Consider the following 48,561-nt stretch of genomic DNA (forward strand, 5'->3'; position numbering starts at 1 on the left):
CGTAATCCCGCTCCCGGAGGAATGTCATGCTCGCTCGTCGATGGTTGTGGTCAGTCGTGGCGGGGAGGGCGCCCGCACTGCCGCGGGTAGCCGCTCTCGTCGCGCTGGCCGGAGTCCTGCTGGCCACGTCGGCCGTCCACGCCCTGCAGGCACAGGGGGCCACCGGCACCGTACGCGGCACCGTCACCGACTCCTCCACCGGCCGCCCCGTGGCGGGGGTGCAGATGACCGTCGCCGGCGGTGCCGCGCGCGCGTCCACCGCGGAAAACGGCAGCTACCAGCTGACCGGCGTCCCCGCCGGTCGTGTGACCGTGCGTGCGCAGCGTCTGGGCTATGCCGCCTTCCAGCGCACCGTCGACCTGACGGCCGGCGGCACCGTGACGGTGGACATCCGCCTGCGCCCCGTGGCCGCCGTGCTCAGCACCATCGTGGCCACCGGCTACGGCAGCAGCCGCCGCGCCACCGTGAGCAACGCCATTGCCAGTGTGGACAGCAGCGCCTTCGACGCCATTCCCGTGGTGAGCGTGGACAACGCGCTGCAGGGGCGCGTCCCCGGCGTGCAGGTCATGCAGAACAGCGGTGAGCCTGGCGGCGGCGTGTCGGTGCGCATCCGCGGCCCGGCCTCGCTCAACGCCGGCAGCCAGCCGCTCTACGTGATCGACGGCGTCCCCATGCTGCAGGGCACGTTCGAGCAGATCACCGGCACCAGCGGCCAGCGCATGACCCCCATCTCGGGCATCAACCCCGACGACATCGCCTCCATTGACGTGCTCAAGGACGCCGCCGCCGCCGCCATTTACGGGTCGCGCGGCTCCAACGGCGTCATCGTCATTACCACCAAGCGTGGCGCCGGCGGCAACCGCTTCCGCTTCAACATGAGCGCCTACACCGCCTCGCAGGAGGTGGAACGCACCGTCGACCTGCTCAATGCCACCGACTACGTGGCGGTGATGAATGAGGCGCGCACCAACCAGGGGCTCGCCCCGCGCTTCGCCCCGGGCACCGACAGCATCAACACCGACTGGCAGGCCGCTGTCTTCCGTCAGGCGCCCATGAGCGAAGTCAACATGAGCGTGAGCGGCGGCACCGACCGCCTCCGCATGTTCCTCAGCGGCAGCGACACGCGCCAGACGGGTATCGTCATCGGCTCCGACTACCAGCGGCAGGCGGTGCGCCTCAACACCGACGCGCAGGCCACCAGCAAGCTCACCATCACCTCCAACATCGGCCTCACCCGCGAGTCCAACGATCGCGTGCCGGGCGACCAGAACATCGACGGCGTCGTCACCAACGCGCTGGCCATGCAGCCCTTCTCGCCGGTGCGCGGCAACTCCTTTGGCTTCGCCGGCATCGCCAATGGCCTCATCTACTCCAACCCGGTGGCCACCGCCACCTACAGCTCGCTCAACGTGAGCACGCTGCGCGCGCTGGGGAACCTCGAGGCCCGCTACGCGCTCACCAACAAGATCAACATCTCCGCGCGCCTCGGCACCGACCTCTACGCGCTCGACGAGCTGCGCTGGCGCTCCCCCAAGGTGGATCGCGCCGTGAGCACCAGCGTGGGCGGTGAAGGCGCTGACGGCCGCACGCGAGCCTTCCGCCTGCTGGCCGAAACCTTCGGCAACTGGGACGTCATCGACTCCGACAACCAGACGCTGCGCGTGACGGCCGGCGCCAGCCAGGAGCGCAACAACACGAACTTCAACTACGTGGCCGGCACGGGCTTCCCCACCGGCTTCGAGCGCTACGTGCGTAACGCCGCGCAGGTGTCGGTGTTCGACGGCGGCGAGACCGAGAACACGCTGGTGTCGTACTTCACCCGCGCCAACTGGACGTGGCGTGAGCGCTACGTGGTGACCGCCAGCTTGCGGCGCGACGGTTCGTCACGCTTCGGCGACAACAGCCGCTACGGCAACTTCGCGGCGCTCTCCGGCGCGTGGACCGTGAGCGACGAAAGCTGGGCCAGCGCGCTCTCCCGTCTCATGACGCTCAAGCTGCGCGCCAGCCGCGGCGCCACCGGCAACCAGCAGATTGCCGACTTCGGCAGCCGCACCCTCGCCGCCGCCAACCCGTACGCCGGCATTGCGGGGCTCGCGCCTTCGCAGCTGGGCAACCCCAACCTGCGCTGGGAGCGCACCACCGAAACCGACATCGGCGCCGACCTGGGCTTCTTCAACGGACGCGTCAACCTGGTGGTGGACTGGTACAACCGCGCCACTGCCGACCTGCTGGTGAACCGCCCAGTGGCCGCCACCAGCGGCTACAGCACTGTGGCCGACAACGTGGGATCGCTGCGCAACCGCGGTGTGGACATGCAGCTGCAGACGATCAACATCCGCCGGCCCGGCACCGGGGGCTTCGAGTGGACCAGTGACCTCAACATCACCTGGAACCGCAATCTCATCACCGCGCTCTCCGACGGACAGCCGGTGAACTCCACCACCTCGGGACGCCTCACAAGCGTGGCCATGGTGGGCAAGCCCATCGGCACGTTCTTCATCTACGACTTCCTGCGCGTGGATCCGGCCACCGGCAACGCCATCTATCGCCGCGGCGACGGTGGGGAAACGCTGACGCCGGTCACCGCCGACCTCTCCACCAATCTGGGCAGCGCGCAGCCCGACTACTTCGGCGGTCTCACCAACTCGGTGCGCTGGAAGGGACTCGACTTCCGCGCCTTCCTGCAGTTCACGCAGGGGAATGAGATCCTCAACATGAACCGGCTCTTCGCCGATGACGGCGGCAACTCGTCGGACAACAAGTTCGCCAACGTGCGCAACCGCTGGCAGAAGCCGGGTGACATCACCAACCAGCCACGCATGGGCAGCACCGGCGGCGCCCGCTTCATGTCCGACCGCTTCATCGAGGACGGCTCCTTCGTGCGCCTGCAGGAAGTCACCCTCGGGTGGCGTCTCCCGGCGTCGATCGCCAAGCAGGTGCGCGCCGACAACGCCCGTCTCTACGTGAGCGGTCGCAACCTCGTCACGTGGACCAACTACACGGGCTACAACCCCGACGTCAACTCGGCCGGCACCAACGCGAATCTCTCGCTCGGCGTCGACTTCTACGCGTACCCCCTGGCCCGCACCTGGACCGTGGGCATCAACGCCGGATGGTGATCATGACTTCCCTCAAGACTCGCACCCGATCGCTCGCGCGCCTGGCCGCACTGGCCGCCGTGGTCGCCACCACTGCCTGCGACGGCATTCTGCAGACGGAGCCGGTCACCTCGCTCCCGCAGGACCTCATGATTCAGGACGCCGCCACGGCCACCGCGTCCCTCAACGGCGTCTACGACGCCCTGCAGAGCGGCAGCTACTACGGACTCACGGCGAAGCTCGTGGGCGATCTCGCCGCCGACAACACCGTCTGGTCGGGCACCTTCCAGTTCCTCGGGGAGATGCAGACCAACCGCATGCAGGCCGACAACCAGGAAGTCACCGCCTTCTGGACGGCGATCTACTCCAGCGTGAATCGCGCCAACCTGATCATCGACAAGGTGCCCACGGTGAGCGCCATCCCGGAGCCCACCCGCTCCGATGTCATGGGACAGGCGTACTTCATTCGCGCCCTCGGCTTCCACAACCTGGTCAAGTACTGGGGCCCCGTGCCCATCCCCACCAAGGTCACCACCGGGCCCGACGAGTCCAAGAGCTATGTGCGCACGCCGGTCAACGACGTGTACACGCAGGTGCTCAAAGATCTCGACAGCGCCCAGACGCTCACGCGCAACACCACCAACACGCGCTTCGCCACCCCCACGGCGGCGCGGGCACTGCGGGCCCGCGTGCTCTTCTACCGCGCGGGGCTCCCGGGGAACGCCAACAGCCAGGCCGACTATCAGGCGGCGCTGGATGTGGCCAACCAGGTGCTGGCGGGGCGTGACACGCTGGTGGTGCCCTACGCCGACCTCTTCTCGGCGCTGGGCAGCAACACCACCGAGGACATCTTCCGCGTGGCCTTCAACGCCACCGAAAGCAATGGCCTCAGCAACTACTACCTCTCGGTGGGGCGCGCCGAAGTGGCGCCCAGCGCCGGACTCGACGCGGCGTACCCCGCCGGCGACATCCGCCGCACCGTGACCGTGCGCCCCAGCGGCGTGGCGGCACGTCCGCTCAACGGCACCAAGTGGTCGGCGCGTCCGGGCACGGAGCACGTGCACGTGATTCGTCTGGCCGAGGTGGTGCTCATCAAGGCCGAAGCACTGGCGCGGCTCAATCGCTTGCCCGAGGCGGTGGCGCAGTACAACAAGGTGCGCGTGCGCGCGGGGCTGGCGCCGCACACCTTCGGCACTCAGGTCACCACGCAGGCGGAGGTCATCAGCCAGATCGAACTCGAGCGTCGTCTCGAGCTCGCGCTCGAAGGCGATCGCTGGCCCGATCTCGTCCGGCTGGGGCGCGTGATTCAGGTGAAGGGGATTCAGGACCGTGCGGGTCAGGCGCTCTTCCCCCTGCCCATTCGCGACCTGCGCGTCTCCCCGCTGCTGACGCAGAACCCGGGGTACTGACCGGCGCGGCGCGTCGTCTCGCAACACTTGCAGGGGGTGGGAATCGGCCGGTGCCGGTTCCCGCCCCCTGTGTGCATGCGCCCCCCGGGGCTGCGGTGACAGCCGCGCCAGCACCCGCGAAAAGGTGCACGCGCGTTACGGGCATGGGCTGGGAGTACACGCACGTGGCCATCGACGATCACTCGCGGTTGGCCGATGACGAAGTCCTCGCCGATGAAACGGCGGAGACCACGGCCGGCGTTCTGCGGTGCGCGGTGGCGTGGTACGCCGCGCAGGGCATCGCGGTGGAACCCCTGCCGACGGATGACGGCAGTGCCGATCGCTCGCACCACTTTGCCCACGTGGCCCTCGAGCTCGGGATCAGCCACCGCTTTACCCAAGCCTATCGGCCGCAGACCAACGGCAAGGCGGAGCGCTTCATTCGCACGCTGCTCACCGAATGCGCCTACGCCACCGCCTACGGTCGCGCGGCCAGACGCACGGCCGCCTTACCGACCGACCTGACCTGCTACGACTTTTACCGACGGCATAGCGCCCGCAACGACGCCCTACCGGCCTCACGCCTGCCCATCGCTGTGTGAACAACGTCTTTGCCATTTACAACGAGCGCGGCGCCACGCGCAGCAGCTGGGCATAGTACGTCTTCACCGTGTCGATGTGCCGGGCATGGAACGCACGATAGAGCACGACGTCCCTGAGCGCATCGCCACGGTGTTTCAGCACCAGCCGATGCTCGTCGTAGTCCGGTCCATCGGAGCTCCTGTGGGGCTGCAGCTGCTGCTCGATCCGGGTGTAGTCGCCTGGCGCCGCCCGCCAGTGGCTTGAGCGGAACGTCGCCGCCAGCCGTCCTCGCCACGACCTGTCGTCTGCCATCACCCAGCCTCGCTCACTGACCGCCACCCCCTCGGCGGTGACGGTCACCCGCTTGACCGAAGCGGCCAGGGTGAAGGACACCAGCGCCAGGAACACGAACACGCCACAGACGGGCAGGCTCATGAGCACGAGGATCGCCGGTTGGAGGGCCACCCCGTGCGTGCCGAACTGACGCAGGCCAAAGTTGAGCAGGCCCAACCCGCAGGCGCCGAACATCAGCGCAAGCACGAGGGTAATGGCCACCACCGCGGGGCCAGCACGCTCCGTGAACATGAGCGGCAGCCGCCGTCCCGCATAGAGCGCCGGCCGTCCTTCGGCGCGTTGGTCCTGAATGGTATCCCTGGCGACGATGCGCCACGGGAAAATGAACCAGATCAGCAAGAACACGCCGAGCCCGATTTCCGCCATCCGCGTGGAGAAGAGCCGGGCCAGCGCGATGCCGACGAGACCACCGACGACCAGAGCGCCAATCATCTTGACCACATGGTCGCCCAGGTACGATGCGGGGGATACCCGCGCCTGTCTGCTCATCCGCACCGCGAACACGAGGTCGACCACGGCCAGCAAGAGGATGGGGGCATAGCGGACCGTCGTGTGCCGGAGCACCTCCAGCGTGTCCGCATTGATGAAGCCGTTGGGGCCAAGCAATCGTGCCGGGTCGTGCGCCGCAAACACGCTGAGCAGCAACCCCAGAATGCTGCTGCCGATCACGACACCCACCGTGCCCATCACCAGCTGGAGCCAGGAGCCGATCCGGTGACCGGAACGATCGATGCCTGCGAACTGCATGACGATACTCGCGGCCAGGATGGCGCCGCTGGTCCAGACGAGGTTGGTCCAGAGGGCCCACGCCAGATCCCGGTAGCCCCAGCGCTGTAGCAGCACCAGGAGCAGGAGGATCGCGCCATTAAGCCAATTGCGCACCGCGATCAACGCGTCGACGCGTTGCCAGCTCCTTTCCAGTTCTTCCAGCGAAACGACGGCATTCATGTCGTGGGGGGCGTCGTGTGTTGCATCGTGCGACACGTGCGGCGCGCCGTCCGCGTGAGCGGGACGCCCCGGCCATCGAGGCGTTTCCGGCGCTTCTGGTTCACACCCGACGCGTGTGCGCCGCTACCCGTAACCGGGCGGCAGGGCGGGCTGAACGCGTCGTGCGGTCCGTCCATGCCCCAGGCTGCCGCCGACCATGCCGGCGCCGCCTGTGAGGACCACGGGCCTCGTGACAGGGTGGGGCGGTTGGCCACCGGTTCGACCGATTCCCGCCAGGCAGGGAGCTCTCCGTGCGCGTCAGAGACATCATGACCACCAAGGTGTTCACCATCCAAGCGGGCAAGCACCTGCGCGCTGTCGAAGCGATCATGAAGTGGGCACATGGGCGGCATGTCCCGGTGGTGGATGACCATGGGCGGCTGGTCGGCGTTGTCAGCCATCGGGATCTCATGCGCGCCGCCGTTTCAACCCTGCAGGTCCGGATCAGCGAGGTCGAGCGCATGCAGCACAACGCCACCATCGAAGTGCGCCAGATCATGCAGGCGCCCACGGCCACGATCAGGCCGGACGAACGGGTGCAGCGCGCGGCTCACCTCATGCGGTCCCTGAGAATCGGGTGCCTCCCGGTGCGCGAGGACCAGCACCGCGTGGGCATCGTGACGGAGGCGGACCTGCTGCATATCGTCGCGGAGTTGCCGGACGCCGCGCTGGCCCCACGGCCCGCGCTCGGGTAGGCGGTCGGCGTGCGCTCCGGTGGGCCGGCCAGTGCCCCGCCCTATCGCACCATCCGCAGCACGTTGGTGCGCAACGCCGCCGGGGCCGTGGTAACGGGATCGTTCAGGTAGAACTCGTATGCCGGGCCCACCGGCTGCCGGCTCTGGGCCACCAGCCACTGCTGCAAGGCGTCGTGCGCGGCCCCGATGTGGTCGTAGGGCCCCGTGTCGGCGCACACCGCGGCCGGACCGGCCGGCAGCGTCGTGGCCTGCACGTCGCCGGCGCCGCGCAGCGCCGTGGCGAAGGGCATGCCGATCTCCAGGTCCAGATCCTGCCAGTCCATGTTGTGGTACGCCACAAACGGCGGCCCGGCCGGGCTGCCGCCGCCTGGGCCATGATCGCCCCCCACGCCGGCCCCAGCACCGCTGAGAGCTGCGCCAGCCGCGCCCTCGCACTTGCGAATCTCGTGCGCCGCGAAGGCGCAACCATCAGGGTTTCCCCGGACCGCGCCGGGGTTACGTCGGTGACGCGCTGGAAAGACCCGACTCCGCCGCCGCGGTCAATCCACCGGCAGGTGCTTCTCGTACCCCAGCACCGTCTCTGCCCGCTTCGAGCGCAAGAGTGGATAGAACAGCTGGTGGTACCACCGCTCCTGCCCGTGCCGCCGGTCGTCCTTGAGGCCGTACGCCGGCGGATACTGCCGGGTGATGCGGGACGTACCGAGCAGGATGTCCCAGAGGAAGAGCAGGTTGCCGTAGTTCCCCTGGTACAGGCCTATGCCGTCGTCCTGCGTGAGGGCATGGTGCGCGTAATGCGTGGCTGGCGTGGAGATGGTGCGCTCCAGCACCCACGCGAGCGGGTGCAGCACACGGTACCGGTACAGCCACTGATCCCAGCGCACCGCCGAGTGGGCGCCGATGATGACGCAGAGTTTGACCACGCTGTACCACACGAACGTCCAGCCGAAGCCCAGGTAGAGCAGCGCCCCACCCAGCCAGAGCCCGGGCATCATGGCGTAGTAGAACAGGTTGTTCCGGTACACCACGCGCACGCTCATGTACGACGCACTGTGGTGCGCGCGGTGCAGTGGCCACAGCACGCTGGTGTGCGACAGCCGGTGCCACCAGTACTGGGTGAAGTCGTCGGCCACGAGCAGCGTGAGGATCATGGCCCAGAGTGGCCAGTCCGCCCACGCATCGCGCAGGTCGGGGAACAGCCACGCGCACAGCGCGCGACCGGCCGCGAAGACGCTCCCGGACACGATCGGGAACATGATGCCCACGGCCACGTCGAGGCGATTGTCCTCTCGCCCGGCCTCCGGGGCGAAGAACTTCCCGATGAGCACCTCGCCGATGCCGAAGGTCAGGAAGATCGCCACGACGGCGAGGAGCTGAACGAGCTGTTGGTCGGGGTGCATGCCGAATGGTGGGCCCCAAGATCGCCAGGTGGCAAGCGCGGCGGCCGGGGATCAATGGGACTGCAACCGCCGCCTGCTGGCCAGATGGAGCCGTGCGCTCCCCCGGGGGGGCCGCGTCCGGCCGTATGATATCATTGGAGGTCGCCGGGATGGCGGATGCGCCGAGGCGCGGCGGCCGGCCTCGAATCACCCATATATTCCACCGCGTCCCCGTGCGCCGCCGTGCCCCGCCATCTCCCAGCCAGCTCCAAGCCAGCTCCCAGCCACCTTACCGCCATCTCCCCTCATGCCCCTCGCGGACATCCTTCGACGCCCAGCACGCCCACCGCGTCCTTCTCCCGTGCGACCGGCACTGCCGTGCGGTGCACCGCAAGGCGGTGCGACGCAAGCTGGTGATGCCGCCGCCCGGGGCCCGCGATGACGCCGCAGGAGGTGGCCGAGGCGTGCCGTGACGCCATGTGGCAGGGGGACCACGCCTCGCAGTGGCTGGGGATGGCGGTGGTAGCGGTGGGACCCGGCACCGCCACCGTGACCATGACCGTGCGCGCGGAGATGGTGAACGGGCACGGGGTGGCGCATGGCGGGCTGGTGGCGACGCTGGCGGACAGCGCCTTCGCCTTTGCCTGCAACGCCTACAACGAGGTGACCGTCGCGGCGGGCTTCGACGTCAACCTGCTGGCGGCGGCGCGGCTGGGCGATGTGCTCACCGCCCTGGCGGTGGAGGTGCACAAGGGAGGACGCAGTGGTGTGTACGACGTGGCCGTGTCCAACCAGCGCGGGGAGCGGGTGGCAGCGTTTCGCGGGCGCTCGCGCACCATGAAGGGGACACCGCTGGTACCAGGCGTGCCCATGGGGCCGCCGCCGGGGGCGGCGTAATGGCGGGGGCGGACCCCTCGGCGCTGGAGCCGATCGAGCGGGCCAGCCGCGACGAGCTGGCGGCGCTGCAGCTGGCGCGGCTGCGCGCAACGCTGCAGCACGCCTACGACCGCGTGCCGCACTACCGGCGCGCCTTCGACGCGGCCGGAGTGCATCCGTCGGAGTGCCGCACGCTGGCCGACCTGTCGCGGTTCCCCTTCACCACCAAGGCCGACCTGCGCGAGGAGTACCCGTTCGGCTTCCTGGCGGTGCCGCGCGCACAGCTGGCGCGGGTGCACGCGTCGTCGGGGACCACGGGGCGCCCCACGGTGGTGGGGTACACCGCAGGGGACATCGACCGGTGGGCCGACCTGATGGCGCGCAGCCTGCACGCGGCGGGCGCGCGCGCGGGGGATCTGGTACACGTGGCGTACGGCTACGGGCTGTTCACCGGCGGGCTGGGGGCCCACTACGGCGCCGAGCGGCTCGGGTGCACGGTGGTGCCCATGGGCGGCGGGCAGACGGAGAAGCAGGTGCAGCTCATCGAGGATTTCCGTCCCGACCTCATCATGGTGACGCCCAGCTACATGCAGGTGCTCATCGAGGAGGTGCGGCGTCAGGGGAAGGACCCGGCAGCCCTGTCGCTGCGCACGGGGGTGTTTGGCGCCGAGCCGTGGACCGAGGCGATGCGGCGCGACCTCGAGCAGGCCGCAGGGATCGATGCGGTGGACATCTACGGGCTGTCGGAGGTCATGGGCCCCGGCGTGGCGTGCGAGTGCGTGGAAACCAAGGACGGTCCCGTGGTGTGGGAGGACCACTTCTACCCGGAGATCATCGATCCCGACTCCGGGGCGGTGCTTCCCGACGGGAGTGACGGGGAGCTGGTATTCACCACGCTCACGCGCGAGGCGATGCCGCTGGTGCGCTACCGCACGCGCGACCTTACGCGCCTGCTGCCACCCACGGCGCGCAGCATGCGGCGGCTGGGGCGCATTGGCGGACGCAGCGACGACATGCTCATCATCCGCGGCGTGAACCTGTTCCCGTCGCAGGTGGAGGAGCTGGTGCTGCAGCAGGGGGCGCTGTCGGGACACTACCAGCTGGAGGTATCGCGCGAGGGGCTGCTGGACCAGCTGCTGGTGCGGTGCGAACTGCGGCCGGAGGCGGGCGGGGCCGATCGCGACACGGTGGGGGCCGTACTGCAGGGGCGGATCAAGACGCTGTGCGGCGTGACCGCGCAGGTGGTGGTGCTGGACCCCGGGGCACTGGAGCGCTCGGCGGGGAAGGCGCGGCGCGTGGTGGACCGGCGGCCGGGGAGCCGGTCATGACCGCCCCCACCAAACCCGCGTCACCTCCATCGGGCAGCCCACCCCCCGGCACCCCCAAGATGCCGCGCCGCGCCTGGCTGCTCTTTCTGGGTGTCGTGGTCGCGAACATCCTGCTCGTGCAGTACTGCGCCCCGAAGGACGAAGCCCCCACGCTGCCCTGGTCGCGCTTCCGTCAGGAGGTCGCCAACGGCAACGTGGCGTCGATCGACGCCCGCGGTGACGTCATCACGGGGCGCTTCCAGCGCCCGGTGTCGTGGAAGGACCCGCGCGATACCACCGCCGCCGCACCGCGCAGCGTCACCACCTTCACCACCACCGTCCCCGCCTTCGCCGACCCCGGTCTGGAAGCGCTGCTCGCCGCCAAGGGGGTGGAGATCCGTGCCGTCTCCACGCAGGAGAAGACGTCCTTCCTCGGCATGCTGTTCAGCCTCGTGCCGACGCTGCTTTTCATCGGCATCTATGTCTGGTTCTTCCGCCGCCTCGCGCGACAGCCGGACATGGGTGCCGGTCTCCAGGGATTCGGCCGCAGCACGGCGCGCCGCTTTGACACCACCATGGACACCAGAGTCACCTTCGACGACGTCGCCGGCATCGACGAAGCGGAGAACGAGCTCAAGGAGATCGTCGACTTCCTGCGCGACCCCGGGAAGTACACGCGACTTGGTGGTACGGCGCCCAAGGGTGTCCTGCTCGTCGGCGCGCCGGGCACCGGCAAGACGTTGCTGGCGAAGGCGGTCGCCGGCGAGGCGGGTGTGCCGTTCTTTTCCATGAGCGCCGCCGAGTTCGTGGAGATGATCGTGGGCGTGGGCGCAGCGCGGGTGCGTGACCTCTTCAAGCAGGCGCGCGAGAACGCCCCCGCCATCATCTTCATCGACGAACTGGACACCGTGGGCCGCGCGCGTGGGCAGTTCTCCCTCGGTGGCACGAGCGAGCAGGAACAGACCCTCAACCAGATCCTCACGGAGCTGGACGGCTTCTCCAGCCGCCAGGGCATCATCGTGTTGGCCGCCACCAACCAGCCCGACCTGCTCGACAAGGCGCTGCTGCGTCCCGGGCGCTTCGACCGACGCGTGGTGGTGAACCTCCCCGACAAGACCGGGCGTGAAGCCATTCTTGCGGTGCACACGCGCGGCGTACCGCTGGCACCCGAGGTGAGTCTCGCCGATCTCGCCGCCAATACCCCGGGCCTGTCCGGTGCCGACATCCGCAACCTGGTCAACGAAGCTGCACTCCTCGCCGCGCGGCGCGAACAGGATCATGTCACGCCGAAGGACTTCCTCGACGCGCTCGAGAAGATCATCCTTGGCCCTGAACGGCCATTGCTGCTGAGCCCCGACGACCGCGAGCGCATCGCCTATCATGAGGGCGGCCACGCCATCCTCGGCCTCGTCGTGCCCGGTGCCGATCCCGTGCAGCGCGTGTCCATCGTTCCACGTGGCCAGGCGCTCGGTGTCACCTATCAGCGCCCCGACCGCGATCGCTACAACTATCCCGAGGGCTACCTGCGCGCCCGCATCATCGGGGCGTTGGGGGGCCGGGCCGCCGAAGAGCTGGTGTACGGCACGACGACCACCGGGGCCGAGAACGACATCGAACAGGTCACGCAGCTCGCGCGCAACATGGTCACGCGCTGGGGCATGAGCACCGTGGTCGGCATGGTGCAGCTCGCGCCGCGCGAGAATCCCTATCTGGGCACGGTGGCGGGCGGGCCGGGGGCACACCCGTACAGCGAACGGACCGCGCAGGCCATAGACGCCGAGGTGCAGCGCATCATCGCCGAATGCCACGCCGAAGCCACTCGCCAACTCACGGTGCATCGCGCGGCACTCGACACGCTCGCGGCCGCGCTACTCACGCGCGAGACACTCGATGTCCACGACATCCTCGAGGTGACCGGCCTGCCGCCCGCCCCGGCCTTGCGCAGCGTCAAGCGACCTGGCTGACGCGCAGCGCAGCGTCGGGGGGCGCTCGTCAGACCGCGCGTGCGGAAACCGGGCGTCCCGACGGTTGCCACCGCCTCGGCGTCCGCGGCCGGCATTTTCGCGGGGGCGAGTCGGCGTGCCGTGCGCGCTTATCGCGCCGTCGCCTCGTGGGCCCCGATCGCCGCCGCCCGCGGCAGATCGACATCCGGCACGTTGTACTGCAGCCGGAGGATCGTGAAGCGCCCGTAGCGCCACACCGGCTTGTCGGCGTAGTGCCAGATGGCGTCGCCCTCGCGCGGCAGGCGGAGGCCGTCCACGTCGCGGTGCCCGCGCAGCGGCGGCGTCCACCTTTCGCCGTCGTCGGGGAGCGCGTGCCGGTCGTCGCTGGCGAAGTCCACGAGGTCATCGTTGGCCTCGGTGACGACCGTTGGCGGTGTGTCGGGCTGACTCGCCGCCGCGGTCGCCACCGCCTCGTCGAAGCGGTCGATGAGCGGCGTACAGCCGATGGTGAGCGCGAGCATGGCGGCAGCGGCGAAGCGGGGACGGAGGCGGAGCAATGAGGACACCCCGTGAAGATGCCGGAACTCCGGCGCCCGCCCAGCGGGGTTCACCTGATCGCTGTGTAGGGCAGGGCCGGTCCGGCCCGACGGGACGTTCGGTTCGTGACCGGTGGATGACACGGCTCGCTGGCGCGTTCACGTCCCGGTGCGGGCGCCATCGGGATCTTTCGGTGACGCCAGCGATGGAGACCGGGTAGAGCAGCAAGGAAACGCGGCGCGCCGGTTGGTCGCCTGCAGGGTCACGCCTCACCCGCTTTCATCATGACGATATCCCGGACAATCCATGCGGCCGTCGGTCGGCCCCCCCATTGGCGGTATCTGGCCGCCGTGACGTTGCTGAGCGCCGCGGCAGCGTGCGGCGACGGGTCGGCGGCCGGTCCGGAACCGGCCGGCAAGGCCGACTCGCTGACGGCCCTCCCGCGCACGCTCACCGCCACGGAGCAGCAGGGCGTGGCCGGCGTCAACGCGTTTGCCTACACGCTGCTCAAGCAGGCCGCGTCCCCCAGCACGGCCTCCGGCCAGGCACGCAACCTCCTGCTCTCGCCGCTGAGTGTGCAGGTGGCCCTCGGCATGACCATGAACGGCGCGACCGGGACCACGTTCACCCAGATGCAGCAGGTCCTCGGGTGGGGCGGGCGTTCGCGTGCGGAAATCAATGCCGCCTACAAGAGTCTGCTCGCGCTGCTGCCCACGCTCGACTCCACCGTCACGGTGTCGATCGGCAACGGCATCTGGACACGAACGAGCGCGGTGCCCGACACCGGCTTCGTGCGCGAGGCGCGGGAGTTCTTCTCGGCCCCGGTGCAGTCGGTGGCCACGGCGTCGGTCATGCGCGACTCGGTCAACACGTGGGTCCAGCGCAGCACCCGTGGCCTGATCCCGACGCTGCTGGAGCAGGCGCCGCCCGAGGATCTGCAGATGATGCTGGTCAATGCGGTCTATTTCGACGGCGCCTGGCGCGATCGCTTCGACGTGAGCAACACGCGCCTCGATGGGACGTTCACCCTGGCGTCCGGCGCGCCGGTCACCACGCCGATGATGCGGCGCACGGGCGGATTCCGCGTCACGTCGATCGACCTCGGAGCCGGCCGCACCGGTGTGGCCGCCGAGCTGCCGTTCGGGAACAGCGCCTACAGCATGCTGCTGCTGATGCCGACGACCGGGGGGGTCGATGCCGTGATTCAGCGTCTGGATACGGCGTTCGTGGGGAGTGTCGTGCGTTCGCTGGAGCCGCAAACGCTGGCGTTCCTGGGCCTCCCACGCTTCACGCTGCGGGCGTCGCGCCAACTGAACGGGGATCTGATGGCGCTCGGCATGTCGCAGGCCTTCAGCGATGCGGCGGAGTTCCCGCGGCTCGTGACGAACGTCCGGACGAAGATCGGCTTCGTGCAGCACGGGGTATCGATCGCGGTGACCGAGCGTGGCGCGCGGGCCGGTGCCGCGACGGCCGTCGGCATCATGCCGGTGAGCCTGCCCCCGATCTACGAGTTCGACCGTCCGTTCGTGTTCATGATCCGTGAGCGCTTCACGGGCACGGTGCTCTTCATCGGCGTCGTCCACGACCCGCGCAGCTGACGCAGCACCCGGCATGGCCCCCCGTGCCGCGGTTACGGCCGCGCCAGCACCCGCCCCGGTCGTGCCTCGGTAACCGCCGTGCCTGTCCACACGAGCGCGCCGTTCACCCACACGCGCTGCATGCCGGTGGACAGCGCGCGCGGCTGCTCGAAGGTGGCGCGATCGATCACGGTGGCGGGATCGAAGAGCACCAGATCGGCCTTCATGCCTGCCTTGATCGTGCCGCGATCGCGCAGCCCCAAGCGCGCCGCTGGCATGCCCGACATCTTGTGAATCGCCTCGGCCAGCGTCATCCACTGCTGCTCGCGCACGAGCCGCCCCAGTACCCGCGGAAAGGTGCCCGCGCCGCGCGGATGGTTGTTGGCAATGCCACCGTCACTCGCCACCATGACCCACGGCTGCCGGTAGAACGCGCGCAGGTCCTCCTCGGTCATGGCGTGGCCAATCATCCCCGATTCCTCATCCCCCTGAAAGCGGATGTACGCCTCGATGTCGCTCACCCCCAGTCGACGCGCTGCCTCGTCGAGCCGCTTCCCCACGAACTCGGGGTGCGCCCCCCAGCGGGTGATCTGCACGTTCTTCGCGCCGCCAATGTCATCGAGCCCGCGGCGCACGCTGGCCGAGTCGGTGTAGCGCTTGTTGGGAATGAGCACGCGCGGCGTGGACTGCCAGGCGAGATAGGGATACGCGTCGGCAGTGACATCGACCCCGCGCTGGCGCGCCGCTTCCACCATGGCCACCGCCTGGTTGGCCTGCCCCCACACGCCCACGGTACCCAGCTTGATGTGCGTGATCTGCACCGGTACCTGACCCTGCTCGCCAATGGCAATGGCCTCGCGCATGGCGTCCATGGCCAGATCGGCTTCGTCGCGAATGTGCGAGATGTAGATGCCCCCCTTGGCCCCGGCGGCGCGCGCCATGGTGACCACCTCGTCGGTGGCCGAGTAGCTCCCCACTTCGTACTCGAGCCCCGAGCTCAGCCCAAAGGCGCCCTCGTTCATCGCCTGCGTGACCAACGCCGCCATGCGCGCCACTTCGGCGGGCGTGGCCTTGCGCTTGTAGTCGTAGCCAATGACCTCGCGGCGAATGGTGGCGTGTCCCGCGAAGGTCACCACGTTCACGGTGGGCGGCCTGGTGCGCAGCCGCTGCAGATACTCGCCTACCGGCCACGGCGAGCTGCCATCGGGGCCCACGGCCACGGTGGTGATGCCTTGCGAGACCTGCGACACCGCCGCGGGCTCCACCTCAAGCCCCGACGACGAATGGTTGTGCGTGTCGATGAAGCCGGGGGCCAGCACCATGCCGGTGCCGTTTATGATCGGCTCACCCGGGCGCGGCGTGACGTTGCCCACGGCGGCAATGGTGTCGCCCTGCACGCGCACGCTGGCGGCACGCAGCGGAGCGCCGGTGCCGTCGGCGATCTGCGCGCCGGTAATGACGAAGGAGGCGGGTTGTGCTGGCGGCTGGCGCGGGGGCTGAGGCGTGGCCGGTCCGGCCATGCCGGTGAGCAGCAGCGACAGCAGGGCGGTGGCACCGAGCGACGCCGGGCGCGAGGCCAGCAGGGGACGCGAGAGCGAAGTCATGACCGTAGGGGAGAGCGTGTGCCCTAGGGTACGGCGCCGGTGGCCGAAGCACTACCCCTGTACGGATTCCCGCCGTTCGCGTCCGGCGGACGTCCGGTCACCAGAGAGCGGAGCGGCGAGGGGCGCCACGACCATGCGTACTGCGCCGCAGGGCGCCGGCCGATCCGGCCGGAGCCGTCAACTCGCGCACGAGGACGTCCCCGTGATCATGGCGATATCGGCGGCAAGCTTCTGTTGCGCTGCCCGCAGGCGTTCGCGCGCCGGGGTCACGCCATCGAGAATGGCGCGGATCTGCGACTCGACAGCGCTGCTGGCGGTGCTGCTCGCGCGCAGGGCGAGGATCTTGTCGAGCGCATCGGAGATGGCTCTCAGGTCGGCAACGCGGGGCGCTCATGTCCACGGATGTCGGTGCGAGCGGTGCCTGGCGGCATGAGGCGCGGCCCCACCAGACGCAGCGATTGGCGCCTGGCGGCACCGATTCCACTGTGGTGCGGTACTCGCTTGGCGCCACGGGGTTTGCGCTGCGCACCGGAGTGCCGGTGGGTGAAACGCCAACGACCGTCGCCGGTGGGTCGTGGTCGGCGGTGGTCGCGGCGACCCGGTGGCGTATGGATCTCCACGCTGCCCCGGGGCTGTCGGCGGAAGGTCGCGGCGCCATCGAAGCCACGCAGGCCGCCATCAATGCCTGGGGCGGCGCCATCGGCGAAGCGCTGGGCGTGGCGACCTTTGCCGCGATCTGGGCCATTGCGACCAGCCTGCTGATCCTGCGCGATCGGCGGTTACCGGCCTGGGCGGGGGTGGCGGGGCTCGCGGCCGGCGCGCTCGTCGCCTTGCCCGGCCTCGAACTGTTCGGCATGACGCCTCCGGTGTCCATCGTGCTGTCCACCACCGGGATTCAGCTCTGGTTCATGGCGCTGGGGGGGCTGTTCGTGTGGCGCGCCTGGCCCCGCCCCACATAAGGGCGAGGAGCGTGCCGGTGGGACACCGGGGATCGCCCGGGGCCGAAGTTGGGCGCGCATCGATTCCGGCCCGGGTCTTCGCGCACATCGCACCCCAGGGGCACGTCCTGAGGCGGGGCCATGGCTGGTGTACCAATCACCAGGGGGCGTGCGCGAGACGGCAGGCACCCCGCCGCCCCATCGCGCGGCGCTGGCAAAGTCGGCGGTCGTGCCGTACACTCGACGAGCAGTCGACCGCCCCTGTTTGGAATCCCTCTCCCGTCGCCGCCGTCGGCGCTCTGGAACCCTGCCACGCCCCAAGGCGCCGCCCGTGCGCGAAACCAGGAGACGATCCGCGTGAATGCCCAGCGCGAGCGCTACGCGCGTGAGGGCATCAGCGAGACCATTCCCGTGAAGTCCACGACTCGCATCAGACGTTGGTTCCGGCTGGACTCCGAATCGCTTACGCCGTATCGGACGCGCATCGTGGCTGCCCTCAGCCTGCCTGCGGCGTTGCTGTTGCTGCCCTTCACGATGACCCACCTGCTGCATGGGCGATGGGGGCTCGCGGTGGTCATCGCCATTGCTCAGGTGGTGCTCTTTATCGACGGCCGGGCTGCCAGCCGCAACCTGCCGCCGCCTGTTCCGCATCTCGCCTTGGCGATGATTCTGATGGTCGTGGTCTTTGCGTCGCTCGCCTTCCAAGGCATCAACGGCGCTTTGTGGGCCTATCCCACCCTGTTCATCTGCTACTTCATCCTGCCGCGAGGCCGGGCCTTGGGCGTGAGCAGCGTGATCGTGGTCGCTGTTTCCCTGATGGCGTACGACAGCCTGGGAGGGGCACTCGCGGCCCGGCTGGCCGCCACGCTCGCGCTCACGCTGGGGATGATCAACGTGGTGCTCAACGTCATCGATGACCTGCAGCAGGCCCTCCAGGATCAGGCCGTCACCGATGCCCTGACGGGCGCATACAACCGCCGGCGCTTCGATGAGGAACTGGCCCGCATCGAACTGACCGCCGCCCAGGGACAGACCTGCACGCTGCTGACGCTCGATGTCGATCACTTCAAGCGCGTGAATGACACCTACGGCCACGCCGTCGGCGATGAGGTCCTGCGTCGCGTGGCCGCGCTCATCAAGGCGCGCAAGCGTCGCGACGACATGCTGTTTCGAATCGGGGGGGAGGAGTTCGCGCTGCTGCTGCCGGGGTGCGGGGCGACCGAGGCTGCTGCACTGGCGGAGGTCCTGCGAACGCGCATCGAGCAGGCCGAAATGCCGACAGGCCAGTGCATCACGGTGAGCGTCGGCGTGGCCAACCATATCGTAGGCGATACCCAGGAAGCCTGGGCGAGGCGGGTCGACGCCGCGCTCTACCTGGCCAAACGCCAAGGACGCAACCGGGTCATCGTTTCCGGTTTGACAGCGCCCGCAGAGCAGATCCAGCCTGTGAGCGTCTGACGGGCCGTTGGGGACCGCCGACCAGTCCGGTCCGGCGGGGAACCCGGCTCCTCCGGCAGATCCGCGAGGTCGATCCGCTCGCGCGTCCGGCATGTGGCCGGACCGTGCGTACCGCCAAATCGCGAGGCGGTCGCTATGCTTTGCAGGTGACGTCATTCCATCGTCGCGCGGCCCGTGGCGCGCGTACCCGCCGCGAGCGCTCAGGCGCCCCCCCACACGCCGTCGCGCACCACCATCGCGGCACGGCGTTCCGGTTTGCCGATGCGCAGCGATCCGGCAGGTCCGCACTGGTGGCGTTCTTCGCCGTGCTCGGGCCCGGTCTTCTGGCCGGCCTCTCCGACGATGATCCGGCCGGGATCACGACCTACTCGATGCTTGGGGCCGACTTCGGCTACCGGCTCCTGTGGATCATTCCGGCCTCCACCATTCTGTTGATTCAGTTTCACCTGATGGCGGTGCGGATCGGGGCGGCCACCGGACAAGGGTTCGTCGGCATCATTCGTCAGCGATGGGGACACGGCGCGGGATACGCCGCCGTAACCGGCCTGCTGGCCGCCAACTTCGGTACGATCTGCGCGGAATACGCGGGCATCTCGGCGGCGGGTGGGCTGATCGGCATTCCGTCCTGGATCAGCGCTCCATTGGCCGGTATCCTGATCTCGCTGGTGGTCGTGCTCGGCTCATTCCATCGGGTCGAGCGCGTGTTGCTGGTCATCTCCTCGACCCTCACCCTCTACATCGTCGACGGGTTTCTCGCCGGACCGGACTGGTCGGCGGTGATGAACTCGTCCGTGATTCCGCGAATGCCGGAGACCCCGGCTGGCTGGGTGGCGGTGGCGGCGACCCTCGGCACGACGCTCGCCCCGTGGGGGCTCGCGTTCATCCAGAGTTACGCCGTAGACAAGAAGATCACGATGGACAAGCTGCGGCTCGCCCGGATCGACGTGATCATCGGCTCGGTGCTGACCGGGGTCATCGGGCTCGCCATTGCGGTGGCCTGTGCGGCCACCCTCAACGCGGCCGGCGTACACATCGAGAATGCAGGTGACGCCGCACTGGCCTTGCGACCGCTCGCCGGGAGATTCGCGACCGTGCTGTTTGGCGCCGGCTTGCTGGGCGCCTCGCTGCTGGCCGCGGCGATCGTGCCGATCGCCACGGCTTACTCGATCGCGGAGGGGGTAGGTGAGCCGGCATCACTCGATCTCGACTCGCACCACTTTCAGTGGTTCTATGCCGCTTTCATCGGCTTGACCGTGGCCGCGGTGAGCATCGTCTCGCTGCCGGATCTGCCCCTCATTCCGCTGATCTATTCCAGTCAGGTGGTGAATGCGGTGGTGCTGCCGCTGCATGTCGTCGCGCTGCAACTGCTGTCGTCCGATCGTGCGCTGATGGGTGCGTCGCGATCGACACGGTGGGTGAGAGCCGGTGGGTGGATCAGCATCACCTTGATCCTTGCCTGCATCGGCGCGCTGGGCTGGAGCTGGCTGCGGTAACGCCGGACCGCGTGGCCGGCCCCCTCAGCGCTTCAGGAACCGGCTGCCGGCAATGTAGACCTCGCGCCCTTGCCGCCGCAGCGGAAGCGTTATGCGGCCATCGGCTGCGGTAACGACCAGCGCGCCGCCGATCACCTCCCAGCGGCCGGTGTTGCGGGTGCGGGTGGGCTCGACGGCGGCGCCGGGGAGCGAGACGGTGCTGGTCGTCCAGTGCACGAACGTACCGTCGGCGGCGAGGTCCCACCCTTCCTCGCTCACGTAGCCCCCGGTCGACGACATGTTCGACTCCTGTCGCCGCCAGGCGCCGGCGAGCGCACCGGCTGCGGCCTTATCGGTGACCGGCGTCCCCGGGCGCACCGTGGTCACCAGTCGTTCGGCGGCGGCACGGAAAGCGGCATCCTCGGCTGGCGCAGCCAGGCTCACCACGCCCAGCATGGTACCGCTGCCGGACGGACGGGCGAGGATGCGCAGGATGACCGTTTCGCCGCTCTCGGCCCGCACACGGGCGGCGGTGGTCCACACGTCGAGGCCACCCACCCGTCGGGCCGCTGGGGGCTCCAGCAGAGTGGTGGCCTTCTCATCAAGCCGGACCCCCTGGAGCACGGTGAAGCCGTCGGCGATCGCCAGGTCACCGCGGGAGTAGGCCCCGCCATACACGATCAGCGCGCCGGACGCCCCGGTTCGCCCCCACGCCTCGACCCGGCCATCGGCGCCGGCGAGGGTCCACCCGGCGGGCGGCACATAGCCCATTCCGAACCCGGGGATGGTGCGGGCGCTCTGAGCAATGAGGGCGACCGGAGCGTGCGTGAGGAGTGCGAGGGCGAGGGCGCGGGCGATCACGTGACAGCGGGTGGGGGTGGGGGAGGCCTGCGCTACCAGATCGCGAGCGGGTAACTTCGCCGGCCGCTCACCACATTGCCAATGGTCACGGCCCGGGCAGTCCCCACACCGGGGCCGCCGCAGCGATGGCACCGGGGGCAAGGACCTGGCCGAGCACACCGGCGGCATCATGGGCCGGGGCGAGGATCTGCGCGCATATCGCGCACCGCATATCGCGCACCGCACGACGCTGCCACGCGCATCGCGCGGCGCGGCGATGCCGGCCGGCTCGCCGCGCTCGCCGCCGCGCGCCAAGTTGGGGGATGCGCTCACTCCTCCCGTTCCGCCCGCGCCGCCATCTGCGCGCGCTCGCCCTCCTCGTTGCCGCCACCGCCCTTCCTCGCGGCACCGCCGCCGCCCAGAGCGACGCCCAGCGTGACAGCCTCGTGCAGCTCGCCGAGGCGCTGCGCACGCTGCGCCAGCCGCCAATGGAGGGCGGCGTGCCGGTCTACTCCCCCGCGGCGCTTGGCCGGTGGCGCACCGGCCTCGATGCGCTCCGCGCCCGCCACGCCGCGCTCAACGCGGGCGGCTGGTCGGTAGCCGACCGGGTCGATTACATCCTCGTGCGTACACAGCTCGATGCCTTCGACTTCGAGTTGCGCGTGCTGCGCCCATGGGCGCGCGATCCGGGCCACTGGGTCGACCTGCTCGCGCGCACTCCCTTCACCGGGGTGCCCCTCACCGCCGAGGGGCGCACGCGCCTCACGCAACAGCTGCGCGCCGTGCCCCGCACCATCGCGGCCGCGCGCCGACAGCTCACCGAACCGGCGGGCGAGCTGGCCGGCATCGCACACTTTCATCTCACCCGCTCCGATGGCGTGAACCAGGGCGAGCCACGCCGTGACCCGCCACCGGCCGGCATCATTGGGTGGTACGAGGATCTGCGCGCACGCCTCGTGCAGCACGATGCGGCGCTCGTGCCGCTCGCCGACTCTGCGCTCACCGCGCTGCGCGGCTATGCCGGCTGGCTTGCCGCCGAACGCCCGCGCATGACGGCGCCCGCGCACATCGGCCTCGAGGACTACGCGTGGTACCTGCGTCACGTGCGCCTCGTCCCGCTGAACGTGGAGCAGGTGCGGCTCACTGGGGAGCGCGAGATTGCCCGCGCCCGCTCGCTGTTGGCGTTCGACCGGCACAAGTACCGCGCCCTGCCCCCCATCGTGCCGGTCACCACGGCCGAGGAGCATGAACGGCGCACGCGTGAGGCGGAGACGCACATTCGCACCTTCACGCAGCGCGAGAAGCTGCTCACGATTCCCAACGACATTCCGCCGCAGTATGAGACCGACGCGTTCTTCATCGATCGCAGCGCGTGGGGCGGGGCGCGGCACTTCTGGGAAGAGCTCACCTATCGTGATCCGCTCAACAACCACGTGCACGCGTCCATCCCCGGCCACCGTTTCGACGGCGCGCTGCAGCGGCGCCATCCGCGCCCCATCCGCCGCGCCTTCAGCGATGGGACGCGCGCCGAGGGATGGTCCTTCTACATCGAGGAGATGTACCTGCATACCGGTCTGCTGGACGACCGGCCCAAGGGGCGCGAGCTGTTCTGGATTGCACAGCTCAAGCGCGCCGCGCGCATTCATGCCGAGCTGCGCATGCAGACGGGCGAGTGGACGCTCGACGACGCAATCAAGTACCTCGTGCGCGAGGTGCCGCTCATGGAGGAAAACCTCGCGCGCTACGACCTGGCCATCTACCTGCGCCGTCCGGCCTACGGCATGAACTACACCATTGGCAAGGCACAGGTGGAGCAGCTGCTCGCCGACCGCCAGCGCCAACTGGGCGACGCCTTCGACCTCGGCGCCTTCCACGACGCCTTCCTGGCCGCGGGCCCCATCCCCATTGCGCTGATTCGCTGGGAGCTCACCGGGCTCGACGACGAACTGCGCGCGCTGGGGGTGCTGCCATGATCGCGCGTCTGGTCTGTGTCGGCGGTGCGGCGCTCCTGCTAACCACCGCCGCGCCCGTCGGCCATGCGCAGCCGGCGCCGACCCCCGAGTACAGCATCGACCGCTTCTATTCGCTGCCGTCGCTCATTGGCACGGAGCCGCGCGGCATGACCTGGTCGCCAGACGGCCGCACGCTCGCCTTTCTCTGGAACGACGAGGGCATGCCCTTCCTCGACGTGTTCGTGGCGCGCGTGGTCCCCGGGCAACCGCTGCGCCCGCAGCGCGTGACGCGTTTGCCGCGTCCGGATGTTCCCCGAAACCCCGGCCCTTCGTACAGCGAGCAGCGCACCGCCATTGCCGCCGAACTCGACGAAGGCGTGCGCAGCGTGAGCTGGCACCCGGACTCACGGCGGCTGCTGTACGTGCACCAAGGTGGCCTGTGGTTCGTGACGCCGGGCGAGGCGCCGGTGCGACTGGTCACACCACCGGGCGCGGTACAGCGCCCCACCTTCGATCCGTCGGGCGCGCGCGTGGCCTTTGTGCGCGACGGCGATCTCTGGGTGGCCGATCTGCGCGGTGACACGCTGGGCGCCCCGCAGCGGCTCACCACGCTCGCCCGCAGTGGCGTGGGCGTGGAAGACTTCACGTGGGCCCCCGACGGCCGCACGCTGGCCGTTGTGGAGACCGACCGCACGCCCATCCGCACGCGGCTCATTCCCGACTATCTCCCCGACGAAACCATCGCCACGCCGGTGCGCCGCGCCCTCCCCGGTGAACCCTCCGAGCACCGTCGCCTGGGGCTCGTGGCACTCACCGGTGGCCCGCCGCGCTGGCTCGAACTGGGCGGCGAGCCCACCGACATTGTCTTCACCTATGCCTTCTCGCCGCGCGGTGAATCGCTGCTGATCGACAAGAGCGACGTGTTCGTGAAGGACCGGCGCCTGCTCGTGGCCGACGTGGCCACCGGCGCCACGCGCCTGCTCGTGCGCGAGCAGGAGGCCAACAATGTGTCCGCCGAGTGGCGGGCGGCGTGGGCGCCCGATGGGCGCAGCGTGTACTTCACGAGCGATCGGGCGCACGATTACCACGTGTGGCAGGTGGATGCCGCGGGCACCGCGGAAGGCGGTGCGCCGCGCGCCATCACCAGCGGTCCCTGGGCGGTGTTCGGCTTCTCCGTCACGCCGCGTGGGCTGATCGTGGTGGCCAACGAAGGGCGGGCCGAGGAGCGGCACATCTATCGCGTTCCGCTGCGCGGCGGCGCGGCGGTGCGCATGTCGGTACGTGCCGGTACGCACACACCCGTGGTCTCTCCCAACGGCCAGCTGGCCGCCGTGCTCTTCTCGAGCGATACGGTACCCCCCGATCTGTTCGTAACCGACCTCGCCGTGGCGCGCCCCGGTGCGGCAAGCGAACAGCGCGTGACCTCGTCGCCGCGCCCCGAGTTTGCCGCGTACACGTGGCCGGCGCCGCGCTACGTGACCTTCACCAGCCGCGCCGACGGTGCGACGGTGCACGGTCGCCTGCTGTTGCCGCCGAACTACACCCCCAACCGGCGCTGGCCCGTGGTGGTGGGCTCGATCTACAGCAACACGGTGCGCAACCAGTGGGGCGGCCGCAACGCGCACCCGCTCTGGGGCTTCGATCGCGTGCTGCTGGAGAAGGGCTACGTGGTGTTCGCCCTCGACGTGGCAGGCAGTTCCGGCCATGGCACCGCCTTCCGCCGGCGCATTCGGCTGGACTATGGCGGCATCGATGTGGAGGACATCCACAGCGGCGTGGAGTGGCTTGTGGCCCAGGGCATTGCCGACGCCTCGCGCGTGGGCATTTGGGGGAGCAGCTACGGCGGACTGCTCACCAGCATGTCGCTGTTCACGAAGCCCGGGGTGTTCCGGGCCGGCATTGCCGCGGCGCCGGCCACCAACGTACTGCACGCACTCACCGGCGAACAGCGCGTGATGGACACGCCGCAACAGCGGCCGACAGAGTATGCCCGCGCCTCCTCGTCCACCAAGGCGGCAGGGCTCAAGGACGCCCTCATGCTCGTGCACGGCATGCGCGACGTCGTGGTGCTCTACCGCGACTCGGTGTGGCTGCTGCAGTACCTCATGCAGCTTGGCCGCGACGTGGAGCTGGTCACCCTTCCCGACGCGCCGCACGGCTGGGACTTGGGGCCGCGGTACCAGACGCGCTATGCCTTCCAGCGCATGCTCGACTTCTTCGACCGGCACCTCGCACCGGATGGAGCGCCGGCGCGCTGACGGCCACGGGGGCGAGGCGCAAGTCGTGGTCGGCATCGGTGACGGCCTTGCCGACGCCTCCCGTTGGCGATAGTTCACGGATATGCCTTTCCCCATGAAGTTCGCCGGCCACCTTCGGCTCCCGCGTTTCCTGCGTCGCGCGTACCTGTGGCCGCTGGCCCTGCTCCTCGTCCCCTCGGCGCTCGAAACACAGCGACGCCGCGGGTGCCCGCAGTTCGCGCGGGTGCCGGGCTACGGGGCCTGCGCCAGCATCGGCGGCAACAGCTGCGGCTTCTGCACCTACCGCTGCAACGACGACACCGTGGTGCGCTGGAACGTGTGCGGCCAGTAGTTCGGTGCCGCGGCGCGGTGCTCCTGCTCGCGCTCAGCGGCTGTTCGGGGTCGGTGGACGCCACCGACGATGCACCGGACGCGCTGCGCACGGCCATGAACGCGCGCACGGTGTATCCGGCCAAGCGTGAGGAGTGGCGAACCGACATCACTCCGCACACCGATAGCTCGATGGTGCCGCGCGTATTCCGCGCCAGTCGCACCACCGTGGCACTGCTGCAGGACATGCCCGCGCGCATCTCGCAGTTCGAGCTGCATGGCAAGGGCATGCTGCTGTCCACACGACCGGCCCGGGTGGACTCCGTCCTGCATTCGCAGGTACCGCGAGATATCGTGGCGCCAACCGACCTGTCTCGCGTCACCGATGACGGGCAGGTGGACGTGGTGGACAGCGCCACCAGCACCCTCGTGCGCGAGTCGATTGGCGGCTACGTGTTTCGCCGCGACCTGCCCCTGCTGCGCGGTGGCAGCGGGCGCCTGTGCACGGTGGCGCCCGCCACGCTGTTGCACGTACGGTCGTTGGGGGCGCGCCGTGTGCTCGAGGCATTCACGCTCACGGCGAACGCTGCGGATGACGCGCTCACGGGCCGTCATCGCCTCGTCGGCGAAACGGGAGCACGGCTGCGCTTCGGCAGTGGCGACGTGCGGCGGTGTCTGCTCATCACGCAACGCGACGTGTTCATCGTGAGCGCGCCCGCCAGTGACAGCCCGCACGCGGCGCCACGCGTGGAACCGCTACGTCCACCAGGTGATGCCGCGCCTCGGCGCATCGGTGACGCTGGTGGTGCGGCGAGCGCACCGCGTCAGCCGTATGTGGTGGACGCCTCCATCGTGGACGGCGGATTCGTGGTGCTGCTGGGGACGATCTCCGACCAGCAGGGACGGCTGGTGGACTACTACGACGAGCAGGGGCGCTATCTGCAGAGCGCCATGCTGCCGTTCACGGCCTCGGCCATGGCCGGAGCCGGACCGCGCTTTCTCGCGCTGCACCGGGACCAGCAGTATCGCTGGTGGCTGTCCTCGTGGCTCACCCCCATGGCGGCGCGCGGCGCCACACCGCCGCCGGAACCACCGCGTCTCGAGAAGGCTCCGGAGCGGCAACTGTTCGAACCGCAGCGGCGAGGCCCGGCGAAGTAGCGGCGAAGTAGCGGCGCGGGGTGATCGTGGGGTATGCGGGCCGCTGCGTGATCGGTGTGGCCTACTTCGCTGCGCGAATCAACCGTTCCTGCACAGCACGCAGGGGAAGCGTGGGCCCGCCGGCAATGTTCCACGCATTGAAGACCACCACCATCTCCTGATCGGGAAACGCCATGGGGAACTGCCCGCCGAATCCCGACCCGGCCCAGATGAACGCGTCTTTCCGTACCGGATTGCTGTACAGCCACCACTTGTACCCGTACTGCGGTGCGCCAGCGCGTGTGCTGGTCGCGACGTGCGGTGTCACGGATTCGCGCACCCAGCGTTCGGACACGATGGTCGTGCCGTTCCAGCGGCCGCCCTGCAGCCACAGCTGCCAGATCCGCGCCAGGTCGGTCGCTTCGAGATACAAGCCCCCTTCGGTGTCGATGGTGCCCGAGGTGGTGCGCTTCCAGTGCCACTGGGTGATGCCGAGTGGCGCGAAGAGGTGGCGCGCCGCGTACTCCTCGATGTCCACGCCAGTGGCGCGAAAGAAGATGTGCGCGAGCAGCGCGCTTTCGCCGCTGCTGTAGTTGAACTGGGTGCCCGGCTCGCGCATCATGGGCCGGTCGATGGTGAACTTGACCCAGTCAGGGCTGGCCTCGAGTGCGCCAGCTGTGTTGCGCGGATCGCTGTACGGAATGCTTTCGTTCCAGTCGAATCCGCCGGTCATGGTGAGCAGGTGGCGGATGGTGATGCGTCGCTTGCGGTCGTCGAGGTTCGCCACCGCGCTGGTGTCCCAGTACGTGAGAATCGGCGTGTCGAGTGCGGGGAAGTCACCACGGGTGACCGCCACCCCGATGACCGCCGAGGCCACCGTCTTGGACACGGACTGCAGGGTGTGCAGCGTGCCCCGCCGGTAGGTCGGGTGCCACCACGGGTTGAAGTAGTTGAAGGGCCCGGTCGGGTCGTGCGAATTGTTCAGCGACGCGCTGGCGCGCGACGAGTCACCGTAGATCTTGTCGTAGTCGCGCGGATACGTCTTGTCGGTCACGACCTGACCGCGACGAATGACCACCATGCGGTCGATGTTGCCATACTTCCCCGCCTTGATCTCCGCGTCGAGGCTGTCGATCACGGCGGCATTGAGGCCGACTTTCGCCGGGGTCGACGTGGGCCATCTGAATGGCGTTGGCTGGGCCCCGAGTGACGAGGCGGCGAGCAACGCGAGGGCGACGGCGGCGAGGGAGAGTGGGCGTGTCATGGCCCTATTCTACGGAGCCGCGGGAGGGGCGGAAAGGACGCAGTGGCGCGTCCGGGCCTATCGGCGGTTGGAACGCCATCCGCGCTCCCCGGTAGCCTGCTCGCGTCAGCGGTTGCCCACGCGCTCCAGTGTAGCGGCATCACGCGCATTGTCACGCAATGCCCAGTCCTTGCCCACCGTGTAGCCCGCCCAAAACAGGACAAATAGCACAAGAAGAATGCGCGCCAGCGTGAGCCGATGCTGGCTGATCCAGTGTGTGCCGTCTGTTCGCGTCACCGTGGTCCCCTCCCTTGCTGTTGCGAAGCCCTGTGATCACGGCGAAGCCTACGTTGAATCGCTGGTCCGCCGTAACGGACATTACGCGTCCGATGCGTGTGCCGTGACCTGCGCGTTGCTGATCGCGGTCACGAAGCCGTCGGGATCGTCGAGATGAAGGCCAATACAGCGCACCGGCACACGGATGATGTTCGCGAACACGACCGTGTGGGGCGCCCGAAGGACAAGCAACACGTTGGGAGACGCTGGGTGCATCAGATTGCGATATTCCTTCGCATCGGGGCTCCCCGTCTCGGGCAGCTCCTGCCAGGTGGGGCGTTTCGCACGGACGACCGCCTCGAGTGGAATCTTCGCCCGCGCGCGCAGGCCGACTCGCAGCTCCAACGTACGATCGTTCACCGTGAGGGAATCGCGACCAAGGCGCTGATAGTCGGCGGCGAGATATGCGAGTGTCAGGAGACTCCCGATCGTCAGCAACCACGCCAAAGCCGGATACCGCCCCTGAAGCAACAGGTGCAATACCACGGTCTCGATCGTGAGGATGAGTCCAAAGCCAATGGTGAGACTGGCGGACCGAGAACTCCGATAACTGAACGTCAGGCTTTTGTCCTCGACAGAATGCCGCGGTCAGATATGGCCCACGGCATGTGCGTTGAGAGCAGCTTCCAGATTCTCGAAAACCTGTTCCGCTTGGCGAGTCATGTTCCCGACCCCGACAGTCTTGCCGTCGGCGTTTCTTGGCACTTGTCCCGAAGACTCAACGATTCGTTGGGACGCACCTATGCGCCAGCGGGCCCGCCCAGATCGTCGGGTAGTGGTTGATCGGGCGTCTCGCGGTCCCACGCGAGCTGCGCGATTCGCCACCCGCCCAAAGCGCTCGCTCCGGCCGACCAGTTCCTGCTCCCAGAGTCCGCGGGTGGCGAACTCGCGCGCTCCTTCGGCGACGAATCGTTCCACGTCGTACGTCTCGGTGAGCGGTGTCCCGTCGGCCGCCCGCTGCGTAGCTGGAGTCCATCTCACTCTATACGCGTCGACTCATCATTGTCCCCGCCTCCTGGTGACCAACAGCTACGTGCGCACTAATCTCGCGCAACCGGCGCACCACTGAGCCCCAGCCGACACAGCCCCGCAACAGCCGCGCGGAAATGCTGCGTCCGTCGCTGCCGCCACGTGTCGCGCCAGCGATATCCTCCGGCACATACCAAGGCACCGCATCCGACCACCAAGGCACCCAGCACCGAAAATCGGGAAGGCAAACCGGTAACGAGTGGTATTGCCGCGATTACCACGCCCAGGCCTGCGAGGACTCCCCCCACCGACATCGTATGATCAACCGCCCGGGAGGCCAGCAGGAGCCGCCAGCCCGTGCCGTACGGATCGGGCTCGAGTCTCACCTCAATGCGTGACACGTCTTGCTGTTCGTAATCCTTGCTGCGCCAACGACGGAGCGAGCCCTCATGTGTCACCACGCCGGAGTCCTCGAACACATCACGGAGCACCGCAACGATTCGCCCCCATGTCTCCTCCGACGGCGCCTCCGCCAACTGGAACGATGTCGTGAGCTCCAACGAGTTCGTATCCACCCGCTGCGTCACCATTCGCTCCGCATCCACCTGGCGCGCGGCAGCGGTCAGTCGATCGGGCGCAATGCCCACCTCTTCGCCAATGCGATGAAGGTCGGCGAGCGCGAGCCCCTGCCGCGATACCTCTGGCGCCGAAAGGACCGATCGTCCTACCGTCGAGTCCCCCTCTGTGGCCAGTCGCAGGATCATGGTGACCTCCGCCTCGGCATAGCGAACGTCGGCGGGTGCTGCGGTTTCGTGTGGCAACGGACCGTTCGTCATCGCGATGAGGTGTGTGGTTCCGGACATCCGCCTCGAAGGTAGCCGAGAGCCGGCGCCGCTCCCCCGCTGGGTCGGTGGCCGCACATCGAGCTGATTCCAGACCGCCAACTTTGCCGCCTTCTGGAAGTCGATGACGTGACGCAGACGTCTGTGACGAGCGGACCGCCCGGGGCGTACTGGAATGGTGAATGGCGGCGCGAACGACGGCCGTCTTCTCGGCGCCCGCCAACCGCCTGCTCGCGTCAGCGGGTGCCCGCCTGTGCGAGCGAAGAGACTTCACGAGCATTGTCACGCAAGGCCCGGTCTTTGCCCAGCGTGTAGCCAGCCAGGACAACGAGAATGAGCACCACCAGGAACCTGTTGTGGTTGATCCAGCGTGAGATCTCTGCCCGCGTTAGCATCGTGCGTCCGTTTGCCGGAGGAATCGTCATGGAGTGACGGGACCGTCATGTGCCCGGTCCTCGAAGGTAAAGATCGTAACGGGGGCGGGCTGCCCGCCGAGCGCAGTGATCCCGCCAATCGGGCGGGCGTCCTGAAGCGCCGCCATCAACCGGAACGTCTCTTGCGCGAGGACGAGATCGGCCAGCTTGCCCTCGGCCACCGTCCCTAGTGGGACGTAGTTGATTTACGTGTAGCAGGCATGCGACGGGTGGGGTCGCGGTACCGCCACACAAAGGGCTGGCAGGTCTCGTTGTGGAGCTTGATGTAGCGGAGCAGCTTGCGTGTGAGATCGGAGGTCGAGGTGAAGATCCCGCGCGCCATGCAGTCGCGTTCGATGCGGGCGAACCAACTCTCCACTTGGTTGAGCCAGCTGCGGTAGGTCGGGGTGTCGTGCATCGTCACGCGCGGGTGCGCGGCGAGCCAGTCCTTCACCGCCTGGGTCTTATGTGCCGAGAGGTTGTCGACGACAAAGTGGATCGCCTTCCCCCGCGGGGCGGAACGGGTGACCGTGTCGAGGAAGTCGACGAACTCGGCGCTCGTATGGCGGACGGCGACCTTCCCCTGCACGTGCCCGGTGCCGACGTCGAGCGCCGCGTACAGCGAGCGCGTGCCGTGGCGCACGTACTCGAAGCCATGGGATTGGGCCCGCCCCGGCCGCAGCGGCAGCACCGGGTCGGTGCGATCCAGCGCTTGAATCGCCGTCTTCTCGTCGACGCAGAACACCACGGCATTCACGGGCGGGTCGATGTACAGCCCGATGATATCGGCGGCCTTCGTCTCGAAGTCGGGATCGGGGCTCCCCTTGTAGCGTTCCAGCCGATGGGGCTTGAGCCCGTGCCGCTTCCAGACGGTCGTGACCGTGGTGTGGGCGACGCCGAGCTTCGCCGCCAGTCGCCGACTCGACCAGTGCGTGAGCGGCGCCGGCGGCTTCGTCTGCAGGGTCAGGCGGACGATCTTCGCCTCGAGCGCCGCGCTGATCCCATGGCCGCGTCCCGCTCGCGGCGCATCGGCCAACGCGAGCACCCCGCCCTCGACGAAGCGCCGCTTCCAGATGGCGATGAACCGATCCGTGCAAGCGAATCGGGCGCCAATCGCGGCGTAGCTATCGCCATCGGCCAGCGCGAGCACGACGCGCACCCGCTTCGCAATCGCCTGGCTCAGCGTCGTCTGCCGCAGCATCTGCTCGAGCGTGCCGCGATTCTCGGAGGTGGGCACGAGATCCATCGTAGCGGTAAACATACCGCTCGGTGCTGCAACTCTCGTGCTATCCACATTTCAACTACGACCCACTAGTTGTAAATGACAAAAACATTGTTCACACGGCGAGGGGCAGGCGTGAGGCTGGGGGCGCGTCGTTGAGGGCGCTGTGACGGCGATGCAAGTTGTAGTAGGTCAGGTAGGTCGGTAAGGCGGCGGTGCGGCGAGCGGTGCGCCCGTGCAATGTGCCGAAGGGCAGGGTCACCTTCGGCAGTCCACCCAGCCCCGCAATGCACAGCAGCGCCAGCGCCCGCTCGCGAAACGCCACCGGGTCGGCCGGCCGCAGCCGAAGCAGTGGGGCGAGATCCGGCACGGTTGGCAGCACGAACACGGCGTTGTCTGCCAGCAACGCGTCAAGTCGCACCATGATGTCGGCGCGACGCTGGCGCATGATCTCGACCTCGTGCGGCTGTACCTCCGACACCGCGCGGTGCACGCCCCTGACGGGGCGTCCCGCCGGCTACGCCTCATCTCGCCTGTGGTGGCCGGTGTTCAGGTGGCCACTGGTGGCCGGATTTGGGTGTCCACCGAGGGGGGCTATCGCGTCTTCGTGGAGAGCCGCGAGATCTTCGACCGCACCGTGCCGACACGGAAGCCGCAGGCCGTACGCTGGCTGGCAACGCAGCCAGTACTCTCCCCGCAGGAAGCGGTGCGGACGCGGCCTTCACGGGCGTCACCGAGGACTTTTCAGGTTCGGTCGCCGGCCACGCGCCCTCGGGCGGGACCGTCGGCAGCCCGAGAGCGCTCGTCCGCGAATTCGGCGGAACGCTCTCGCTCCATCCCTACCGGAACGATGTCGGCCAGTGCACGCTGCAGGTCTTCGACTCACGTGGCGGCTTCCTGAGCAGCAAGTCGAACAGAACCCCGATCTTCTGCCGCAACCGGAACTCGGTCAGCGTCCGGATCGTCCGCGACGGCGGGTCGCCGCCCGCCACTCGCGCTGGCGGGGTTGGCGACCGCGCGGTATGCTCGACGGGGAGCTGACCCACCCCGTTCGACATTCCTTGCCTGCCCGCAGGAGGGCGCCCCATATCGTGGTAACCGAGATGCGCCACCGACTGAGCCTCGACCAGATCGCCCGCGCACGCACGGTGATCGACCCGGTGTTCTTGGATACCCCGCAGTTTCGTGCCGAGTCGCTCGAGGCCACGCTTGGCTGCCGCCTCGTCATCAAGGTCGAGACGCTCAACCCGATCCGCTGCTTCAAGGGCCGCGGCGCGTCGTTCTTTGCCGAGGGGCTGGCCGCCGGGGCTACCGTCGTCTGCGCCAGTGCGGGCAACTTCGGGCAGGCCATGGCCTATGCCTGCCGCAGTCGCGGCACAGGCGCCGTCATCTTCGCCAGCGTCCACGCCAATCCGCTCAAGGTCGAGCGCATGCGCGCGCTTGGTGCCGACGTACGCCTGCACGGCGCCGACTTCGACGCCGCCAAGCTCGAGGCGAAGCGGTACGCGGCCGCGCATGGCCTGCAGATGGTCGAAGACGGCCTGCAGCCGGCGATCTCCGAGGGCGCGGGCACGATCGCGGTCGAGCTCCTGCGCTGGCCCGAGGCGTTCGATGACCTCGTCGTCCCGCTCGGCAACGGCGCGCTCGTTACCGGCATGGGGCGCTGGTTGAAAGCACATGCGCCCACGACGCGGGTAGTCGGTGCGGCCGCGGCCGGAGCGCCGGCCATGGTCGAGTCCTGGCGCTCCGGCCGGATCGTTTCCTACGAGCAGGTTGACACCATCGCCGATGGCGTTGCTGCTCGTCTGCCGGTCCCTGAGGCCGTCGCTGACATGGACGGCACGGTCGACGAAACGATGCTCGTGCAGGATGCCACGATCCTGACCGCGATGCGGCTCATCCATGAGCACCTCGGCCTGGTCATCGAGCCTGCGGGCGCGATCGGACTGGCGGCGATCCTCGCGGATCCGGCACGCTTCCATGGACGGCTGGTGGCAACGGTCCTGTGCGGCGCGAACCTGACGCCGCGGCAGATCGCCGACTGGCTCACCCCGACCGGCGACGGCAGCCGGCGCTGATTGTCATCAGGGTTGGCTGGGCGGCAGCGTGGCGCCTGAAGCCCTTCCGGCCGCCTCCGGGTCCGTCGGCTTCCGCACGTCGGCGTCAGCCAATCCGTCCCGTCGCCCCTTCCCCCCGCCGCTCGCTGCCATGACGCGCCGACCCGCCCTCCTGCTCGCCGCCACCCTCGCCCTCGCCTCCACCGCGCGCGCCCAGAAGGGAGTCGGCGCCCTCGACGCCGAGATCCAGCGGCGCGTCGAGGCCGTCACCACCAAGGTGGTCACCTGGCGGCGCGACATCCACGAGCACCCCGAGCTCTCGGGCGAGGAGGTGCGCACGTCACGGCTCGTCGCCGAGCACCTTCGGGCCCTCGGTCTCGACGTGCGGACCGAGGTCGGCGGGCACGGCGTCGTGGGGCTGCTCAGGGGCGGGAAGCCGGGCCCTGTCGTCGCGCTGCGCGCCGACATGGACGCCCTTCCCGTGGAGGAGCAAGTGGATCTTCCGTTCAAGTCCCGGGTCAAGGCGACCTTTCTCGGTGCACCGGTCGGCGTCATGCACGCCTGCGGCCATGACAACCACGTGGCGATCCTCATGGGGACGGCGGAGGTTCTCGCGGGCATGAAGGCGATGCTGCCGGGCACCGTCAAGTTCGTCTTCCAGCCCGCCGAGGAGTACAGCCCCACCGGCGTGGGCGGCGCCGAGTCGATGCTCCGCGACGGAGCGTTCGAAAACCCCCGTGTGGACGCCGTCTTCGGGCTGCACGTGTTCCCGGCGTCCCATGGCGCGATCATCACCAGGCCAGGGCCGTGGCTGGCAGCGGCCAACGACGCGACGATCATCATCAAGGGAAAGCAGACGCACGGCGCCCAGCCCTGGAATGGCGTGGATGCGGTGTTGGTCGGCGCCCAGGTCGTGACGGCGCTGCAGGCCGTCGTGAGCCGCCAGGTGGACATCACCAGGGTCCCGGCGATCGTGACCGTCGGCGCGTTCCAGGCCGGCGTCCGCAGCAACATCATTCCCGACTCGGCGGTGCTGCGGCTGTCCATCCGCACGTTCGACGCCGCCATGAAGGAGGACATCTTCGCGCGCATCCGGCGCACTGCGGAGGGGGTGGCCGCCGCCAGCGGTGCGACGGTGAGCGTGACCTTCGATCCCGGCGTCCCCGCCACGGTCAACCATCCGGCACTCACCAGGCGCATGTGGCCAACGCTGCAGCGTGCCGCCGGCGCCTCGGGCGTCATCGAGAGCGAACTCGTCACAGCGAGCGAGGACTTCTCCTTTTTCATGGAGAAGGCGCCCGGCCTCTTCATCGGCCTTGGCGTGAATCCCAAGGGCAGTGACCCGCGCACGGCGGCCCCCAATCACTCCCCCTTCTTCTTCGCCGACGAGGGGGCCCTCCCGAACGGCGTGCGCGCCATGAGCATGCTGGCGGTGGACTACCTGCTGGGCGGCAAGTAGGTGCGGCACGTAGGCGAAACACGTAGGCGCAACACGTAGGCGCAACACGGGCGCGCGGCACCGGGGCCAGCGTTCGGCCGAAACATGGTGTAGCCCGACGTTCGGAGCACCGCCGCAATGCGGCGATGGTCGTCGTCGGGGAGCTTCAATGGCCAAGTCGTATCGGCGGTTCAGTGCGGAGTTCAAGCTCCGGTTGGTCGAGTCGTATCTCGCAGGCGATGGCAGCATCAAGGGCTTGGCCACGCAGGCCGGCATCGACCACTCCCTCCTGCATTACTGGCTCAACAAGTACCGCCTGTGGGTCGCCGACTGGACGTAGCTGAAGGTGGGCCGGGATTCGGCATTCCTGGCGGTGCTGCTCGACGCGTGGTCGCGCCGGGCGATCGGCTATGCGCTCGGCCCCTTACCTGACGCGAGGCTACCCTTGGCGGCGCCGGACGCGGCCCTCAGGATGGATGAAGCAGTTGACCGGGAGTGACGCAATGCGATCTTCGGGGGCTCCCTCGCTCCGGCGCGAAGTCGAGCGTCAATTCTGGGCGCAGAGTGCGAGGGGAATCACGAGCGAGAAGGCCGCCGAAACGGTTGGTGTGTCGCCGGCGGTCGGCACTCGCTGGTTCCGGCAGCGCGGAGGGATGCCGTTGATGATGGCGAAACCAATTTGTGGTCGGTATCTGTCGCTAGTGTGCTGAACCAGAAGTTCGTTGACAAAAACGCTTGACGCTGTCGAGGATCTCATCGGCCGTCTTGGTCCAGACGAACGGCTTCGGATCCTTGTTGGTGTGCGCGATGTAGGTCATGATCGCGTCTTCGAGCGCGTCGGTACTGCGATGCGCGCCCCGCTTGAGTTGCTTGCGGGTCAGCTCACCAAACCAGCGTTCGACCATGTTGATCCACGACGCGCTGGTTGGCGTGAAGTGCACGTGGAAGCGCGGACGTTTGGCGAGCCACCGACGAATCATCGCGGTCTTGTGGGTGCCGTAGTTATCGAGAATCAGGTGGACCTCGAGCGCCGCAGGGACACTGCGGTCGATCTGATCGAGGAATTTCCGGAACTCCTGCGACCGATGCCGCGACTCACAGCGCCCGATGATCTCGCCGGTTCTCGCATCCAGGGCGGCGAAGAGGGACACCGTGCCATGGCGCACGTAGTCGTGCGTGCGCCGCTCGACTTGACCAGGCCTCATCGGCAGCAGCGGCTGCGTCCGGTCCAACGCTTGGATCTGCGACTGCTCGTCGACGCACAAGACGAGCGCACGGTCGGGCGGATCGAGGTACAAGCCGACAATATCGCGCACCTTCTCGATGAATTGCGGATCGGTCGATAGCTTGAATGTCTCGACCCGATGCGGCTGCAGGCCAAAGGCTCGCCACATGCGACTCACCGTGCTCTGGCTCAAGCCGAGCTTTCGCGCCAGCGACCGCGTACTCCAGTGCGTCGCATCGTTCGGTCGCGATTCGAGCGTGGTGCGAATCGCGGTCTCGACCTCGGCATCCGTGATCTTCCGCGGCGCGCCGACGCGCGGCTCATCCAACAACCCAGCGATCCGCTGGCGCAGGAAGCGCCGGCGCCACTTGCCGACGGTAGGAATCACGACCCCCAGCTTTGCGGCAATCGCCGTGTTGGTCGCGCCGGTGCTCGCCGCCAAAATGATGCGGGCCCGCAGCGCCATCGCCTGCGCGGTGCGCCGCCGGCGCGTCCACTCCTGCAACGTCGCACGCTCGTCGTCACTCAGTACAACCGGGGGCAGCTTCGCAGAAGGCATCGCATCTCCAAGTTACTGGAGATACGCGGGGCCCGAAGTCTTCGTTGACACGAACTTCTGACTCGTCACACTAGGCCGCGTGACGCCGACGAGCCGAGAGCCCAATCCCTGCCAGACCGGCCGCGAGCAGCGCTACCGATGTCGGCTCGGGCACCGTCGTTCCGAGCGACTCCGTGGCCGTCACCGTGAACGAACCGCTGTTGTTGTACCATCCGAAGCCGTCACCCGAACCGAAGAAGAGTCGCGTCGCGCCAGTCGGCGTAGTGAACACCTGCGACGCACCATTGAACTGACCGAGGTTCGTGTCGGTGGTCAGGCCATCGCCAATGAAGAAGATCTGCCCGAGCCCCGGCGCGAGCGTTGCAAAGTTCAACCCACCGCCGAAGTCGAGTTGCGCCGGCGTTGTCGTGCCCGTCGGGCTGTTCGCGTCGAGGAAGACGCCGAAGAGCGCGTTGTACCGCACGTTCAGCGGTGCCGAAATGCCATCGCCGTAGTTCGTGAGCGATCCTCCCTCATTGCCGTCAGGATTGTTGCCGCTCACAGGATTCGAAGAATAGTTCGAGATGCCTGTGACCGAGAAGGTCAGGAGAGAACCGGCGGTGACCGAGATGAACGGTGGCGCCTGCCCCGGCACTGCGTCGCCGTTGCAGCACGTATAGCCGCTGAGTCGTCCAGCGAGATTGGGATTGGCGGATCCGAGCACAGTCGTCTGCGCCGAAACGGGTGCGGCGAGCAAAGTGGCCACGGACATGGCGATCGCCAACTGGCGCGCGCGGTGGCCGCAGCGTTTGATTTTCGGTACGTGCGAGGGCATCAGACCTCCGAAGTGAGACGGTACGGCAAGTGGAATATCGATGATCGACGAGCAATCTGACGTGTCGGTTCAACCCGAGATCAACAGGCACAACGTTTTGTTGATTAAGAACTTAGGCCGCATTCACCGGCCTCCGGTCGTTTCTGTTGAAGTCCCGCGTCAGCAAGAAGTCGCGAGCCACGTCCATTCGATCGCGTTGGTGCCGGCATGAGCAATGGGCTATCGACAGCGACGTCTGTCCGCAGCTCGCCGCGCGCCTTCCTTCGCACGTTCGGCGGCCTCACGCTTGAGGTCGCTGATGGGAGCGACACCAACGAGACCGAAGCGCGGGCGCTGCATGAGCTGGCCGGCCGGCGACGCAAGGTCGCGCTGCTGCTCTATCTGACGGGCCAGAGCAGACCTGTTTCCCGCGAACTGCTGGCCACGCTCTTTTGGAGCGAGGAACCGCCGGAGCGCGCCCGCCACAACCTCGCCGAAGCCCTGTCGCACATCCGACGGGCGTTCGGACGCCACTCGATTGCCTCGCGCGTCACGGACGTGCTACTCGCCGACTCCTGCCCGATCGACGTGGACGTCCGCCTGTTCGACGCGGCGCTGGCGAACGGAGACCTGGAGCGAGCGGCCTCGCTGTATGCGGGCCCGTTTCTGGAAGGCGTGTTTCTGCAGCGCGCGCCGGGCTTCGATGACTGGGCGGCGAGAGAACGCGCTCGATTGTCGGGACGCTTCGTCGCGCTCAGCGTGACGCTCGTGCCGCGCCTGCTGTCCGATGGGCGACCCGCCGAGGCCGCCGCGTTGGCGGAGCATTGGCTCAACGAGGATTTGGAGGACGCCGACGCGGCGATCGGGTTGCTCACGGCACTCGCCACGCCTGGGACACGCGCCGCGCTGCGCGACGCGATCGAGCGATATGGGCGGCTCAAGATGCGACTGCTCGCCGAGTTGGAGAGCGAGCTTGACGAGAGCGTGACCGCGCTGTCCGCCACCCATGAAGCAAGGCTGGCGGCGCTGCCCGCACGGCGGGAAACGGACAGCGCGCTTGCCACCCATGTCGAATCCTCGCCGGCGATGGAGAAGGACACAGGGCCGGGCGCGGTGCCCCAGGTGCTCACACCTACTGCGGCGGCATCGTCGCCGCATCGATTCGCGCGCATCCTGATTGGCCTGGCGGGAGCGTTCGTCGCCGTCGCCGCGTGGGTCGTGCTACGTCCGCGCGAGGTGGCGGAGGCGGCGGCGGCGTGGGTACTGGTCGCGGACACACAGGATCCGGCGCGAGACCTGGTGACAACCGAGTCCATCTCGATGGCGCTGAGCGTCGCGCTCGCGCAGGGAGACCGGCTCAACGTCGTCACACGGAATCGCGTACGCGAAGCGCTGCAATTGATGCGTCGTCCCGACAGCACGTTCGTCGACGAGCGGACGGCACTCGAGATCGCCACGCGCATCGGTGCGGGGCAGGTCGTCATTCCGTCGCTCGCCAGGCTTGGCGCACAACGCGCGCTGTCCGCACGCACAGTCGATGTCGCCACGGGACGTGCACTTGGCGTCGATCAGACCACCGCGGTCAACGAAGACTCGCTCCTGTCGGCGCTGGACGTGGTGGCGCGCCAGTTGCGCAGTCGACTCGGCAGATCCTCTCGAAACGTTGATCAGCCGCGACCGCTGCCCGACGTGACGACGGCCTCGCTGGGTGCGTTGCGCGAGTACACGATCGCGAACGACTATTCTCGACGTCGGGTGTACGATTCGGCCCTCGTCGCCTATCGGCGGGCGATTGCCCTCGACTCCAGCTTTGCCACGGCGTATGCGGCGCTCGGCCAGCTGCTGCACTATACCAACCAGCCCGCCGAGGGGGAACAAGCTCTCGTGCGGGCGCTGTCGCTGCGCTCGCGGCTGAGTGAACGCGAGGCCATGCGCAACGAGGCGATGCAGGCCAGATGGCGGCGTCAACCGGACAGCGCGATCGCCATTCAGCAACGCTGGCTCGCCGGGCACCCGCGCGATACCGACACGCGGTCGTCGATGGCCTACGACCTTTTTCTGGGGCGACGCTTCGCGGCGGCGCAGCAGGTGTATCTGGAGGTATTGGCCACAGATTCACTGAATCCGGTCGACTGGATCAACCTGGCGGCTTCTGGCAACGCACTCGACACGGAGAGCGATCGGGCGGTGGCGCGTCGGGCGTTTGCGCGTGCGTTTGCGCTCGATCCGTCGCGGCGCACCGATGTCATCCAGAACAACGAGTACGGATCGCTCCTGGTGCGTGCAGGATTCCCGGATTCCGCCGCGGCGGTATTTCGGCTGATGCTCGGCGGGCCGCCAGGTCAAGCGTCGCGAGGCTATCGCTCGCTCGGCCTGCTGGCGCTCTGGCGCCGTGATCCGCGTACCGCCGTGGCGCTGTTCGACAGTGCGGCGCAGTCGCATCAGGCGATGAAGAACGAATCGCTGGGCGAAGTGCGTGCACGACTGATGCTCGCGTGGGCGCTCGGCGAAGCCGGCGATGAGGCGGGTGCACGCGCAGAGCTCGAACGAACGCGTGCACTCTCGCGGAACGGCGTCGCTGAACCAACGGTGCTGTACTGGGCAGGGAAAGCGATGGCACGGCGCGGCATGACGGCCGCTGCACGCGAAATGCTCGATACGCTGGCACGACGTGCGGTTGCGGGAAACGTGCGCCACGAGAGTGCGGCCCTGCTGCTTCGCGGAGAGCTGGCGCTGGCGCGCGGGGAGCCGGGTGTCGCGGTTCTACTGATCGAACGCGGGGGCGCGCTCGACAGCACACCGGTGCCGCGCGAGTCGTTGGCCCATGCGGCGCGCGCCGCCGGTCAGACGGCGCGCGCTGATTCGATCTATCGGCATCTGGCGGGCACGCTCAGGTTTGGAACGGAGGCGATGCTGGCGCAGCGGCTGGCGGTGCGTCAGCTCACACCGGCGCGACGGCAGCGGCCGCGGAGGGGTTCGTAAATCACGGCGGCGCCCGCAAGGTCTTCTTCCGCCATGGCGCGATTAGCCTCCTTCACGAGCACCACGGCCTCGCGTACGTTCGCTCGCGCTTCGTCGAGCGGGGCACCTTGCGTATTGGCACCCGGCAGCTCTTTTCCGAAGGCAATGTACCCTTCAGGTACCGCCTGATGGACAGCGGTCAGCTCTCCGGCCATTGCGAACTCCGAGGTTGTTGGGACGCTTGCAATGTATGGTCGCCACGGCTGAACCGCACGCGTGCATTGCGCAACCCGCCGTAGTGGGTCGGCCGGGCACTTGCAGCAGAGTGCACTGATCGTCCGAACCGGCACGGCTCGTTGCCGGCTGGACATCCGCGCCCTGCTGTGGGGCCTGGAAACGATGCGGCAGGCGAACGACATAACGCAGCCGACGTCCGCGATGTGCCGCGTCGCCAGCAGCGATCGGGTCGGTAACTCCGAGGGAAGGGCTACGAATGACGATGGTGCGGAATGGGTGATGGAGCAATCGCTGCTGACGCTGGGACCGCGTCGAAGGCTTGCCCATTGCTGAGCGCTCTCTGGCTGTCCCGCGGGTCGGCTATCTCTGCCACTCGCTGCGCGGCGATATCGGGCTCGCCTGGTAGACCGCGCGCGAGCCAGATCGCACCAATTGCACTGAGAACGGCTTGGACGATGACCATGAACCGTCGGAGTGAGGAGTCACCGGCCCATGCAGCGTCCTGAATACTGCCTACACCTCCCGTCTCTCCTGGAGACGTGTGGCTGTTGGAACGAGCGAATCGGCGGGACAGTCCGCTGCTGAAGCAACGGATCTTCGACGACCGGTTGCATCCGCTCAGTACTGCTGCCACGAATTCTGAAGGCGCTCACAGCGCACCGCTGTCTGCCGAGCATGATCGATGTACAACGCTGGTTGGCCGCCGAACGCCGGCTTCTGCTGCGAGCGGACCGCGCGATGCTTCACGCTACGCGGATGGTCGGTCCGCTCGGCAACAGCAAGCATCGCTAGGCCCGCGAAACCGGACGTTGCGTCGGAATGGCCCGTCGCGCAACGGAACGGTGATGGCTGGCAGCCGAGTCGGACGTATGCTCGGCGCTCCTTGGTCCCGGAGCGTGCATGCCCGATGCGGCGCCGGCGGCAAGTGCCGGTACCTCTGCCCGATCTGTCATGCCAAGCGGTTGGCGATCTGGACGCAATGGCTGGACACGACGCGGCTCGCGCCGGTGCCGCACCGGCAGGTGGTGCTCACCATCCCGAAGCGGCTCCGCGCCTTCTGCCTCTACGTGGCCCGCCCACGACACAGCACACTTGACCGAGGCGTTCCGGCGCGCGGTGCTCCCGCTCTTCGTCCGCCTCGAACTCTTCGGCGCGGACCACGCCGCCGGGATGCTGACCTGGCCGCACTCGGGGGTCCATGTCCATACGGCCGTCTGGGGCCCTGCGGATGATCGCGCGTTCGCCACCCGGCTCACGCGGTACTGCGCCCGGAGTCCCGTCGCGCTGGAACGGCGCACCTACGACCGGACCGCGAAGGCCGTAACGTACCGGTCGGACAAGTCCGAGGGCTAGACGGCGGGCACCAAGACCGTCGACCCGCTCGAGTGCCTAGCCCGGGTGCTGGTGCGCATCCCCGACAAAGGCCACGTCACCACGCGGTACTATGGCTGGTATGCCAACCGCCCCCGTGGCATGCGGGACAAGGCGGCACTCGCGAGGTCGGCGATCCCGCCGTACCCTCGACGAATAGTCGGCCCACCCCGATTGGAATTCCTATCCCGTGACGGAGACCTTCGACCAGCCCGACGCGCTGCTGGCTACATTGGTGTGCATCGAAACCTGCACGCATTTTCAGCAGCGAGGATTCAGCATGGGCACTCGTCTCAACCATCTGTTGCACGGCTCCTATCTGTCCACGTGGGAAGCGTTTGCCACCGAAATGCAGGGTACGTGGAGCGCTCCCTCGTTCGGCCACAACGCGCGCATCGAGATTCCACACGCGCATGGGCCGATTGTTCTGGAGCGTGACGTGACCATGATCATGACGGGAAAAGTCATGATTCCGGTGGTGTCCACGATCTTCTCGGCACCACGCCCCACCAACCCGGCGCACCGCTTCTCGGTATCGCGCGCCAACTTTGCCACATCAGTGGCGGAGTGGTTTGGTCGTCTGGATATCCACGTGGACGATCCGGTGTTCGACGAGGCGTTCGTCCTGAAAGGTGAGACGCCCGACTTCGTACGCTCGCTGTTCCGGGATGCCCCGCTCCGCGACCGCTATCGCGCAGACTTCGAGGGGTCGCTCGCACTCAAGGACGACACGGCATTCTTTGCCGATCCGACGCCTGGGATCGACCCGCTCGAGCTGGCGGTGTCGGGGATCATTGAGGATGGCGCGAGACTACGCCGGGTGTACGAGCTTTTTGCCGCGACGGTGACGCGATTGGACGAGCTTGGCGGCTGAGTGGCAAACGTGTGCTGAGGGTGCGAGTACCTCTCATCTAGCCGACGCCTCACGCCGCTCGCGTTGTGCCGAACGGGTGTGCACAGACGCCCCGCCCGCGCCGCAGTCGCGCGGCAGTTCCGGTCACCCGTAATCTCTCAGCATAGCCGGCTCGGCCGATCGGCGCTGGGCGCCACGTCAGCGTGGTGCGCGCCGACGGAGCGAATAGAGCGCCGTGCTGAGTCGCAGGACATCCCGTCCGTGAAGGCGGTGGTAGAGCGTGTCCGGCGTCCCACCGGTCGGGGTCACGACGAGCAGGGCGTTGGTGGTGTCGGTGTCCACCCCGCGCGAGGTGTAAAAGGTCACATCCAGCTGCCCGCGCAGATACCGACGCGCAGCCAGGTCGCGGAGGCGCACCATCGCCTCGTCCGTGACGAGCAGCGCGTCGCCCGCCCGCTCCTCGCTCGGCACGAACGCGAAGCGCACCACCTCGTCCGGGCGGAGCAGCCCGCGGCTTCGGGCCGCCGCCACGAGGGCCGGCGGCACGGCATCACCCGTGGCGGCCAGCCGCGGCTCCGGGCTGTCGTCGAGGAGAAGGCGCACGAGCGCCGACGACGCGTACACCAGCCCGGCGACGACGACGACCGCGGTGACCGCCACGAGCGCCACGAGGCGCAACCGGCGAAACCGCGCCCGACGCGTCACCTCGGCCGGGGACAGCAGCCCCTCCGGCGTCCGGATGCGGGCGACGGCCGCCACCACCTCGCTCGCGGTCGGCCGGGCCGTCGGCTCCTTGGCGAGCATGCGCGCCACGAGCGCGGCGAGCGCCGTGGGCGTCTGCGGCGCCCGCTGATGCACGCTCGGCGCCGGCGTGGCGATCACGCGCGCCATCAACTCCGCCGGGGTGCGCCCGTCGAAGGGCAGCAGACCCGTCAGCATCTCGTACAGCACGACCCCCAGCGCGTATACATCGGAGCGTCCGTCGACGGCTTCGCCGAGTGCCTGCTCCGGGCTCATGTAGTGCGGCGTGCCCGAGCCATCCGCCATCGCCTCGGCCGTCGAGCGTGACGTCACGAGCGCGAGCCCGAAGTCCGTCACCACCGCATGGCCATCGGCGTCGAACAGGATGTTCGCCGGCTTGACGTCGCGATGCACGATGCCCTTCGCGTGGGCGGCCGCGAGCGCGCTGGCCACCTCGCTCGCCACTCGCGCGGCCTCGCGCGCCGGCAACGGCGTCCCCGCGAGACGCTGCTGGAGGGAGTCGCCGGGCACGAGCCGCATGGCGAGGATGAGCAGCCCATCGCGAAGCGTCACCTCGTAGAGCGGGACGATGTGCGGGTGTTCGACGCCCGCCAGCACCCGCGCCTCGTGCAGGAACTCGGCTTCCTGCGCGTCATCGAGACGCCCCGCGACGTCGACGACCTTGAGCGCCACGTCCCGCTCAAGGCGGGGGTCCCGGGCCCGATAGACCGTGGCGAAGCCGCCATGGCCGAGACGCTCCCCGACCTGGAGCGCGGATCCGAGCGTGGCCTGCAGACGGGCCCGCAGGGCGTCCGCATGGTGCTCACCGTCCATGGCGCCGCTCACTCGTTCGCCGCCGCCAGCTCGGCCGCCACCACCTCGGCGCGTGGCGGGGCCTTGCGCCGGAAGGCGAGGAGCAGTGTGCTCGCCACGATGATCGCGGCCCCCGCCACGCTCCAGCCGCTCGGGTGATCGTCGAACACCAGCGCCCCCCAGACCGCCGCGAACACCAGCTGCAGGTAGCCAACGGCGGTCGCCCGCGCGGCCGTCTCGCGCTGCAGCGCCTTCGTCATGAAGGTCTGCGCGAGTTGCGTCGCCACCGACATCGCCGTGAGCAGCAGCCATTCCTGCGCCGTCGGCCACACCCAGCCCGGCAGGGCGAACGGCAACGTGAGGGGTACCGTCACGAGCGGCAGGTAGAAGACGACGCGCCGCGGATCCTCGGCGCGCCCCATGCGGCGCACCGTGACGTACGAGCCGGCGCTGCAGGCGGCCCCGACGAGCGCGACCGCCGTCGCCAGCGACGGCAGCGGCACCACGGCCGAGCCCCAGAGTGCCCCGAGTGCACTCGGCCGCACCACCATCACCACGCCCACCACGCTGGCGACCAGGCACAGCGCCGTGCGCCGGGTGATCCGCTCGCCGAGCAGCAGGGCGGCGAGGAGGGCCGCCCAGATGGGGTTCGTGTACTGCAGCAGCGTCGCCTCGCTGAGTGGCAGGTGCACCAGCGAGTAGAAGAAGCAGGTGAGCCCCAGGCAGCCGAGGACGCCCCGCTGCCAGAGGAAGCGCTGCAGTTGCGGCTCGCCCCACATCGAGAGCCCGGCCCGCCGCAGCGTCCACCAGCTCAGCCCCAGCGTCATCACTGCCCGAACCAGCACCAGCTCCTGGCTGGGCAACCGGCGCCCCGCGAGCTTCGCGGTCAGGCTCATCAGGCTGAACCAGAAGGCGCCGACCGCCATCTGCTGCAGCCCCGTCACGCGACCCCGGCGCGGCGGTGACGGGCGACGCTCGCCTGGGCGCGGGGGCAAGCACCGGACCGGGATCCCGCGCTGTTGGGCCTGACGAGGAGGAAGGGCGTGTTCCGCATGATCGGCTGGATTCTCCACGCGCCGCCCCCATTCCGCCAGCGGCGCCTGCACTTTGCAATACAAAGTTCCACAGGCCCACGAACCCGACGACACACGCCGCCCACCCGGCCGTCATTCGTCTCGCCGTCTCACGTTCCTGCCACAGGGCGCGCAGCGCCAGTGCGCCCGACACCACCACCCCAAACCGGAGCGCGCGCGCAAAGATCCCCGCCACGTCCGCGGAGACCGCGGGGTCGTCGGGCAGGCCACGTGCCGCCGACACGGTCAGCGCGGCGACGACGGTCATACGCATCCTGAACACACGAGAGTCAGTGGTGCTGAAGCCGATCGCGAACTGTCACAGACGCCGTAACGCCGTACGTTCTGCTGCAGCGCATCAAATGCAGTGCGGCCCGACGGGCGGCGTGCGCCAGCACGGCGACCGCCTGCCGCACCCCGCCCAGCGCTGCCGGCAGCAACAGTTCGTCAGGCCTTCTCGAGGCAACCGCGGTGTACAATGACGAGGACACCGCGGCGTCTCACGCGCGTAGCACGATCTGACGGCTGTGCCGTGTCGTGGCGCGCGGCGACTATCCGGCCGGCCGTCGACTGGCGCAAGCCATTCGCGGCCCGCCTTGCGGTATCACACGCGCACGGGTGCGCGTCGCGCGCGCCAGGCCGCGCTACCGACGACGAACGCCAGCAGCATCGTTGCGAGCAGACGGTCCGCAAGGCCGGCGCGGGTATATCCCACGGCCATTTCCTGCGCGACCACGAGCCCAAGTGCGAGCAGCGCCCACACCGCCGTTACCCGCGCCGCATCCCGCCGCCCCTGCCAGAGCGCCCGGAGCGCGAGTACCCCGGCTACGACCAGCGCGGCGCGCAGGAGGGCCGTGAGCACCTGTCCGTCGGCGATCACCGGCAGATCGGCCGCCCCGCGCAGGGCACTACTCGTGAGGATCGCGACCACGAACAGCGAGAAGTACGGTCGATTCATACGGTGCTCCAGTTGTCGTTCACGGCCGAACGCCCCGCTTCTGCAGCGGGCAGTCCAACAAGATGCGAGCGTAGCGAGCTACCGTGCCGCCCGTCTGCAGCAAGCCTCGTTATAACGCGCGCCTCGATGGCCGTCGACGCTTCTGGGCACTCATCTCATCGACGTAGCTCCGCAGCACCGCATTGATGCGGGACTGATACCGAGGCCCCGCCTCCCGAAAGAACGCCACCACATCGCTGTCGAGCCGGATCGAGATGGCCTCCTTCGTGACGGGCGTGACGACGCGCGCGCCCTGCCAGAACGCCTCCGGGAGGTTCCGCAACTCGGGCGGTGACGTGGCTTCGATCTCCGCGTCCGTCATGCGCCGCAAGCGGGCGAGATCAGCCCGACCCTTCGTCGGACGACTGGATGGCTTTGAGGCTTTCGGCATACCGACGACGCTCCTTGCGATGGCTTACACGCGCGGAGATCAGGCGACGCACGATGCCGCCGCTCGGATCCACGCGATCGGTGAAGACGACGGTGAGCGGGATGCCGTCGGCAAGTCCCAAGGCGATGACGCGACGCTCACCGTAATCCCGGCGCGTGTCGTCGTACTCGACATAGGTCCCCTCAAACACCAGGCTCGCGAACGCGAAGTCAAAACCGCGCTGCTGCCAGTTGCGCGTGCTCTTGGCGGGGTCCCACTCAAACGTCATGGAGAACACTACATCTGTATATACAACCGGTCAAGCGACCCGTTCCTACGGTATAACGAGGCTGTAGGAAAAGTCCCGTGAGGTCGATGTGGAAACGGAACTCTTCGGGTGCCGAGCCGTTGGCCTCACAGGGAATCTGCGGTCGCTTTCGTCCCTCGTCGAGATCTGTCATGGCCCGCTACAGGCCGGTCGACACGCAGCCCAAGTTCGTCGCGATCGACCTCGCCGCCCAGCTCCTGCCGGGCACCTTCGAGCACGCGCTCCACCACCTCCTCGAACACGCCATCGATCTGACGCCGTTCGACGCCCGGTATCGAAACGACACGACCGGGGCGCCCGCCTACGCGCCGAGCATGCTGCTCCGGGTGGTGCTGTTTGCGTACTCGCTCGGCATCGTCAGCAGTCGGGCCATCGCGCGGGCCTGCGAGGAGCAGGTGACGTTCATTGCGCTGAGCGGCGACTCGCGCCCGCACTTCACCACCATCGCCCATTTCGTCAGCACCCTGTGCGATCAGATCGCGCCGATCTTCGCGGCCGTACTCGCGGTCTGCGATCGTCAGGGGCTGATTGGGCGTGAGATGTTCGCCATCGACGGCGTGAAGCTGCCGAGCCATGCGTCCAAGCATCGGAGTGGGACACGTGCGGACTTCGAGCGGCAGGCCACGAAGATGGAGCGCGCGGCGGACGCGATGCTCGCGCGCCACCGGGCAGAGGATGCGCGCGACGTCGCGCCATCGCTTGCGGCGAAGGACACGGCACGGCGCGAGCGGCTCGCGCGAGACGCGGCCGAGCTGCGCACGTGGCTCACGCTGCACCCGACCGATCGGCGGGGTGCTCGAGGCGCCGTCCGCAAGAACAATCGCACCGGCAACGAGAGCGCGAAGATGGCGACCAGTAAGGGCGTCATTCAGGGCTACACCGGGGTGGCACCCGTCGACGCCGCGCACCAGATCATTGTCGATGCCCAGGCGCATGGCGTGGGCGCGGAGCAGGAGCTATTGCTGGGGGTCGTCGCCGCCACCGCGCCGCTGCGCACGATCGACACGCTTATCACCGCGGATGCCGGGTATC

The 48,561-nt window shown here is 68.5% G+C and carries 43 protein-coding genes and 1 pseudogene; 22 read left to right on the forward strand and 22 right to left on the reverse strand.

Annotation, left to right across the window (positions count from 1 at the left end):
- Positions 1-26 precede the first annotated feature (26 nt).
- The 3 genes from O9271_RS16455 (at position 27) to O9271_RS16465 (ending at position 5,088) form a co-directional block, all read left to right on the forward strand.
- Positions 27-3,119 carry a SusC/RagA family TonB-linked outer membrane protein gene (locus tag O9271_RS16455; RefSeq protein ID WP_298272093.1) on the forward strand — a complete coding sequence of 1,031 codons (3,093 nt, stop codon included), beginning with the start codon at positions 27-29 and terminating at the stop codon, positions 3,117-3,119.
- Between the two features lie 2 nt (positions 3,120-3,121).
- Positions 3,122-4,507 carry a RagB/SusD family nutrient uptake outer membrane protein gene (locus tag O9271_RS16460; protein WP_298272095.1) on the forward strand — a complete coding sequence of 462 codons (1,386 nt, stop codon included), beginning with the start codon at positions 3,122-3,124 and terminating at the stop codon, positions 4,505-4,507.
- Positions 4,508-4,650: 143 nt separating this feature from the next.
- Positions 4,651-5,088, forward strand: coding sequence for a DDE-type integrase/transposase/recombinase (locus O9271_RS16465; RefSeq protein WP_298272098.1), 438 nt, complete (start codon positions 4,651-4,653; stop codon positions 5,086-5,088).
- 16 nt (positions 5,089-5,104) lie between these two features.
- Here the strand turns inward: O9271_RS16465 and O9271_RS16470 are convergent, their stop codons facing one another.
- Positions 5,105-6,370 carry a hypothetical protein gene (locus O9271_RS16470; protein ID WP_298272100.1) on the reverse strand — a complete coding sequence of 422 codons (1,266 nt, stop codon included), beginning with the start codon at positions 6,368-6,370 and terminating at the stop codon, positions 5,105-5,107.
- Positions 6,371-6,660: 290 nt separating this feature from the next.
- Between O9271_RS16470 and O9271_RS16475 the strand changes: the two genes are divergently transcribed.
- Complete coding sequence (locus O9271_RS16475; RefSeq protein WP_298272102.1) at positions 6,661-7,104, forward strand: CBS domain-containing protein; 444 nt, start codon at positions 6,661-6,663, stop codon at positions 7,102-7,104.
- Between the two features lie 41 nt (positions 7,105-7,145).
- Here the strand turns inward: O9271_RS16475 and O9271_RS16480 are convergent, their stop codons facing one another.
- Positions 7,146-7,493 carry a GyrI-like domain-containing protein gene (locus tag O9271_RS16480; RefSeq protein ID WP_298272105.1) on the reverse strand — a complete coding sequence of 116 codons (348 nt, stop codon included), beginning with the start codon at positions 7,491-7,493 and terminating at the stop codon, positions 7,146-7,148.
- A 150-nt stretch (positions 7,494-7,643) separates the two neighbouring features.
- A complete protein-coding gene (locus tag O9271_RS16485; protein WP_298272107.1) occupies positions 7,644-8,501 on the reverse strand; it encodes a sterol desaturase family protein in 858 nt (285 codons plus the stop codon).
- Between the two features lie 417 nt (positions 8,502-8,918).
- Between O9271_RS16485 and paaI the strand changes: the two genes are divergently transcribed.
- Genes paaI through ftsH form a run of 3 tightly spaced genes read left to right on the forward strand, consistent with a single transcriptional unit; the run spans position 8,919 to position 12,627 of the window.
- Positions 8,919-9,377, forward strand: coding sequence for a hydroxyphenylacetyl-CoA thioesterase PaaI (gene paaI, locus O9271_RS16490; protein ID WP_291269381.1), 459 nt, complete (start codon positions 8,919-8,921; stop codon positions 9,375-9,377).
- Positions 9,377-10,684 (forward strand): phenylacetate--CoA ligase PaaK, encoded by a 1,308-nt coding sequence (paaK, locus tag O9271_RS16495; protein ID WP_298272113.1) that lies wholly within the window; start codon positions 9,377-9,379, stop codon positions 10,682-10,684. Before paaI ends, paaK begins: the two co-directional genes overlap by 1 nt.
- The gene (gene ftsH / locus O9271_RS16500; protein WP_298272118.1) at positions 10,681-12,627 is read left to right on the forward strand and encodes an ATP-dependent zinc metalloprotease FtsH; all 1,947 of its coding nucleotides are present in this window, start codon (positions 10,681-10,683) and stop codon (positions 12,625-12,627) included. Before paaK ends, ftsH begins: the two co-directional genes overlap by 4 nt.
- Positions 12,628-12,755: 128 nt before the next feature.
- Here ftsH and O9271_RS16505 read toward each other — a convergent pair whose 3' ends face one another.
- Entirely contained in the window at positions 12,756-13,172 is a 417-nt protein-coding gene (locus O9271_RS16505) for a DUF6544 family protein (protein ID WP_298272121.1), read from the reverse strand.
- Between the two features lie 321 nt (positions 13,173-13,493).
- On the opposite strand from O9271_RS16505, the gene O9271_RS16510 reads away from it, so the two are divergent.
- On the forward strand, positions 13,494-14,741 hold the full coding sequence (locus O9271_RS16510; RefSeq protein ID WP_298272123.1) for a serpin family protein: 1,248 nt from the start codon (positions 13,494-13,496) through the stop codon (positions 14,739-14,741).
- Positions 14,742-14,773: 32 nt separating this feature from the next.
- Here O9271_RS16510 and O9271_RS16515 read toward each other — a convergent pair whose 3' ends face one another.
- Entirely contained in the window at positions 14,774-16,324 is a 1,551-nt protein-coding gene (locus O9271_RS16515; RefSeq protein WP_298272126.1) for a D-aminoacylase, read from the reverse strand.
- A 392-nt stretch (positions 16,325-16,716) separates the two neighbouring features.
- Between O9271_RS16515 and O9271_RS16520 the strand changes: the two genes are divergently transcribed.
- The 3 genes from O9271_RS16520 (at position 16,717) to O9271_RS16530 (ending at position 20,213) form a co-directional block, all read left to right on the forward strand.
- A complete protein-coding gene (locus O9271_RS16520) occupies positions 16,717-17,283 on the forward strand; it encodes a DUF4386 family protein (RefSeq protein ID WP_298272128.1) in 567 nt (188 codons plus the stop codon).
- Positions 17,284-17,619: 336 nt separating this feature from the next.
- Positions 17,620-18,720 (forward strand): GGDEF domain-containing protein, encoded by a 1,101-nt coding sequence (locus O9271_RS16525; protein WP_298272130.1) that lies wholly within the window; start codon positions 17,620-17,622, stop codon positions 18,718-18,720.
- A gap of 146 nt (positions 18,721-18,866) precedes the next feature.
- Positions 18,867-20,213 carry a divalent metal cation transporter gene (locus O9271_RS16530; RefSeq protein WP_298272132.1) on the forward strand — a complete coding sequence of 449 codons (1,347 nt, stop codon included), beginning with the start codon at positions 18,867-18,869 and terminating at the stop codon, positions 20,211-20,213.
- Between the two features lie 24 nt (positions 20,214-20,237).
- Here O9271_RS16530 and O9271_RS16535 read toward each other — a convergent pair whose 3' ends face one another.
- Positions 20,238-21,053 (reverse strand): hypothetical protein, encoded by an 816-nt coding sequence (locus tag O9271_RS16535; RefSeq protein ID WP_298272135.1) that lies wholly within the window; start codon positions 21,051-21,053, stop codon positions 20,238-20,240.
- 302 nt (positions 21,054-21,355) lie between these two features.
- Here O9271_RS16535 and O9271_RS16540 point away from each other — a divergent pair, with 302 nt between their 5' ends.
- From O9271_RS16540 to O9271_RS16555, 4 genes are all read left to right on the forward strand, one after another.
- Positions 21,356-23,005: a DUF885 family protein gene (locus O9271_RS16540; RefSeq protein ID WP_298272138.1), complete on the forward strand. Its 1,650-nt coding sequence runs from the start codon at positions 21,356-21,358 to the stop codon at positions 23,003-23,005.
- Positions 23,002-25,242: a prolyl oligopeptidase family serine peptidase gene (locus O9271_RS16545; RefSeq protein ID WP_298272141.1), complete on the forward strand. Its 2,241-nt coding sequence runs from the start codon at positions 23,002-23,004 to the stop codon at positions 25,240-25,242. Before O9271_RS16540 ends, O9271_RS16545 begins: the two co-directional genes overlap by 4 nt.
- Before the next feature lie 82 nt (positions 25,243-25,324).
- Positions 25,325-25,573 carry a hypothetical protein gene (locus O9271_RS16550; protein ID WP_298272144.1) on the forward strand — a complete coding sequence of 83 codons (249 nt, stop codon included), beginning with the start codon at positions 25,325-25,327 and terminating at the stop codon, positions 25,571-25,573.
- Between the two features lie 17 nt (positions 25,574-25,590).
- On the forward strand, positions 25,591-26,709 hold the full coding sequence (locus O9271_RS16555) for a hypothetical protein (protein ID WP_298272147.1): 1,119 nt from the start codon (positions 25,591-25,593) through the stop codon (positions 26,707-26,709).
- Positions 26,710-26,770: 61 nt separating this feature from the next.
- On the opposite strand, the gene O9271_RS16560 is transcribed toward O9271_RS16555, so the two are convergent.
- The 8 genes from O9271_RS16560 to O9271_RS16595 form a co-directional block, all read right to left on the reverse strand.
- The gene (locus O9271_RS16560; RefSeq protein WP_298272150.1) at positions 26,771-27,952 is read right to left on the reverse strand and encodes a serine hydrolase; all 1,182 of its coding nucleotides are present in this window, start codon (positions 27,950-27,952) and stop codon (positions 26,771-26,773) included.
- A 105-nt stretch (positions 27,953-28,057) separates the two neighbouring features.
- Entirely contained in the window at positions 28,058-28,228 is a 171-nt protein-coding gene (locus tag O9271_RS16565; protein WP_298272153.1) for a hypothetical protein, read from the reverse strand.
- Between the two features lie 81 nt (positions 28,229-28,309).
- The gene (locus O9271_RS16570; protein ID WP_298272156.1) at positions 28,310-28,753 is read right to left on the reverse strand and encodes a hypothetical protein; all 444 of its coding nucleotides are present in this window, start codon (positions 28,751-28,753) and stop codon (positions 28,310-28,312) included.
- 554 nt (positions 28,754-29,307) lie between these two features.
- Complete coding sequence (locus O9271_RS16575; RefSeq protein ID WP_298272158.1) at positions 29,308-30,099, reverse strand: hypothetical protein; 792 nt, start codon at positions 30,097-30,099, stop codon at positions 29,308-29,310.
- 215 nt (positions 30,100-30,314) lie between these two features.
- On the reverse strand, positions 30,315-30,503 hold the full coding sequence (locus O9271_RS16580) for a hypothetical protein (protein ID WP_298272160.1): 189 nt from the start codon (positions 30,501-30,503) through the stop codon (positions 30,315-30,317).
- A complete protein-coding gene (locus O9271_RS16585; protein WP_298272162.1) occupies positions 30,500-30,673 on the reverse strand; it encodes a hypothetical protein in 174 nt (57 codons plus the stop codon). Before O9271_RS16585 ends, O9271_RS16580 begins: the two co-directional genes overlap by 4 nt.
- Before the next feature lie 5 nt (positions 30,674-30,678).
- The gene (locus tag O9271_RS16590; protein ID WP_298272165.1) at positions 30,679-31,728 is read right to left on the reverse strand and encodes an IS630 family transposase; all 1,050 of its coding nucleotides are present in this window, start codon (positions 31,726-31,728) and stop codon (positions 30,679-30,681) included.
- 100 nt (positions 31,729-31,828) lie between these two features.
- Entirely contained in the window at positions 31,829-32,161 is a 333-nt protein-coding gene (locus tag O9271_RS16595) for a hypothetical protein (protein ID WP_298272167.1), read from the reverse strand.
- 655 nt (positions 32,162-32,816) lie between these two features.
- Here O9271_RS16595 and O9271_RS16600 point away from each other — a divergent pair.
- From O9271_RS16600 to O9271_RS16615, 4 genes and pseudogenes are all read left to right on the forward strand, one after another.
- Entirely contained in the window at positions 32,817-33,791 is a 975-nt protein-coding gene (locus tag O9271_RS16600) for a pyridoxal-phosphate dependent enzyme (RefSeq protein ID WP_291260625.1), read from the forward strand.
- 130 nt (positions 33,792-33,921) lie between these two features.
- Entirely contained in the window at positions 33,922-35,229 is a 1,308-nt protein-coding gene (locus O9271_RS16605; RefSeq protein WP_298272172.1) for an amidohydrolase, read from the forward strand.
- 148 nt (positions 35,230-35,377) lie between these two features.
- Positions 35,378-35,548 (forward strand): transposase, encoded by a 171-nt coding sequence (locus O9271_RS16610; protein ID WP_298272175.1) that lies wholly within the window; start codon positions 35,378-35,380, stop codon positions 35,546-35,548.
- A gap of 136 nt (positions 35,549-35,684) precedes the next feature.
- Positions 35,685-35,906: pseudogene (locus O9271_RS16615) on the forward strand (IS30 family transposase); the annotation flags it as partial.
- Here the strand turns inward: O9271_RS16615 and O9271_RS16620 are convergent.
- Together O9271_RS16620 and O9271_RS16625 are read right to left on the reverse strand one after the other, a co-directional pair.
- A complete protein-coding gene (locus O9271_RS16620) occupies positions 35,907-36,992 on the reverse strand; it encodes an IS630 family transposase (RefSeq protein WP_298272177.1) in 1,086 nt (361 codons plus the stop codon).
- 70 nt (positions 36,993-37,062) lie between these two features.
- Complete coding sequence (locus tag O9271_RS16625; protein WP_298272179.1) at positions 37,063-37,806, reverse strand: PEP-CTERM sorting domain-containing protein; 744 nt, start codon at positions 37,804-37,806, stop codon at positions 37,063-37,065.
- Between the two features lie 207 nt (positions 37,807-38,013).
- On the opposite strand from O9271_RS16625, the gene O9271_RS16630 reads away from it, so the two are divergent.
- Positions 38,014-40,767 carry a BTAD domain-containing putative transcriptional regulator gene (locus O9271_RS16630; protein WP_298272181.1) on the forward strand — a complete coding sequence of 918 codons (2,754 nt, stop codon included), beginning with the start codon at positions 38,014-38,016 and terminating at the stop codon, positions 40,765-40,767.
- Here O9271_RS16630 and O9271_RS16635 read toward each other — a convergent pair.
- Entirely contained in the window at positions 40,722-40,961 is a 240-nt protein-coding gene (locus tag O9271_RS16635; protein ID WP_298272183.1) for a hypothetical protein, read from the reverse strand. The genes O9271_RS16630 and O9271_RS16635 overlap by 46 nt on opposite strands.
- Positions 40,962-42,544: 1,583 nt before the next feature.
- Between O9271_RS16635 and O9271_RS16640 the strand changes: the two genes are divergently transcribed.
- Complete coding sequence (locus O9271_RS16640) at positions 42,545-43,228, forward strand: hypothetical protein (protein ID WP_298272185.1); 684 nt, start codon at positions 42,545-42,547, stop codon at positions 43,226-43,228.
- Positions 43,229-43,405: 177 nt separating this feature from the next.
- Here O9271_RS16640 and O9271_RS16645 read toward each other — a convergent pair whose 3' ends face one another.
- The 5 genes from O9271_RS16645 to O9271_RS16665 form a co-directional block, all read right to left on the reverse strand.
- Complete coding sequence (locus O9271_RS16645; RefSeq protein ID WP_298272187.1) at positions 43,406-44,782, reverse strand: serine/threonine-protein kinase; 1,377 nt, start codon at positions 44,780-44,782, stop codon at positions 43,406-43,408.
- 8 nt (positions 44,783-44,790) lie between these two features.
- A complete protein-coding gene (locus O9271_RS16650) occupies positions 44,791-45,705 on the reverse strand; it encodes a DMT family transporter (protein ID WP_298272189.1) in 915 nt (304 codons plus the stop codon).
- Between the two features lie 733 nt (positions 45,706-46,438).
- Complete coding sequence (locus O9271_RS16655; protein ID WP_298272191.1) at positions 46,439-46,792, reverse strand: hypothetical protein; 354 nt, start codon at positions 46,790-46,792, stop codon at positions 46,439-46,441.
- Positions 46,793-46,901: 109 nt separating this feature from the next.
- The gene (locus O9271_RS16660; protein WP_343213931.1) at positions 46,902-47,222 is read right to left on the reverse strand and encodes a BrnA antitoxin family protein; all 321 of its coding nucleotides are present in this window, start codon (positions 47,220-47,222) and stop codon (positions 46,902-46,904) included.
- Entirely contained in the window at positions 47,173-47,490 is a 318-nt protein-coding gene (locus tag O9271_RS16665; protein ID WP_298272195.1) for a BrnT family toxin, read from the reverse strand. Before O9271_RS16665 ends, O9271_RS16660 begins: the two co-directional genes overlap by 50 nt.
- A 170-nt stretch (positions 47,491-47,660) precedes the next feature.
- On the opposite strand from O9271_RS16665, the gene O9271_RS16670 reads away from it, so the two are divergent.
- The coding region (locus O9271_RS16670) for a transposase (RefSeq protein ID WP_298272197.1) at positions 47,661-48,561 on the forward strand (901 nt) is incomplete at its 3' end.

The sequence above is a fragment of the Gemmatimonas sp. genome (assembly GCF_027531815.1).
In the GTDB taxonomy this organism is placed as follows: Bacteria; Gemmatimonadota; Gemmatimonadetes; order Gemmatimonadales; family Gemmatimonadaceae; genus Gemmatimonas.

Excerpts from the sequence above, each read along its gene's own strand:
- O9271_RS16455 (WP_298272093.1), top strand. The coding sequence starts at position 27 with ATGCTCGCTCGTCGATGGTTGTGGTCAGTCGTGGCGGGGAGGGCGCCC.
- O9271_RS16460 (WP_298272095.1), top strand. The coding sequence starts at position 3,122 with ATGACTTCCCTCAAGACTCGCACCCGATCGCTCGCGCGCCTGGCCGCA.
- O9271_RS16465 (WP_298272098.1), top strand. The coding sequence starts at position 4,651 with ATGGGCTGGGAGTACACGCACGTGGCCATCGACGATCACTCGCGGTTG.
- O9271_RS16470 (WP_298272100.1), bottom strand. The coding sequence starts at position 6,370 with ATGAATGCCGTCGTTTCGCTGGAAGAACTGGAAAGGAGCTGGCAACGC.
- O9271_RS16485 (WP_298272107.1), bottom strand. The coding sequence starts at position 8,501 with ATGCACCCCGACCAACAGCTCGTTCAGCTCCTCGCCGTCGTGGCGATC.
- paaI (WP_291269381.1), top strand. The coding sequence starts at position 8,919 with ATGACGCCGCAGGAGGTGGCCGAGGCGTGCCGTGACGCCATGTGGCAG.
- paaK (WP_298272113.1), top strand. The coding sequence starts at position 9,377 with ATGGCGGGGGCGGACCCCTCGGCGCTGGAGCCGATCGAGCGGGCCAGC.
- ftsH (WP_298272118.1), top strand. The coding sequence starts at position 10,681 with ATGACCGCCCCCACCAAACCCGCGTCACCTCCATCGGGCAGCCCACCC.
- O9271_RS16515 (WP_298272126.1), bottom strand. The coding sequence starts at position 16,324 with ATGACTTCGCTCTCGCGTCCCCTGCTGGCCTCGCGCCCGGCGTCGCTC.
- O9271_RS16520 (WP_298272128.1), top strand. The coding sequence starts at position 16,717 with ATGTCCACGGATGTCGGTGCGAGCGGTGCCTGGCGGCATGAGGCGCGG.
- O9271_RS16540 (WP_298272138.1), top strand. The coding sequence starts at position 21,356 with ATGCGCTCACTCCTCCCGTTCCGCCCGCGCCGCCATCTGCGCGCGCTC.
- O9271_RS16545 (WP_298272141.1), top strand. The coding sequence starts at position 23,002 with ATGATCGCGCGTCTGGTCTGTGTCGGCGGTGCGGCGCTCCTGCTAACC.
- O9271_RS16550 (WP_298272144.1), top strand. The coding sequence starts at position 25,325 with ATGCCTTTCCCCATGAAGTTCGCCGGCCACCTTCGGCTCCCGCGTTTC.
- O9271_RS16560 (WP_298272150.1), bottom strand. The coding sequence starts at position 27,952 with ATGACACGCCCACTCTCCCTCGCCGCCGTCGCCCTCGCGTTGCTCGCC.
- O9271_RS16575 (WP_298272158.1), bottom strand. The coding sequence starts at position 30,099 with ATGTCCGGAACCACACACCTCATCGCGATGACGAACGGTCCGTTGCCA.
- O9271_RS16580 (WP_298272160.1), bottom strand. The coding sequence starts at position 30,503 with ATGACGATTCCTCCGGCAAACGGACGCACGATGCTAACGCGGGCAGAG.
- O9271_RS16595 (WP_298272167.1), bottom strand. The coding sequence starts at position 32,161 with ATGCGCCAGCGTCGCGCCGACATCATGGTGCGACTTGACGCGTTGCTG.
- O9271_RS16600 (WP_291260625.1), top strand. The coding sequence starts at position 32,817 with ATGCGCCACCGACTGAGCCTCGACCAGATCGCCCGCGCACGCACGGTG.
- O9271_RS16605 (WP_298272172.1), top strand. The coding sequence starts at position 33,922 with ATGACGCGCCGACCCGCCCTCCTGCTCGCCGCCACCCTCGCCCTCGCC.
- O9271_RS16610 (WP_298272175.1), top strand. The coding sequence starts at position 35,378 with ATGGCCAAGTCGTATCGGCGGTTCAGTGCGGAGTTCAAGCTCCGGTTG.
- O9271_RS16620 (WP_298272177.1), bottom strand. The coding sequence starts at position 36,992 with ATGCCTTCTGCGAAGCTGCCCCCGGTTGTACTGAGTGACGACGAGCGT.
- O9271_RS16625 (WP_298272179.1), bottom strand. The coding sequence starts at position 37,806 with ATGCCCTCGCACGTACCGAAAATCAAACGCTGCGGCCACCGCGCGCGC.
- O9271_RS16630 (WP_298272181.1), top strand. The coding sequence starts at position 38,014 with ATGAGCAATGGGCTATCGACAGCGACGTCTGTCCGCAGCTCGCCGCGC.
- O9271_RS16635 (WP_298272183.1), bottom strand. The coding sequence starts at position 40,961 with ATGGCCGGAGAGCTGACCGCTGTCCATCAGGCGGTACCTGAAGGGTAC.
- O9271_RS16645 (WP_298272187.1), bottom strand. The coding sequence starts at position 44,782 with ATGGACGGTGAGCACCATGCGGACGCCCTGCGGGCCCGTCTGCAGGCC.
- O9271_RS16655 (WP_298272191.1), bottom strand. The coding sequence starts at position 46,792 with ATGAATCGACCGTACTTCTCGCTGTTCGTGGTCGCGATCCTCACGAGT.
- O9271_RS16660 (WP_343213931.1), bottom strand. The coding sequence starts at position 47,222 with ATGCCGAAAGCCTCAAAGCCATCCAGTCGTCCGACGAAGGGTCGGGCT.
- O9271_RS16665 (WP_298272195.1), bottom strand. The coding sequence starts at position 47,490 with ATGACGTTTGAGTGGGACCCCGCCAAGAGCACGCGCAACTGGCAGCAG.